Source organism: Bacillus sp. OTU530 (assembly GCF_038440375.1).
Window position 1 is genome coordinate 229,587 of sequence record NZ_JASATP010000001.1, and the last position, 46,117, is coordinate 275,703.

Here is a 46,117-nt window from a genome sequence, read left to right on the forward strand (position 1 = left end):
TCGGGGTAGATGAGATCGTGATTTGTGATACGATCGGCCGGGCGAATCCACAGCAAGTATTCGATCTGTTTCAGCGGGTCTTTTCCTTGCGGCCAAATGCGATGATTACCGCACATTTTCATGATACGTACGGCTTAGCACAAGCAAATATACTAGCTGCCCTGCAGGCTGGTGTTGTTCGTTTTGATGCTTCTATCGGAGGATTAGGAGGTTGTCCGTTTGCGCCGGGAGCGGCAGGGAATGTTGCGACAGAGGACGTGGTCTTCATGCTGCATGAGATGGGAATTGAAACAGGGATTGATCTGCCATCTCTTCTTTCCTGTGTGGAGCTGGTCAAATCGTTGACAACACGCGAATTAACGGGCCATTTTCATCGAGCGAGAACAGGTAGAGCGTAGCGCGTGATAAGGGAAATATTCTCAAAAGCTGCACATCAGAAACAACATGATGAAAGAAGAGGGAAGTTGTTCTCTGTTATATAGCCAGTACTTTTTTGACATAAGAAAGTATTACACATCCCTAATTTGTGAATGATAGTAATAAGGGAGGTGTAATACGATGGCTAGAGATGTTCTTTGTGAAGTGAACAACTGTAAATATTGGGCTACTGGAAACAAATGCAATGCGGAGGCTATCTATGTAGTGAGCCATAAAGGCAAACAAGCGTCTGATAGCAAGGAAACTGATTGTCAAACATTTGTACCGGAATTGTAATGCTTTGCGGGTAACCACTAGCTGGTTACCCTTTACAATATATAGTATTGATAATAACTATCATTTTCATTCGGTATATTGATTATTTTTTAGTATTTATTTTTCGGCAGTAATGTTTATCCTCCATTTCGATAGCCCTGCCTGCCATCAAATATTTTGTGTATCTAGGGGTAAGCAACAGCAAGCTGATTCCAAGTAAACGAAGAGGCAGCCCCATCTTTGCTGGCTGCCCCTGAATAGAGTTGCTATATTCTCGATAAAAGAGCGGTGATAGCAAATGAAGAAGCTACAATCAGAACGGACAAGCCAAAGCCGCTTAATAACCCCGTTGTGAGCCGCAGTATGTTGTTGCTTGTTCGCCATTTCCATAGCTGTGTATAGCCGTCTATTAGAAGGGGGAGTTGGCTTAGCAAGCCGATCCAAAACGGAATATGCCAGCTAGAGAGCAGTAAAAGCGGTATGAACAAGTACCCGGCTAAGATGCCAGTGCATCTTGCGCAAAGCGGCAGCGCCTTGCCGTTTATGTGCAGACAGCGCTCTCGCTTCCGATGACACGGAACAATTTTAAGCAAGGATATCAATTGCAATCCACCCCGCAGCACTCTAAACCGTCACTATCACAGTCCACAAAATCAAGAGACGCACAATCAGGCGTACAATTTGTGCAATTCCGCTCTATTCTTTTGTAATAGTAGATACCAATGAACAAAGAAAGCATAATAGCAAGCACGAGACATACGATTGCTAACGTAAGCTGCCAAGAATCCCGATTTTCCGAGAAAAAGAGAAGCCCCGAGCAAATATATAAAATCAAATTCAGTGTGGTAAGCAAGAAAAACAATGATGTATCCCCCTTCAGAAGCATTTCTATTCCTTATGCAAACTGGCCGTCATGCATTCCATATTTCGCACAGCTGCTGCAACGCGCCGTACTTTAAGGATCAATTCCCAGCTAGAAGCGAATTTGACGTAGCCAGAAATTTTAGGAACAGAGTGTAAGTGCGGCTGCGTCTCTGTCTTCGCCTAGCGTCTCGCCAATCGATGAGTTTTCTGGATAACACAAAATTCCCATATATTTCTTAGGTCTATTATAAATGATATGCTCCTGTTGTGGGGAAAAAACAAAAGAGGATTGTTTACACTTTAAGAAAGTATAAATTTCTAGCTAGGAGACAATTCGACGTAGCGAGAAACTTTAGGAATAAAGTATAAGTAGGGCTACGCTTCTGTCTTCGCCCAAGGGCAGGGCTCACCAATCGACGAGTTTTCTTTAACTTGGGGACAATAGGTATGGAGAAATGAATATGAAAAATACCTCCTTGATCTTAGGGGGGTTATATTGAATAGTTGAAGCCCTTTGGATTGTGAATATAAAGAATAGCCTAGAGAAAATGTTCATGGAATACAGCCTAGGAGGGATTTTATATATTATGTGTCCTATGTAAGCTGCTGCATGACACTTTTTCGATGTTGCAGGAATCATGTCTTGTTTTAATCTTTGTAAAGTAACGCAAGCTAACAATAGGTTTGTATGCAAAAGTCTACAGGAGGAATTTCAAAATGTCGGTTTTTAAGCGTTTGCGTGATTTAACCATGTCTAATGTATATGCTTTGATTGAAAAGGCAGAAGACCCTATCAAGATGACAGATCAATATTTACGCGATATGCAGCAGGATTTAGAGGATGCAGAGAAGAGTGTAGCAGCGCAAATCGCGCTTGAGAAAAAATTTAAAGTGTTATATGAAGAGCAGGAGGCTTTAGTAAAAAGGCGTGAGGAACAGGCACATACGGCTGTGCAGGCCGGTAATCTGGATTTGGCACGCCGCGCTCTAGAAGAAAAGAAAAATGCCGAGCAAAAGGGGAAGGAATACAAAGCAAGTTACGAGCAAAACAAAGCTGCTGCCGATAACTTACGAGCGAAGCTCGAGGAGATGCGCAAGCAGGTAACCGAGCTGAAAAACAAGCGTGAAACATTGGTAGCGCGCGTGAATGCAGCCAAGGCACAAAAGAACATTCATAAGGCTATGTCCGGATTTGATTCTAACACTGCCTTATCGGGATTAAAGCGGATGGAGGAGAAGGCGCTTCAGCTTGAAGCGGAAGCGGAGGCGAGCGGGGAAGTGTATAAGAAAGAAAAGTCGCTGGATGAGGAATTTATGCATTTAGGACGGGACAAAGAAGTTGAAGACGAATTGGCACGTATTATGAAGCAGTATGAGAAGTAAGAAAAGAGCTGCCGGCACACAACCTAATGGTGTCGGCTCTTTTCTATCTGACGTATATTGAAGACAGGGGAGGGGTGAACTCGTGAGCGTATTTAAGCGTATTAAAAACATAATGAAAAACCCGGAGCCGCCTAAGACGGAAAAAAGCATTTTAACGCTTGGTCCTGGCGATATTGCCGAGGTTTCGTTAGTCACCTATGAAGTGATAGGACGTACAACATCTGTGAAGCAGAGTGAAACGTTTCTAACATTACAGGATGGAAATATTATCCGATACTTAAAGATTGAACAGCGTGAAAAGCTATATTATAAACTATATAGCCCCATTGACGGACGTTTAGATTCCATCCATGAAATACCGTCAACGATTGAAATGGATGATGTGATGTATCATTTGGAGGATCAATATGCTTGTTATGTTTCTGTTATAGGACATACACCTTTTTCTGCAGCTGGAGAACAGCACATATGGGAATTTCAATCGGATAACCGAAAACTGCTTCGCATTGAATGGCAGGACGGACGCATGATGATGTATGAAGGTGAAGCCATTTTACCGGCAGACGTGCAAGTTATACGGGCAACATAAGGGGGCACCACTATATGATTCAGCGGCTGTTTGCGCTCATTTTAGCCGTTGTATTTTCCGTATCTGCTCTGACAGGCTGCATGAGCCAGAGGAGTACAAGTGGTGGAACAAGTTCACTTGCAGGCTACCCATTAGAATCCGTTTCACAAAACGGAAATCAACGCTCCTACGTATATCGGGCTGCAAATGAAACCGTTCCACAGGTAGCAAGGAAATTTACGGAGCAGCACAAGCCAACTCAGAGCTCAAAAGAAGATAATCAGCAAATGTTTCTTGTGTATTCTGATGAATTGTATAGTATTCAGCAGGATAAGGATAAACCATCTGACACGTTAATTGAGGTCAGCAACAAGGAGTTTGTGCAGCAAAACTATAGCTTATCCTTTTTGCAGGGATATTTTTTGGCAAGCATATTGAATGATTTATTTGATTTTGGGAAGTCATATGGCGGAAATTATCGTGGTTATACGAGCCGTGACACGTATAAGCCGGTTATAGATTACCGTCCGCCGACCGCAGCTGAGCAAAAAAGCGTTCCTCCTTTAACGAAGGAAGGGGTCGGAACGATTACAAAGCGCAGCAGCTCTGCAGACACTTCAGCAAAAAATAAAAATGTTACACCTCCTGCAGACCCCAACAAAGGAACAATTACAAAGCCGCCGAACACATCAGGCGGTAGTAATGGCTCGACTGTGAGACCAAGATCTTCTACCATTTTGCCTCCAAAGAGTTATTCTCCGCCACGGACAAGTAGGGGCACGGGTCGTATTAGAAGAAGATAGTAAGGATATTCTCAAAATAACTAAACAAAAAAGCGGACATGGCCTATTTTGCTTGCGGAGGATTTTTCTCGCAACAAGAGGATCATGTCCATTTTTTGCATATGTACCTTTCAGAATTTTTATATTCATGATATGAAGCTTTGGAGAATACATTTACAAAGAGATGAAAAGAAAGGTGAAATTTCCTGTTGGTGAATAAGGAGGGGTTTATGATGAACCAACCAGATCAAACCTTTACTCGGATGAAATCCTATACTCCGTTTCATAGTGCATTTGACCCATGTCCGCCCATTGGACAAAAATATTATTCTACACCTCCCCATTTATATTTAGGATTTCAGCCCCCTAATTTAGAGCAATTTCCCCCGAAGGAAGCTTTGAAAAAGGGGACATTATGGCCTATTTTATATGACTATTATGAAAATCCATATAAAAAGTAGGGGGTAATGTGCATGCAGCAACCTTTACCGCAGGAATATTATGAGCTTCTTGAGGATTTGCAGGCAGCTGACTTTGTATTGGTTGAGCTTACCTTATACTTAGACACCCATCCTTGGGATCTGGCTGTTATTAATCAATTTAATCAGTATGCACAGTACAGGCAGCAAGCAAAGGTGACCTTTGAGTCAAAATTTGGTCCTTTGCAGCAATATGGAAACAGCTATGCGGATGAGAAATGGAGCTGGAACAACTCACCTTGGCCTTGGCAGGTATAGAAAGGAAGGGATTATATGTGGATTTACGAAAAAAAGCTGCAGTATCCTGTAAAGGTTAGTACGTGTAATCCAAGGCTTGCCAAATTTTTGGTGGAACAGTATGGGGGAGCGGACGGTGAGCTCGCGGCGGCATTGCGTTATTTGAATCAACGATATACGATTCCTGATAAAGTAATTGGATTATTAACAGATATTGGGACAGAGGAGTTCGCTCATTTAGAAATGATTGCGACGATGATTTATAAGCTTACTAAGGATGCAACGCCGCAGCAAATGCGTGATGCGGGCTTAGATGAGCATTATGCGAACCATGATAGTGCTCTCTTCTATCATAATGCGGCAGGCGTTCCGTTTACCGCGACCTTTATACAGGCGAAAGGAGATCCGATTGCTGATTTATATGAAGACATTGCCGCAGAAGAGAAGGCCCGTGCGACATATCAGTGGATTATTAATATGTCGGATGACCCTGATTTAAATGATTCCTTACGCTTTTTAAGGGAAAGAGAAATTGTACATTCTCAGCGATTCCGGGAAGCAGTGGAGATATTGAAGGAAGAGCAAAATCAAAAGAAGGCTTTTTGATTAGAAGACAATGAAGAAGAACCGCCATCCTTTCTTAGAAAGAAAATGGCGGTTCTTTTTCATTTTATGCTGAGTGTGTTATGTTACCTATACGCTTTGCTCAACAGGATGGCTGTATTTTCGAGATGAGATATGAAATGCCCCATAACAAACGGCAGAGACACTGCAAAATAGAAATAAAATAAAGTAGAGAAACGCCGTATTGAAATAGTCAATAATGAGTCCTTCTGTTGAGTTTCCGATAATACTGCCAATTCCAGAGGTAACCGAAGCGAACATAGTTTGGTATGTTGCATTTGTTTTTGCCGTTGAAAAGGAGTGGACAGTTTCCACAGCGGCGACAGTGAAAAGAGCGAAGCAAATTCCATTCTTTTTTTTTTATCCCATCCTTTGTTATAATGAAACGTATTGATTTTGTGAATAATGAGGGATTTTGCAGATGGCGTTTAAAGTAAGAACTATGAGTGAAAAGCTATCCTCGGTACAATTGATTGTGCTGTTTTATTTCTTAGCTGTAATGGTTTCTACCGTTCTTTTACTGCTTCCGGCGGCACGGAATCCAGGCGCTGAGCTTTCTATTGTAGATGCGTTATTTACGGCGGCAAGTGCTGTGAGTGTAACAGGTCTTACAGTTGTTTCTACCGCCGAAACATTTAGTACAACCGGTTATTTTATTTTAATTTTTATTGTCCAGTTTGGCGGCATTGGCATTATGACGCTCGGGACGTTCGTTTGGCTTATTATGGGGAAGAAAATTGGATTTAAGGAACGGCAACTTATTATGATTGACCAAAATCGTTCCACCTTTTCCGGTTTAGTCCAGCTTATGCGAGAAATTTTAAGTATTATTATTACGATAGAGCTTATTGGGTCGGTTGTGTTAGGCACATATTTTTTGCAGTATTACCGAACGTGGCAAGAGGCTTATTTGCATGGATTGTTTGCTGCTGTAAATGCCGCGACCAATGCAGGATTTGATATTACCGGTCAATCAATGATTCCGTATGCTCATGATTATTTTGTACAAGCGGTTCATATGATCTTGGTGATTCTAGGTGCGATTGGTTTTCCTGTGCTGGTTGAGCTTAAAGAATATATTACATATAAGGGCAAGGGAAAGAGCCCGTATCGCTTTTCGTTATTTACGAAGCTGACGACAAGCACCTTCTTTTTGCTGCTTGTCATTGGCACATTTTTTATTTACTTTTTTGACCGTCATCATTTTTTTGCTGATAAGACATGGCATGAAGCATTATTTTATGCATTGTTTCAAGGAGTGTCCACGCGAAGTGGAGGTCTTGTTACAATGGATTTAAACGATTTTTCTACACCAACTCAGCTTGTACTGGCTGCACTTATGTTTATCGGAGCATCTCCCAGCAGTGTGGGAAGCGGTATTCGTACGACAACATTTGCGATTGTGGCGCTGAGTATTTTGGCTTACGCAAAAGGACGCTCTACAGTGAAGGTCTTTCGGAAGGAAATTCACCCTGTTGATGTGCATCGTTCGTTCATTGTTTTGACAGTAGCGGTGTTTTTGTGTGCTGTATCGTTTATCATCTTAGCTAGCACGGAGCCCTCACTGAGTTTGACGGCTATTGTGTTTGAAGTGTGCTCTGCCTTTGGGACAACCGGCCTGTCTCTTGGTATCACATCAGAGTTAAGTACGCTAGGGAAATTGCTTTTGATTGCGCTGATGTTTATCGGACGTATTGGTATTTTCTCGCTCCTGTTTTTAATTCGCGGAAAAGTGGTTAAGGAGAATATCCATTATCCGCAGGAGCGAGTGAGTATTGGATAATTAGATAGATATGAACGTGTAGTGTAACGCCTATTACCTTTGTCAGTGAGGTGATAGGCGTTTTATATAAAAGCTGCCGTATGATGATATTTTTTGGGGGAAACGATAGGACGCGCCAATTGAAAAATAATAGATAGAAAGATAGAATAGAACAATGAATTGAAAGCGGTTTAGTTAAAGGGGAAAACGGAATGGAATTGAAAAGAAACAGAGTTATTTTTTATGTGTCAACAGTAGCGTTTTGGTTTTCAATGTATACGTATGTTCCGGTTCTTGCACCGTATGTTGAGCATACAGGCGGTTCTTTATTTTTTGTCGGTCTTGTGCTGGGAAGCTACGGACTTACACAAATGCTTCTTCGTGTCCCGCTTGGAATTTGGTCGGATCGGATTGGAAAACGAAAGGTGTTTATTTTGCTTGGTATGGCATGCGCGGCATTCAGCAGCTTAGGCTTTACGTTTGATAGTACGGCATTGTCTGCCCTGATTTTTCGGGCATTAGCAGGAGTCGCGGCTTCGAGCTGGGTGTTATTTACCGTGTTGTTTTCTAGCTATTTTCCAAGAGAGGAAGCCGCAAAAGCGATGGGGTTAATTAGTTTTTTTAACAGCATCGGGCAAATGCTGGCAACAGCTTCTGGGGGGTATTTTGCAGAGCATTACGGATGGCATGCACCATTTTTTCTCGGTGCAGCTGTTGGCGGCATTGGTTTGTTTGCAGCCTTTTTCATTCAAGAGGAGAAGATGAGCGAGCAGCGTCAGCCGGTTGCCGTTGGTGATTTGTTTCGAGTGGGAAAACAATGGTCCCTTCTGTCGATCTCATTAATCGCTGTACTTGCGCAGTCGATCGTATTTACAACGATGTTTGGATTTACACCGCTGCATGCGGCGAGCTTAGGGGCATCTAAAGGCGAACTAGGAATGTTAGCACTCCTAACAACCCTCCCTAATGCAATTGCCGGTTATATAAGCGGATCCATTGTCGTGAGAAAAATAGGCGAGAAGCAAACCGTAATGCTTGGGTTTGTATTATCGGCTGTTTGTACAATATCCATTCCATTCACAACTTCCTTTGGGATGCTTCTTTTCTCACAGGCATGCAACGGATTTGGACAAGGGCTTATTTTTCCTGTCCTGCTTGCTCTTGCGATTCGAAATGTTTCACCTGAGCAGCGTGCGACAGCGATGGGTTTTTTTCAGGCAATCTTTTCGCTCGGTATGTTTGGAGGTCCGTTACTAGCAGGAGGAATTGGAGATGTATTTGGGCTAACAGGGGGCTTTTTGTTTACCGGAGTGTTAAGCTTAGTAGGCGCTGTTCTTGCTAGCAGATGGATTGCGTCGCCCGCTCTCTACCAAGAGCCAGCAAAAAAGCGGGCGACATAGAAGAAGGATAACAAAAGGAAGAGAAGCGACAGGAGGAAGGCAATCCCGAATCCTGTTGCTTCTCTGCATACATTTCTAGCCCGAAGACCATTCGACGTAGTGAGAAATTTTAGAAATACAGTGTAAGCAGGGCTACGCTCTGTCTTCACCTAAGAGCAGGGCCCGTTAATCGGCGAGTTTTCTGTACACTGTAAGAAAGCATAAATTTCTAGCTAGAAGTGAATTCGACGTAGTCGGAAATTTTAGGAATATAGTATAAGTAGGGCTACGCCTCTGTCTTTGCCCAAGAGCAGGGCTCGTCAATCGGCGAGTTGTCTGTATTGAAATGTATCAGAAATCTCGTTCCCTGCTCGCTTGTTTTAACCTTCATAACAGCATTGTGGCGAGCGGCAACTCCGTGACAGACCGATAAACCAAGACCGGTTCCATTTACCTTTGTGCTGAAAAAAGGAGTCCCGATTTTCTCAAGCAGCTCTTCTTTAATCCCGCAGCCTTCATCTTGTACCTCCAAAATAACTTCAGGGCCATTTGTATATGTTTTAATGGTTAAAACACCTTTGCTTGACATCGCTTCTAGCCCGTTTAAGGCTAGATTCAAAATCAGCTGGCGAATCTCCTTTTCATCCAAGGATAAAGGCGGGCAGTCTCCAAGCTCCATGCAGGCGTATTTATCGGATACCATCGCCTTTGCCTGAATAAGAGGAAACAACGTTTGGACGATATCATTTAACTGCTTTGGTACACGCAATGTCGCAGCTGTTTTTGTTACGGAAAGAAACTCTGTAATAATATTGTGAGTTCGATCCAGTTCTTCAATCATAATGTCGATGTACTCGGTTGAAGGGTGGTTTTTTGACATTTGCAAGAAGCCGCGAACCGTTGTCATCGGGTTTCGGATTTCATGGATAATCCCGGCAGCCATTTCGCCCATTAGGTTTAATCTAGCAAATTTTGCGATTTCCTTTTCGACAGCAACTCTATCGGTAATATCGGTAATAATGCTCAGGATGCATGCTTCTCCTCGTATTTCCATAATCTCTGTTGAGAGCAGCCCTTCGCGCATATCTTGTGATTTTGTCCAATAGCTAATCCGTGCATTTCGGACAGGTGCTGTTAATTCGAAAATTCCGACAGAGGTTTCTCCAAGTCCATCTAAATCCATGATATATTGGATTTCCTCGTGTGTTTGCTTCATAATGTCCTCGTACGTATGCCCTGTGTAGCTGAGCCAGCTTTCATTCACGTTCATATAGCGTTTATCTTCAAGGGACCGAAGTTCAATTAAGCAAGGAGTAGCGTTAAAAATGCGGCGGAAACGTTCTTCATCCGACAGCTTCCGCTCGGTTACGTCCCGGATAGAGCAGACGAAAATTTGCTGCTTCTTGACAGCTGCCATCCCAATTTGAATGTCGCTTGGGAACTTTGTCTTATCCTTTCGCAGTGCGACAGTTTCGACAATTCGTTCGTTTTCTCCCGACGAACGAAAGTGAAGGGTAGGAACGAGTCGATTGATATGCAGGCCGATACACTCGGCAGATGTGTACCCAAACATATTTGTAACGGCCTCATTTACGGTTAAAATGTGGCCTAAATGGTCGAATGTGACAATGGTATCTGTTGTAGTTTCCCCAATGATGCGAAGCAGCTCATTTTGCAATTTAATTTGTTCCTGCTGCTGCTGCATTTCTACAAGTGCCTTCACCTTCATCCTTAATGTTTCAGGATGAAATGGTTTAAAAATATAATCGATGGCACCGACGCTATACCCGTTTTTTACATGCTCTAAGGCTTGGCTAATGGCAGTGATGAAAACAATTGGGATTTGTTTCGATCTTTCTCTTGCCTTAATGAGTTTAGCTGTTTCAAAGCCGTTCATTCCAGGCATTTGTACATCAAGTAAAATAACGGAGAAATCCTCCTGTAGTACGTGCTTCAATGCCTCTTCGCCAGAAGTAGCGGTAACGAGATTATAGTTGGAATAGGCAAGCACGGATTGGAGTGCAAACAAATTCTCTGGGCGGTCATCAACCATTAAAATATTGACCTTTTGCTGGACTTCATTTAATTTTTTGATAGATTCTCCCACAGGTATCAATCTCCTCATAATAAATATGTTTATTAGTAGACATCAGCTGTTCTTTACTGCCAAGGCCTAAAAAACCGGACGGTGCTAAGCTTTCATAAAATAAGTCGTGAACGCGATTGGCCAATGTTCTATTAAAGTAAATCAGAACATTTCTGCAGATAATGACATGAAACTCATTAAAGGATTGATCGACAGTTAGATTATGCTGCGCAAAGGTAACATTTTTCGTGAGAAAGGAATGAAACGCAGCATAATCATCTTTAATGGTGTAATATTCGGAGAATGCTCTGCTCCCTCCGGCATGTAAGTAATTTCTCGTATATAACCGCATTTTTTGTAACGGAAACATAGCTTGCTCAGCTATGTTAATGAGCGATTCATTCATATCTGTTGCATATAATTTTGTCCTTTCATATAGCCCTTCCTCATACAGCAAAATAGCCATCGAATATACCTCTTCGCCAGTAGAGCAACCGGCATGCCAAATCCGGATATGAGGCAGCTTTCTTAATATGGGAACGACCTTTTGACGAAAGGCGAGGAAGAATTCTGGATCACGAAACATTTCCGTCACATGAATAGAGAAATCATCAAGCAGCTTCTTCATCATTTTCGGATTGTGGAGCACTTGCGCTTGTAACGCTGATACGTTGGGCAAATGCTCTATTTGCATCCGATACTTGATCCTTCTTTGAATAGAAGCGAATGTATAATCACGAAAGTCAAAGTCATAGTGCCGATATATTGCCTCAAGAAGCAGTTCAATTTCAAGTCTTTCTAGGTCATCTGTCCCACCTGTAGCACTTGGAATATAAGAGTTAAATAGTTTACTGTCTAGAATGGTCTGTCCCTCCTAATTAATAAAACCAAACTTTCATCACAGAAAAAAGCTGTTCTAATTGTATAGGCTTGCTGATGTAATCAGACGCACCGGCGGCAATACATCTTTCTCTGTCCTGCTTCATTGCCTTTGCGGTTAGTGCGACAATAGGGATATTTTGAAATTTAGGCATTTTTCGTATTGCCTGCATCGCTTCGTAGCCGTTCATTTCCGGGAGCATAATATCCATTAAAACAATATCGGTATCAGGATGTTTTTGCAGCAGCTCAATCCCATCTTTTCCGTTTTCAGCAAACAGCACCTGCATCTTTTGTTGCTCAAGAGCTGTCGTCAGTGCAAAAATGTTACGCATATCGTCATCAATAATCAGCACCTTTTTCTCCTGCAAGAGAGGATCTTCTGTGCCCGGATGTGATGTCTCAACTTCTACTGCACTAGCAGCTTCCAGTTCAGCATTCTTTGTGCCTGAGGCTTCGGAGATGGGCAAGTACAGCGTAAAGGTGCTTCCTATACCTTTCTCGCTTTGCAGCTCAATGGCTCCACCTAACAAGTGCGCGATATCCCGACTGATGGATAATCCAAGGCCTGTTCCGCCGTACTTTCTGTTCGTTGTCCCATCGGCTTGTTTAAATGCTTGGAAGATCAGCTCTTGCTCTTCTTTTTGAATGCCGATGCCTGTATCGCTGACGGAGAAGGCAAGTGCAGTCTGCTGGTCAGGCAGTATCGCTGTTTGTACTCGGTGGATATGAAGCGCTACTCCGCCCTTTTCCGTAAATTTAAAGGCGTTTGACAATAGGTTTTTTAGAACCTGCCTTAGTCTGTGTTCATCTGTATAGATTGTATCTGTAAGATCAGCTTCTAAGCGGACAGTGAAGGAAAGTCCCTTTTCTGCTGCAAGTGGAGCAAATTGCCTTTCGATAAAGGCGGATATACGCTGCAAGCTTACTTCGTCCCTTGTCATGTCCAGCTTTCCGGACTCTACCTTTGCCAAATCGAGAACATCGTTAATTAAGTGAAGTAGTTCATTTCCTGATGAGTAAATCGTCTGGATAAATTCCAACTGTGCTTCTGTTAGATTGCCGTCTGTATTCTCCGCAAGAAGGTGCGCCAGAATCAGCAAGCTATTAAGCGGTGTGCGCAGCTCATGAGACATATTAGCTAAAAATTCTGACTTATAGGTAGAGCTAAGCGCAAGCTGATGAGCCTTTTCCTCTAGCTCCAGCTGTGTATTCGTTAAAATTCTAGTCTTTTCTTCCGACTCCCGATATTGTTCGCTGAGCTCCTCGTTTATGCTTCTGAGTTCCTCCTGCTGCATTTGCAGCTCTTCAGATTGACTTTGCAGCTCCGCTGTTAAGGCCTGTGATTCCTTTAACAGCTCTTCCACCTTCATGCGTCCCATAACACTATGAATCGTGATGCCCGCATGATTTACCACCTGCTTCAAAAGCGCTTGTTGAATTGGGGTGAGCGGTTGGAAGGAAGCAAGTTCAATCACGGCTGTTACTTGTCCTTCAAATTCGACTGGGATAATCATAATATAAGAAGGTGCAGCTGCGCCGATAGCAGATTGGATTTGTATATAAGAGTCAGGCGGATTTGTAAGCGTGATGCTTCGGTTCTCAAGAGCTGCCTGCCCAACTAGGCCTTCCCCGAACGCAAAGCTCTCCCGGCCAATTTCGTTGCTGTCATAGGCATAGGCAGCAAATTTATAAAAACGCTGCTGCGAGCCTGTTCCTTGTTTAATATAAAAAGCGCCGTAGCTTGCATCAATCATCGGTACAATTTTTGTCAGGAACATGCCTGTTAATGTTCTTAGGTCATGAACACCTTGGTACATCGTAGCGATTTCCGCTGCGCTTGTTTCCAGCCAATTCTGCTCTTGCAAGGCTTGTTTAAACGCCATTTCCTGTTTGCGATTCTCCTCAAGCGCATGGGTTAATTCGTTAAATGCTTCAGCAATCTCACTTGTTTCGTCCTTGGAACGAACATGGATGCGAGGGAGATTCACATTAGACGCCGAGTAGGAGGCAAAGCTGGAGATTACTTTTGTAATTCTGCGAAGGTTTCCGGTAATATTTCTCGAAATAAATAATCCAATTCCAATCGTTAAGATAAAAATTAGCACATTTAGAAGTGTGTTCGTTAGAATGACTTGCTCTACCAGCTCTGTGTTTGCTTTCTTGCCTTCACTTAACAACTCCTGCTGCCGTTCAGTGATGGTGTTCGCCAATGGATCAAGCTGCTTGCCGATCGGAAATACTTCTTCCTTAAAGTACTGCAGCGCTTCCTCCTGATTATGATTGCTCTCGTACCGCTTCAATAATTCCTCATACATTCTTTCAAACTCTTTATTTAAGACGGTTAATTCTTGCAGCGCTTCCTTATTTGTTTGCTCTGTCAAAAGCCCTTTCGTACTGCTGATGAGCTCCTGCAGGCTTTCGTTTGCTGTTTGCAATTCAACCAGAAAATTTGTATCCTGCGTCAGCAAATATCCGCGGAGTGAGTTTGTTTGCTTAAGTGCTAACGTTTGTATTTGCTTCGTATTTGCTAAAATGGTCACTCTTCTATCAATTAAATCGGAATAAGAGTTATTTACCTGTTTGATATAATAATAGGAAATGCCACTCGTTCCCCCAAGTAACAAGGCTATAGAGAGATAACCTATCAAAATCTTTTTTCCAATTGTCAATTTCACTCGATTTAACACCTGCCTTTCGCTAATTTACCCGTTATGCTGCAGTTAGCATGTATGTATATGTACATTATATAAGATTATAAGATATTTTTTGGTCTTTTGTCATATTTTTTTACATTATATTGTTACTTAAAGTGACATTTGCTCTAGGCAATCAAAAATAAATGTAGAATTTTCGTCACAATTTTGTCACAAATTTCATCCTGAATTCGACAGTATGCTAAATTCGCTTTGGTGTATAGTTGTTTGTGTTAATAAATTCCTGTTATGAATGCTTACATGTATCTAGGGGGAAATATGAAGAAGTTGCGGAGGAAGATTCTTATGCCGATGTTAATGAAAAAACAAGATAAACCATTATTTTATAAGTATGGGACATCTTTATTTTATGATGAAATGTTTGACCGGCAGGGAGGTGTAAGGACTCCATATCATATGTTGCATCAGAAGTTTCTGAAGATGGGAACAGACGAGATCAAAAAGCGCAACGCCCGTATGCATACTGAGATGGTGAAGCAGGGGATTACGTTCACGCTGTACAGCAGTAATGAGGAAGAAGCCTCCTTAGAAAGGACCATTCCTTTTGACATGATTCCAAGAATTCTTTCCGCCGAGGAATGGGAAGTGGTAGAGAGGGGAATGAAGCAGCGTGTTCGCGCTTTAAATATGTTTATCCATGATATCTATCATGAGCAAAATATATTAAAGGACGGAATTGTGCCAAGAAAGATGGTTGTAACAAATACATATTTTCGTCCGGAAATGGTTGGGATTGATGTACCGAATAATGTTTATATTCCGATATCCGGAATCGATTTGATTCGTGATGAAAATGGAGCATTTTACGTATTAGAAGATAATTTAAGAAGCCCTTCAGGATTGTCCTATGTATATAAAAATCGTTCTTTGATGATGCACTTGCTTCCAGAGCTGTTTTTTGAATATCAAGCGCGTGATCTTGATGAAGAATTGAATAATCTATTAACAAGTTTACGAAGCCTTGCCCCGGGTAACAAGTCAAATCCTTTAGTTGTGCTGCTAACACCGGGTGTACATAATTCTGCCTACTATGACCATACATTTCTTGCCCAGGAAATGGGGATTGAACTCGTTGAAGGCCGGGATTTAGTTGTTGTCGATCAGAAGGTGTACATGAAAAGCATTGAAGGACTTCGTCAAGTGGACGTCATTTATCGGAGAATTGATGATGAATTTCTGGATCCGCTCGCGTTTCGTCCAGATTCCGTACTCGGCGTAGCGGGACTCCTCAACGCGTACCGGGCAGGGAATGTTGCAATTGCGAATGCGCCAGGGACTGGGGTGGCGGATGATAAGGCCATTTATATGTATGTGCCTGATATGATTCGCTATTATTTGAGGGAAGAACCTATCTTAAAAAATGTCCCAACGTACGATTTGGCGAAAACGGAGGAAAGGGAGTATGTTCTCGCTCATTTATCCGAGATGGTGGTCAAGGAACGAGCACTTTCAGGAGGGTATGGAATGCTCATAGGACCTTCGGCTACGGAGCAGGAGCTGCAATTATTCGCTGAGAAGATTGTGCAAGCACCGCATCAGTATATTGCACAGCCGACTATTCAATTGTCGTGCGTGCCATCGATTGTTGGCGGACAAGCTGCCCAGCGGCATGTAGATTTACGCGCATTTGTATTTATGGGAAGTGAAACGCATGTCGTTCCCGGCGGGCTTACAAGGGTAGCGTTAAGGGAAGGCTCTCTAGTTGTGAATTCGTCACAAGGCGGAGGCACGAAGGATACATGGGTATTATCGTAAGTTTAAAAATAGGGAGAAAATGAGGTGGATGATAATGATGAACCGTACTGCGGAGTCTTTATTTTGGATCGGCCGCTATCTGGAGCGGATTGAAAATCATACGAGATTAATGGACGTGAATTATCATATGCGTCACGAGTTAAAGGGAAATGATCGAGACGAGCCGGAGTATATGTGGGAAAGATTAGTGGCGGCGATAGGGGATGTTTCGTTATTTAAGCAGCAGTACCATACGGTTAAAGAGACGTCTGTCCTTCATTTTTTAATGTTTGATAGATCGCATAATAATTCTATTTTTTCTTGTATCCGTCAAGCGCGCCAGAACATTCGCTCACTCCGTCAGTTGCTTCCCGGGGAACTATGGGAAATTGCTAATGCGTTTTACCTTTGGATGGGTGAGCAAGATATGGAGAAGGTTATGCTGCGCTCGCCGCATTCATTTTATCAGCGGGTAAGGGAATGGGTGGCTTTGTTTAATGGAGTCGCAGATTCTACAATGGCCCGGGAGCGTGAGTGGCATTTCATTCAGGCCGGAAAGCATTTAGAAAGAGCAGAAAATACACTGCGAGTGCTGCAGTCTGTATATACCACTCTAAATCGTGAAGGTTCTTCTCTTACATCCAGCGACATTTATAACCGCATGATTATTTTATTGAAATCTGTGAGCGGGTACGAGGCATTTCGAAAGTTTTATGCAGATGAAGTAGTGTGTTCCAAGGTTACACAGTTTATGATGCTGAACGCAGGATTTCCGCGCTCTGTTATGTTTGCCGTAACGTTTCTTGGAGCATCGCTAAGTGCCATTCAATCGCAGGATTGTCGTTTTGAATCATTGTTGAATGAATCAAAAGCTATGACAGAAGAGCTAAGAGAAACATTGGCTCGCTGCAATAACGGACTCTCTCAACGTGATATTTTAGAAGAGATTGGCAGTATGCTGCTGTTATGCGACCAGCTAGGGTATGCAATCTCAAAAACTTTTTTTCAGGAGGAGTTTGTTGAAGCGTGAGACTACAAGTGTCCCATTTTACTAAGTATGTGTATCAAGAACCAGTAATAGATAGTGTAAATGAGGTGCGCCTAACACCAAAAACGGAGGACTGTCAAACGTGCTGTGACCATTCTATTTCCATCCGGCCGTCGGTTTCATTGTTTCCATATACAGATTATTATGGAAATACAGTTCACTATTTTTCTGTTCCGTTTCCGCATGAAGAGCTTGTCATTGAATCACGCTCTATTGTGCAGACGAGTGAAGGGAGCCTAGAGCAAACGAACCGTGTGCCGTACAGTGCCGAATGTGAGATTTTAGAGAGTGAAGCCTTTCAAAATCAGTATGCTGAGTATTTGATGGAGACCGCGTATACGAAGACCACGAAGGAACTGGAGGACTTCGCAAGCGGCATTGTTCATGGTGAGAAGCTAGAGAGTGTATATGAGCTTTTAGAGCGCATTTCACATGCCATTTATACAACGTTTACTTATGAAACGAATGTAACGAACGTGCATACGACCGTCGAAGAGACATTACAGCTAAAAAGAGGTGTGTGCCAAGATTACGCTCATTTGATGATTGCGACATGCAGGTTGTTTAACGTTCCATGCAGGTATGTGAGCGGCTACCATTATCTAGGGGAAGTCGGAGGCGAAGAAACGAAGGTACAGCATTTTTCGCACGCCTGGGTAGAAGCCTATGTTCCATTGATTGGCTGGATTGGCTTGGACCCTACGAACAATGAGAAAACAAACTGGCGTTATATTAAAATTGGGCATGGTCGCAATTACAGCGATGTTGTACCCGTAAAGGGGATGTACCGCGGAACGCCTTGTCAGCAGCTGGAGGTAACAGTTGAATTAAAACGGGTGCAGGAAGAGCATTCGCATGGCGTGGAGTAAAATAAGCTTATACGATAAAATATCCCATTGGTGCTCTAATGCAGAACATCAATGGGATGTTGTTTGTATGGGAAAAAAGAATAGGTTGACTTCCTGATTCAATCGCAGTCAATGTTGTTTCAGATCCTATACACCGTTTCTCGGTGTATAGGAACAAATGGGATGCGCTTTCAAAACAGTAAATAAAAATTTGTGAGGGGAAAAGATTAAGGATTGTGTTTAATATATATGTTACTGCGGAATGCAGCAGTGTTATGGGTTGGAAAATGTAATTGTAAAGGTCGTGCCTTCGCCTGGTACACTCTCGCAGGAAATGCTTCCTCCGTGGTTTTTAATGACGCGATATGTTACCATCAGTCCAAGGCCATTTCCTTTCTTTTTGGTTGTGTAAAATGGTTCCCCGAGGTGATCAATCTGCTCAGCAGGAATGCCTTGTCCTTGATCACGAACAGTGACAATGATGTTATTGTTTGACTCCGTGCAGGATACAAATACATAGCCGCCTCGCTTTTCCTCCATGGATTCTATGGCGTTCTTCAAGAGATTGAAGAAGGCTTTTTTCAGCTGGTGTTTGTCACCGCAGGAAAGTATCGAGTTACCTGTGTAATTCGTTTGGACGTTTACCCGCCTCTTGAAAGCTGCTGAATCGAGAAGCTGTATGATCTCATCAAATAAACCGTGAAGATCCACACTGGTAATCTGCTGCTGCTGCGGTTTGGCAAGCATCATCAGTTCGCCGGCTGTTTGGTTAATATGATCAATTTCCGATTCAATGAGCTTGATGAACTTTGGTGTAAGAAAGGATGTGTCCTGGAGCATCAGGGAAATGAATCCTTTGATTACGGTGAGAGGATTACGTATTTCATGACCAATTCCTGCTGCTAGTTCGCCGAGCAATGCCAATTTTTCGGTTTGCATCAAAGCCTCTTCCGCTTGCTTCTTCGCTTTAATGTCAATAGATGAACCAATTAACGCCACTGTTTCTCCATTTTCGACAATTGGGCTTAATGATGTGAGCCAAAATAGTTTGTTTAAATAATGTACCTCAAAGACAATTTTTTCTTGGGATTCCCAGCAGCGGTTGTACTGTTCATATAAGAATGCAGTATGGTCAGGAGTGAACAACTCCTTAATGTATGTTCCGGTCATGTCGTTAGGTGTGTAACCGAGTTCGTAGATAAGCTGTCCGTCACAAAGTGCGAAATAAAAATCTTGCCCATGTTTTTGGACTTTAAATACGAGCCCTTGCTGATTTCGCATAATATCGGTCAATTCCTTATGCATGAGCCGAAGTGCTTCCTCATGTTTTCTTCTTTGGCTAATATCTCGTGAGATGCCAACAATATAAAGGCATTTGCCTGTGTGCTCTTGAAAAATAGGGATGAGCGTTGTTTCGTATGTTCTTTTTCTTCTTCCGATGGTTAGTTGTTCTTCGTAGCTAAGTTTTTGTTTGTTCATAATGGCTTTTTGATAGTTTGCGTTCATCGCATGTGCGTCATCTGGGTGGAAGATATCTTCTGTTTGCTTATTCTTTATCTGCGCGAGTTGTATACCGGTATTTCTTACGTAAGCGGGGTTTATGTGAGTGAATCTGAAGGTAGGTAAATCGTCAACGCTGATAAGAAACATCATATCCTCTAACTGGTCGAAAATGATAAACAGCTGCTGAAAATCTAGGTTTTTATTTGCTTGTATAGCGGACAAGTCCAACGGTATTACACCTCCATTTACAGTGGGGAATAAGGATCACATATCGTTTAGCGGTATTTTCAGTCATATATCTCCTGCTTCTGGTGCTGTTTTTCGCGTGCATTATCAGCTTACGTATCTAATATATCTTGTTTTAATTGAAAATTCCATAAAATACTAGTATTAGCTTAAAAAAAGCGAAAAACTTTGCTAGAAATAGCCGATTCCCATTTGAAAAAAGGCTTTCCCGTTGATGAAAAGGAAAGCCTTTTGGTATCAGAGTAAAAATGTTTCTTCACAAATAGGGGTAGGAATTATAGTTTTATAGGGTACTTAACGTCTTGCCTCGACAGGCTCAGCTATTGCATTGCGCCAGCTGCCGAGCGCTGTAATATTTTCTGCATCTGCCGCTGCATACGCTTCACAAATAAATCCCGGAACCTCTGAGCCGTCTTGCAGTTCGACCTTACCAATCCCGAGCGGTGCAGGGATAGATGCTGCGAACACGCCGAAGGAGGAAAGAGGCATTTCCCACAGCTCCAGTTCGATGGAAGCACCTCCATTTTCTGTCTTGATGAGCCCTGGCTTTGCAGGGGATGTCGGCAGTTTTACAAACTTATATTTTGCTGCTGTAGCTGCTTCTCGAATAAAGGTCGCGCCGCATTCCTTCATCTGCTTTTCAAGAGGAAAGCCCCGCATGTGCAGACCGCACACCGCTACTAAGGTTGTTTCTTGTTTCAGTAGCTTGGCGTTGTTTGTAAACATGTTAGCAGCGCCGTAAATGAGTCCTTCTTGATCCCAAAGAGAGAAGAAGGTAATGCCGAATGGCAGCTGTGGTGCCGCATCATCGGCAGGTACTGCGATAGCGCATAGATCAAGAAGATTACAGTGGTTTGTAAATCTCCCCATGTCGCTGTTTGCGCTAATCGGGTTTGATCGTACCTCATCACGCGTCCATGTCCCACCAGCGGTAGGTGTAACAAGCACAGCGTTGCCGAGCTGCTTTCTTGCCGCAAGCTTAAAGGTCTGTAGCTTGTGCATTGCGTGAAACAAGGATGCGGCTGTGTGCTTATCCGCAGCGCCAGAGCGAAGCACCTGTTCTGTTACAGGGAATGTAACTCCTGGATGGGACTCTATAAATTCACTTAAGTCTGCCCAACGCTCTGCCACAAGTGGACCATCATATAAAATCGCAGCTGCTTCAGCAAAGAATTCGTAATCCAGATACTCGATGGGGATATTCAATTGCTTGAGCTGCTCGACAGTTCTTTCCCAAGCACGTTCGTACTCTGCAGCGAACGGTCCGAAAAAGGAAAGCGGCTGTTTTGGCAAATATATTTTTTCTGGAAGTGCCGTAGAAGGCATCGGAATATTTCGGGACCAAGGATTTTCATCATCTATGCCGCGTGCGATGCTGTCTACGATCATCGCATCAGTTGTACTATGAGCAAATACGGTTATGCAATCAAGACTTGCGCAAGCGGGAACAACCCCTTTTGTTGACCAAGCGCCAAGGCTTGGTTTGTATCCGACGAGTCGGTTTAAAGCGGCAGGCACACGTCCTGAGCCAGCTGTATCCGTACCGAGTGAGAAGGCTGCCTGGCCGCGCGCCACAGCAACGGCAGAACCGCCACTGGAGCCGCCGCTAATAAGTTCTGGCCATAGTGCGTTATGTGTTTCGCCATATGGACTTCTTGTTCCGACAAGACCGGTAGCGAATTGGTCTAAATTTGTTTTGCCGACAGGGATGGCACCGGCTGCGACAAAGCGTTCTACGACTGTTGCGTGCTGTAATGGTATATACGTATACTCTGGGCAAGCTGCTGTTGTAGGCATGCCTGCTACATCGATGTTGTCCTTGACAGCGAAAGGGATGCCCCATAGCGGCAGGTCTGTACTAAGTGATTCCAGTCGCTCTATATAGGGCTGAAGAACTTCTGCCGAAGGCGGCGTGATCCAAATATTCATTTCACTGTCTCTGTTGGCGCGTTTAATAATTTCGTCAATGACATCCTTTGGTGTAATTGCCTTTTTTGCATACATGTCGTGAAGCCATTCGATGGATAATGTCTCCGGGTATTGTACGATGCTCATTTTAGTAATACCTCCTCTTTTGTTTCCTCCACAATGCTTACTGTCAGTTGTCCTGCATGCACTTCATCCCCTGGTTTTACATAAATAGATGCCACATATCCGTCACAAGGAGCGTATTGGGGAAACTCCATTTTCATACTTTCTTCTATTATAAGTGTGTCACCCTTTTGCACGTGTTGACCAGGTGAAACAAGAACCTTCCAAACACTTCCGGGCAATGCGCACCGCACTGCAATTGCGCCTTCGGGAATTTCTTCCTCCTCGGCAGCGCCAGCAGATTCTTGCTCTGAGATATATTCTGCCAGACCGAGAGCTTTCCAGCTTTCTCGTTCTGCTTTAAATGCGTGCTGCTGCTGGGTACGGAATTCTTCTGCGCTATCCTTAATCTCATCTAAGAATCTTAGATATTCTCCGAGGTCAAAGGTTGTTTCTGTAATATCAGCTTCAAATCTGCCGCGCAAGAAATCTTCACGTAATTGAAGCAACTCATCAGCTTCAACTGGATAAAATTGAATTTGGTCAAAGAAGCGCAGCAGCCATGGTTTGCCGGTTTGGAAACTTTCCGTAGAGCGAAGACGATTCCACATTTGAATAGTGCGACCGACAAATTGATAGCCGCCCGGACCTTCCATTCCGTATACGCACATGTAAGCACCGCCGATTCCTACAGCATTTTCAGGAGTCCATGTTCGCGCAGGATTATACTTCGTTGTTACAAGGCGATGGCGCGGATCGATTGGCGTTGCAACAGGTGCCCCTAAATACACATCGCCAAGTCCAAGAACGAGATAATTAGCCTCAAATACGATGCGTCGTACATCTTCTATACTGCTAAGACCGTTGATGCGTTGGATAAACTCCAGGTTGCTGGGGCACCAAGGCGCATCAGGGCGAACGTTTTGCTGATAACGCTCAATCGCAAGCTTTGTTGCCGGATCATCCCAGGAAAGAGGGAGACGGACAATTCGAGATGGCACTCGGATATCCTCGAGCGGAGGAAGTGCGCTGTCAATTTGTAAAATATGCTGACATGCTTCTTGTACTGTCATTTTTGCAGGATTAATATGAACCTGCAAAGAGCGAATTCCAGGTGTTAAATCAAGTACAGGGAGAACATTGCTTGTTTGAATAGCCTCCATAAGCGCGTGAATTTGGAAGCGAAGTAATAGGTCCAGTTCCATCTCGCCGTATTCAACCAAGAGGTTTTGATCGCCGCAGCAGCGAATAGTAATCGCAAATCTTCTGTTTTCTGCATCACTGGCTAATATCGGATAGTGACTCGATAATGTTTCGTTCGGATATGGAAGCTGACATACAGCCATCTCATCCCAAGCGGCGCTGCTGATTGCTTGTAAATTCTTCTCCTGCAAGCTGCGTAAATTCTCGGCTTCCTCTAATGTAAGCAGATGGAAACGAACGGTATCTCCCGGATGAAGCTGGCCGATTTTCCAAAACTCTGCTGAGGCTGTTGTAACAGGACAAACAAATCCGCCAAGACTTGGACCGTCTGGACCAAGAAGAATTGGCATGTCGCCAGTCAAATCAAGAGTGCCGATCGCATAGGCGTTATCATGAATATTAGAAGGGTGCAGCCCTGCTTCGCCGCCGTCCTCACGTGCCCAATGCGGTGCAGGTCCGATGAGGCGAACTCCTGTCCGCGAGCTGTTAAAATGAACCTCCCACTCTGTTTCGGTAAGCTGCGGCAGGTAGTCAGCATGAAGAAATTCCTCTGTGCAATGCGGACCCGGAATAACACCAATGGTCCATGTCCGAGACATAGCTGGTCTAAAGGCAGCAGGTAACGCTTTTGTTAGCTTTGGCAGGCTTCCTTTGTTGACGGAAAGTACATCGCCAGTACGCAGAGCACGTCCGCCATGACCGCCAAATCCGCCGAGTGTAAATGTGGAAGAGCTCCCGAGGATGCTTGGCATATCCAAGCCGCCTGCCACAAGTAAATATGTCCGCATTCCTTGTTTTGCCTCATGAAATGCCAGTACCTGTCCGCTTGCTGCGAACACGGGCTGATACATTGGGATTTCTTTATTATCGAGAGTTGCTCTCATGTCAGCTCCGGTTACACAAAACCACATCTCATTTCGGAAGCGATAGGAGCCTCCGCGCAGTGTGAGTTCTAAACCTGAAGCGTTCTCGTTGTTTCCGAGCAGCTGATTGCCGATGCGGAAGGAAAGGGGATCCATCGGTCCGCAAGGCGGAACACCGACATCCCAGTGCCCGGTTCTGCCAGGCCAATCTTGTACGGTTGTTTGCACACCGCCGTCCAATACCTCAATCGCGTGCTCATTAGGTGTGAAGCCATTTAATAATTGCGTATATACATTTCCTTCTCGGCAATCCTCTTGCTTAAGCAGAGCCTCTAAGTATTGGAGGTTTGTCGTAATGCCGTACAGGCGAGTTTCGGACAATGCGCTCATGAGCTTATTAATGGCATCTAGTCTATTTTCGCCGTGTACGATGATTTTAGCTAACATCGGGTCATATAACGATGTAATCGTAATGCCATCCCTTACCCATGTTTCGATTCTAGCATTTTTTGAAAAGATAGCTTGATCAAGCTGTCCTGAGCTTGGGCGGAAGTCATTTAGGCAATCCTCAGCATATATACGTGCTTGAATGCTGTGCCCGTTTGGTTTTTTCACGAGTGTCTGTAAATCACGCAGTTCATCTGCCGCTTCGCGCACCATCCACTCCACAAGGTCAACTCCGAGCACTTCTTCTGTTACGCCGTGCTCTACCTGCAATCTTGTATTCACTTCAAGGAAATAGAAGGAATATTGCTCAGGATCATAGAGGAATTCAACTGTTCCAGCGCTGCGGTAGCCGGTTTCGGATGCTAGCCGCTTTGCGGAATCTAGCATGCTTTCCCGAACATGCTGCGGGAAATTTGGTGCTGGGCTTTCTTCAATTACTTTTTGATTGCGGCGTTGAATGGAGCAGTCGCGCTCTCCTAATGTCACAACTTCACCGAAACGGTTTCCGAAAACTTGCACCTCAACGTGACGCGCCTTTCGAATGTATTTTTCTAAAAAGACACCGCCGTTTTTAAAGTTTGCTTCAGCAAGGTGGCAAACGGCGTCATATGCGGAGCGGAGCGCTTCTTCATCCTCGCACACGCGCATACCAATTCCGCCGCCGCCGGCTGTGCTTTTTAAAATAACCGGATAGCCGATACGCGCCCCATGTTCCAAGGCTTCTGTCAGCTCTGTAATAAGTGGAGTTCCGGGCAGCATAGGAACTCCCGCTTTTTCTGCAATTTCTCTCGCGGAGTGTTTTAGGCCAAAAAGCTCCATTTGCTCCGGGGTTGGACCGATGAATGCGATGCCGTGTTCCCGGCAAGCACGGGCAAAGTCTGCATTTTCACTCAAAAAGCCATAACCAGGATGAATCGCCTCTGCACCTGTTTTAAGCGCTGTTTGTAAAATAAGCTCTGCATTTAAATAGCTGTCCTTTGCCAGTCCCTCTCCGATGAGAACCGCTTCGTCTGCTAAATCGACATGAAGGCTATCTTGATCTGCTTTTGTATAAACAGCTACGGATGCGATGTTCAGCTTATGCAGTGTCCGGATAATCCGAGTTGCAATAGCTCCGCGATTTGCGATGAGTACTTTTTTAAACATGATAACCTCTCCTTTTTGAATATTCTGAAATAATTACGTGCAAATTTCTGTTATTTATCCCAAATGAGTACTTGAACCGGCGTTGGGTTATAAGCGTTACAAGGGTTGTTTAACTGCGGGCAGTTGCTAATAAGCACCATTGTGCGGCATTCGGATCGCAGTTCGACATAGCAGCCGGGAGCGGAAACCCCATCTGCAAATTCCAGCCCGCCCTCAGGAGTAACCGGCACGTTCATAAAAAAGTTAATATTTGGCGCTAAATCGCGTTTTGTATAAGATTCATCATGTTTTGCAAGCTGCAGCATAAATGTATCCCGGCAATTGTGCATATGCAGCTTTTCGTGTGCGTAACGTACTGTGTTGCTTTGCGCGGAGCAGGAGCCTCCTAATGTATCATGACGTCCGCATGTATCAGCGATGATTGTCATCAGCTTGTTTCCTGATTCGGACCGCAATACAGAGCCAGTCGTTAAATAAATATTTTGCTGCGCTGCAACTGTGGCAACAGCGCTGTAGTGGTCTTCAGGGTGATCTGCATTATAAATTAATGTATCAGCAGCCTGATTGCCCTCAAGGTCAACAATTCGGAGCACTTGACCTGGAAGCAGCTCGTGCATCCAGCCATCCCCTGCCAAAATCGTCTCGTTATAGATCGCATTCTCTACGCTGCGCCCGCTTTCTACTCTATTAAAAACAGCCATGTAAATGTTCCTCCTTTGAATGGTTATATTGTGTTATAGGCCTAGCAGTGTATGGTATTCCCATGTATTTTCAAATGCGCGTTTATTTTCCGGACGGTAGTTGACACAGTAGTCATCCGTATCAACAGGAGCTGATGGAAGAACTTCAACTTTAACTGGCACGGATGGGTACACTGTTCTCGGGTCGAGCGGATTTGGTGTGTTGGAAAGGAGAAGAAGAACGTCCATTTCTGTACGCAATGTTACGCTCGCGCCTCGCTGGCAATGCTCTAAGGTAAAATGCATATCACCATTATGGTCACAGGATACTTTTGAAAATAAATTTACGACAGGGACAAGATCTCGCATGCCTAAACCGTTTCTTGTGAGCTCTACTGCGTAGTTTTCTTGTCCGCTGCGCAGCCAGTCATTTCGTAATTCTTGATAGGTGGTAGTTCCGTATTTGTTATCTGTTGTTTCTCGTGTTGTGTAGCCGCAGATCGTATCGTGCCAGCCAAGCTCGTCATCAACGATGCTTGCCAGCACGCGTCCATTATCGCTCATGAGAACATTTCCTGCTGTTAAGCGGGAAGTGTGCTGCGCTTTTAAGGTATCGGGCATATTGTAGCGCTCTGATAAATCCTTTGCGTTGTACATCAATAGAGAAAGGTTTGCTCCGTCACCAAGTGCTGTAAAACGAAGCAGCCTTCCGCGGCTAATTACTCCTGACCATTTTCCTCCAGAACCGATTGTTTTGCTCCAAATGAGATTCATTTTATTAACCTCCTAAATGATTTAGAAAAAACAAAAGGGAGATACCGCTAAGACGCATGTCTTAGTGATATCTCCCAGGCTTTTATCCTTCCGTGTACACAGCTATGGATGCTGTGCGTTTTCTCTTGGACCTGACCGGCTAAGCCGCGGAACCCTAGAAAACTGAATATTGGTTTGTGTTATAAAATGTAACATGAAAAGAAATGTAATGCAACATAGATTTAAAAAAATTGAATCCCCTTAAAAATAATGTTAGATTATCTAACGTTATAGTTGAAAATTTTAATTTTCTGAATTTACACTATAGGAAAGTACAGTATACATTTCCAGCTGGAAGCCGATTCGACGTAGTGAGAAATTTTAGGAATACAGTATAAGTGCAACTACGCCTCTGTCTTCGCCCAAAGGCAGGGCTCACCAATCGGCGAGTTTTCTTTAAAATGACGAATAATAGCTGCTGAACATGAGAAAGTACACACTCAAAAATATAGAAGTCGAAGAAAGAGGGATGGGAAATGGAAAAAGGAGCTGTACTCGCAAAGTCGCTCACATTGCATCAAGTTGTATTTGTCGGTCTCGCTTGGATGACCCCAATGATTTTCTTTACGGTATACGGCGTAGCATTCGAGGCATCAGGGGGACTGCTTGTTCCAGCCTATCTCGTGGCATTTTTGGCGATTTTCTTTACCGCCTATAGTTACGGAATGATGGCAAAGGCATATCCGATTGCCGGCTCTGCGTACACCTATACGAAAAAAGCTGTAAACCCGCAAATGGGCTTTCTTGTAGGCTGGGCTCTTTTGTTGGATTATATCTTTTCTCCTATTATCGCTTGTTTAACGTTTGGAATTTTTCTTAATGCACAGTTTCCAGCTATTCCAGTTCCAGTTTGGATTATTGGCATCAATATTATTCTTGCGATTGTGAATATCGTAGGGATTAAGTCGGTTGCACGTATTAGCGGGTTTTCTGTTTTATTGCAAATTGCCTTTATTGTACTGCTTTGCGCACTTGTCATTAAGGATATTGTAGGGGGAGGGGGTACGCTTGTATCCGCAAGTACGTTCCTTCATCCTGATATGTCCCTTTCTACAATCTTTGCCGGCGCTGCCATTATCTGTTTTTGCTTCCTTGGCTTTGATGCTATTACGACGACAGCGGAGGAGACCATCAATCCGACAAAGACAATTCCAAAGGCTATCTTCATTATTGTTTGCATTGCTGCAGCATTGTATTTATCAGTCTCTTATTTTACCAAAATAGCATATCCGAATTTCTCCTTCCATCATCCTGATACAGCATCAATGGAGTTGATTAAGCTAATTGGCGGAAATCTGTTAAATGCTATCTTTATTGCGGTGCTTGTGGTAGCCATTTTTACGCAGGGTGTTTCGTCCGTTACGAGTGTATCACGTTTCCTATATGCACTTGGTAAGGAGGCTATCTTACCAAGGAAGGTGTTTGCAAGTATTCATCCGCGCTTTCAGACACCAGTTTTAAACATTGTTATTGTCTCTGTGATTTCATTGATCTCACTGTTTATCAGCCTTGATACAGCTGTTACCTTTGTTAGTTTTGGTGCCCTGACAGCCTTTACGTTTGTAAATATTTCCGTCATTGCTCACTATTATGTAAGAAATCGTCAACGTTCCTTGGGGCAAACGTTCCGATATTTGATCTTTCCTTTGATAGGGGCTGGATTCATTGGATGGCTGCTCACGCTTTTAAGTAAGCAAACGCTTGTGTTGGGATTGGTTTGGCTCTCCATTGGTTTTGTATACCTCTTCCTTAGAAAGAAGCTATCTACCAACTCGTCTCGCGAACGAGGTTCAGAGGAGATTGCTTAAGTTTATGATTATATAAATATAATAAAAAGGAGTTTGTCATTTTCCGACAGAAGACCTCCGCTTTAAGCACATGATGGGCGTAGCGTGGTAAGGAAGCTGCTGAAAAAGTCCATTTAAAGAAGAAAAGAAGCTAACTACCTACTATATTGTAGATAATTAGCTTCTTTTTGTTTTCTGTATATTGATGAAAAATTCTATTACGTACACAAGCTAGAGCTTTTTCGAAATTTTGGTAGTGTTTGCAACCTCATACAGCTTGCTGAATATAATGGTACAGGCAGTTAGAAAGGAGTGGCGCTGCATGAGATTTGCCGCAGCGGTCTTTGGGATGAGCGGGATGATGAGCATTCATGTATTCTGGTTGCTTGTATCAGAAATAAGTACATCCTCATTTGCTCCGTTTGTTTCGTGGTTGTATATCGCTCAACTTTTTGTATTTGGAATACTTGGTGCATACCGATTCCGTACAAAAGTATGGTATATGCACATGGGTATTTTGCTTATCTTATGTATTTGGGCACAGAGCCTGTTATATGCAGGTGTGCTCGCGGACAGTTTGTTACGCACGTGCTGCGTTTTATTTGGAAGCGTTGTATATAAAATGCTGTTTCGAGAGAAATGTGTTTGATAGGAAGGCAAGCCCATACGGTTTTATGGGCGAAATGCTTTTCGAAGCCAGGCGGGATGTCTGGCTTTTTTTGGATTGATAGGTGAGGAGGAGCGGGTTGCATAATAGGAGAAAGGGGGGAATATATTGCTGATTGGAATTACAGCTATTGTGATCGTGTGTACAGCTTGCTTACTAAGCTATCTTTTATATAAGGTGTTTCCGAACTATGTTATCCCTTATATTCCTTGTATAATCTACACACTCGGTGGCGTGTATTTTTTGATGCTTGGGGGAGCAGTGCAAGGTGAGATCCAATTACAGCTGAGGGCTTGGGCAATCGTTATGTTTGTTGCAGCATTGGCAAGCTTTGGTGTATGTGCATGGCTTCAGTCGAAATATTCTTCAACATAAAAGTGAACACACTGCGATGTGCTTAGCAGTAAAGCACCCCGCGTATTATACGCGGGCTGCATTGCAAATACAAATGGGGTAAGGTACCCGACTGGTTACTAGCAAGGGATTTCTTACACTGTAGGAAAGTATAAATTTCCAGCTGGAAGACGATTCGACGGAGTCGGAAATGTTAGGAATACAGTATAAGTAGGGCTACGTACGCCTCTGTCTTCGCCCAAAGGCAAGGCTCACCAATCGATGAGTTTTCTTTAGATGAATAAGCATTGTTACATGTAGAAAGCCTTATTTATTTTTGTGCAAGCTTTTCAACTTTTTGCAATTGAAGCGAGCTTGAAATGCGAAATTCCTTTTTTTGTGCTTCGAATTGCTTTTTCGTATAGGGACCGAATCTTTTGTTGTATTTTAGGTCAATAATCCAATAGCGTGCATTCTGCTGATTGGGAGTTTGTGCGTCAGGGTTAAGGGGGTCAGGCTGTAATTCAAGCTGCTTTGCCAGTATGTAGCTGTCGTTCCATGCTACCTCCGTAACAGCAGGAGGGATGAGCTGTGAAGCGTTGAAAGCATCCATTTTCGGAAGGATTTGGGTTCCGTTTGTAGAGGACTGCAGAACTTCGTAATCAGCGCCGATATCATATTGCGTGTAAGGCGATGGAAAGGCACAACCTGACAAAAGTAAGCAAGCTACGAAAAGGAGAAATGTGTTTTTCGTCATCACATACTGACCTCCTTAAGATTAGGTTTACATCTATTGTAACCAAAAACAGGGATGGCAGTCACGTACCATACTTTGTCGGAAGTTGTCACAAAAAGTGGAGCATGGTAAGATGAGAGCGAAAGTATGGAAGGAAAGGAAGAATTCATCATGAAACTGCATGTTCATCAACCTGTCTTTGTTATGAATCGAGTCGGAGCGCTTCTGATAGATATGTTTATCATCTCTCTTGTATACGGTGCTGCGGCTGCGGTAATCAGTGGGGAGTATACAGCTGTTTTTGATCGTTTTCAAGTCAGCCTTGGTGATGCCCGTTATGATATGCTGCTTGCCCTCGTGATTATGGCAGCTTACTTTGTTTTGCTTCCTTTAGTTTGGAATGGCCGTACAATTGGGAGCCGTCTTTTGCGTATACAGCTGTTAAAGGAGAGCGGGGAAGCGGTTGGAGCAGGAACGCTGCTTTGGCGCTTTTGTATCTTGGTGTTATCGAATGTAGTGCTGCTTGGTATTCCGGCTATTGTTAATATATATATTATGCTTCTTCGAAGGGATAACCGGGGCTATCATGACCTAGCTGCCCGCACGAAGGTCATTAGTAATCTATAATTGAGACATGGGGATAGTATCAAAGGTGTTTTTCACTGTAAGAAAGGATAAATTTCCAGCTGGAATCTAATTTGATTCATCTGGAAATTTTAGGGGTTTGGTATAAGTGCAACTACGCCTCTGTTTTCGCCCAGGGGGCAGGGCTCGCCAATCGGCGAGTTTTTTTGCACTTGTAAGAAAGTATAAATTTCTAGCTAGAAGACAATTCGACGTAGTGAGAAATTTTAGGAATAAAGTATAAGTGCAACTACGCCTCTGTCTTCGTCCAAAGGCAGGACCCGTCAATCGGCGAGTTTTCTTTATTCACAAATCTGTCACGATTATGGGATTTTTTAGGTGTTTTATTAGGGTGGATTTTATTTTTCGGAAAATTTTTTAAGTTCTAACTTTTTTTCTGCAAAAAACGACATTGTTTTTTTGTTATAATCATTTTGTATAGGACTGGCATTTCCTATAGAAGTACCCTTCAGGAACAGGCACGCAAATATGCAGCGTGTCTCATTTTTTGCTGTCTGCTACATAACTTCTCTCAGCATTGTTATAGAAGCTCGGTATGTGTTAACAGTAAGCAGGGGATTGTCTTGGCATGGGAGCAGAAAACCGGTAAGCAGAAAGAGGTAGAAAATCAAGCTGCCGTAGAAAGAATGCGAACAACATGCATGTGTGACATTTGATTGGCACAGGGAAGGCTGCATTGGTAACAGTGCTGTTAGAGTAGCAAGTGTGTCTGAAGCAACAAGGATAATACGATCCCCATTTAGGGATGCAGTAGGGTGCTTTTAGGAATCGATTCCTCATTGTTGAGGCTGTTTGTTGTAGAAAGCAGAGGATACTGTAGAACGGGAAGTTTATTGAGAAGGGGTAGAGGATGATGAAGCTAGCAGGGAAGGTTATCATTGTGACAGGCGGAGGTATTGGCATCGGGCGTAAAACAGCGCTTTTATTGGCGCAGCAAGGTGCAAATGTCGTAATTACCGATATTGATGTAGAGAATGGTAAGGCGACGGTAGAAGAGATTTTGGCTCAAAATGGTCAAGCAATTTTCGTTTCCCATAATGTGAATAAAACGCAGGATTGGAAACGTGTAGTAGAAGAGGCAATGAAGGCATATGGAACGATTGATATGCTATTTAACAATGCAGGCTTATACCGAATCCGTTTTGTCACTGACGTTGCGAAGGACCAATGGGAAGATGCAATGGCGATTTATTTAAAAGGACTGTTCCTAGAAGTTAAACATCTTACATCTTCAACTGACAAGCGGGAGGAGAGCACGGTGAATGATTTGCCGCTTGCAGGCTTAATGAGAGAACAGCAGCAATTTTTCGAAACGGCTGAACCTGCTGTATCAATCTAACGCGAATTTTCTAATGAAGCTTGATAAAAAGTCGCCTAAGGCGGCTTTTTATCACTTTAAGAAAGTATAAATTTCTAGCTAGAAGCCAATTCGACGTAGTGAAAAGTTTTAGGAATACAGTATAAGTAGGGCTACGCCTCTGTCTTCGCCCAACAAGGCAGGGCTCGCCAATCGGCGAGTTTTCTTTCTGGCAGCATTACATAAGAAAATATACACTCTTGTTTCACAGCGCCTATTTTAGCAATAGTAAGCACCGAATTTTTCTTTGAATAATAGTATAGAAATATAATCACTTCTTACTAAGGGAGGTGACTTGTATGGATAACACATTAAAGTTTTTCTTCGCCGCATTTGTCGGCTGGCTATGGATGTCTGCAGCCGGAGTGATGGGTTCTTCTTTAACATCCTTCTTTCATTTCTTTTCCTTTACTGCAATTGATGGATTTATCAGCTTTTTAACATATGTGATGACATTTATCGGTTGGCTAGCAGTTGTCTTCTTTGGCTGGCTTACAATAAGAAATGCGTGGAAGTCAAAATAAGCCAGTACTCATAAATGTAAGCGATTACAAATGGAAGCTAAGGACAGTTACCGTTCTCAGTAATTCAGCTTTGGAGAAGAAAAATACAAATCTAAGTTATCATACTAGTTCTTGTGTGTTTCATCTTTAAATTCGCATAAAAACGCTTGGAGTGATCCAAGCGTTTTTATGTTTAAATCTTTTCTTGCAAAAATTGTTCGATTCGGTCACAGCCATCCTTTAGGGTTTCTAGACTGTATGCGTAAGATAAACGAAGATAGCCTTCTCCGTACTCAGAGAATGCTGTACCCGGAACAACCGCAACTCCAGCTTCTTTGACAAGGCGCATGGCGAAATCAAAGGAGCTAGTCTCAAACTGCTTAATTGAAGGGAAAATATAAAAGGCGCCAGTTGGCTGTTCAACTGATAAACCCATGCTTGTTAAGCGATGGTATACATAGTCTCTTCTTCTTTTGTATTGATGACGCATCATGCGAGGCGCGTCCTTGGCCGCCGTCAGTGCTTCTATTGCCGCATACTGAGAGACAGAGGAAGCGCATGTTACATTATACTGATGCACCTTTAGGATTTCTTTGGCAATATAAGCGGGAGCGAACAAAAATCCAATACGCCAGCCCGTCATAGAATGTGATTTGGAAAGGCCGTTAATCACAATTGTTTTATCACGCATAGACGGGAATTGAGCAATCGAGCTATGAGCTCCTTCATAAACAAGCTCACTGTAAATTTCATCAGAGATTACGAAAATGTCTTTAGCCTCTAAAACATTAACAATTTCTTGAAGCTCCTCCTTGCTAAGTGTGACGCCTGTTGGATTAGATGGATAAGGCAAAACAACACAGCGTGTGTTGGCTGTGATAGCTTGCTCGAGTGCTTTGGCTGTTAAGCGAAAGCCGCTTTCCCGGACATCAACAAATACAGGCTTTGCGCCCATTAAACGAATAATCGGTTCGTAGCCAGGATAGATAGGGGCAGGCAAAATAACCTCGGCTCCCTCATCTAAAATTGTCCGAAACGCAATATCAATCGCTTCACTCGCACCTGTTGTCACAATCACTTCGTTTGCTGCATCATAATTGAGCGCGTATCGCTCTTTGACAAAAGCAGAGGCAGCTTGTCTCAGCTCAAGGATGCCGGCATTATGCGTATAGCTTGTAATATTCTCCGTAATAGCACGTTTGCCAGCCTCCTTTACTAAAGAAGGTGTCGGGAAATCAGGCTGGCCAATCGTAAGGGAAACTACATTGTCGTATTCTTGAATCATATTAAAAAATTGGCGAATGCCTGAGATTTGAATATTTTTTACACGAGGATTTAATAGATGTTCCATAAAGTCTTCCTTTCTTCCGCTGCAAAATTTTTATTTACACTGTAAGAAAGTATAAATTTCCAGCTGGAAGCTAATTTGACGTAGTTGGAAATTTTAGGAATACAGTGTAAGTGCAACTACGCTTCTGTCTTCACCTAAGGGCTCGCCAATCAGCGAGTTTTCTTGTTTATTTTATCATATCTGCCAGTTCCATTGCGAAGTTTTTATTGGGAGTAAACAAGCTGAAAAATAAAAACGCTTCAAGATAACCTTCAATTATGTAGTATGTGAAAAAAGATGTAAATTTCTCTAACGTTTCTGTAAAACAATGAATATAATACCAAACCTATCATAGTATGATGATAATCTCTAGTGAAAAGAATGTGGGATGGTGATCAGAGGTGCAGCAAACCTTTTGCCAAGAAACGGTATACGATCCGCTTTATAGACATGAAATTAAAGCCCTTCCTCACGAACTGGAGCTATTTCAATCCAAAACGCTCCGAAGGTTAAAATTCTTAAGCCATTATGGTACTGCTTCGCTTTACTCGCCGATCATGCATTCAAGGCTCGACCATACGATTGGTGTTTGGTCCGTTATTGCTCGTTTCTTTCCAAATGATAAAGAGCTTCGTCTGGCCGCCTTGCTTCATGATATCGGACATTTACCGTTTTCTCATGCTGTTGAAAAAACACTTGGTTTTAATCATCACGCGAATACGGAAAAGCTCATCCGTGAGGGCGAAGCAGCACGTATCCTGAAAAAGCATGGATATGACGGTGAGCATATTGTAGCTTTATTAAATGAAAATACACCATTGACAAGCAAAACAAGCCTGCTTGGGGCAGACCATTTTGACAGCTTTTTACGCGATGCATACCTCGTTGGGGGGATTGCTAAGGAGCCGTGGGAACTTATTCAAAATATTAGATTTCTGGGGGATTTTGTGGAGACCGATATAGAGACAGGGCTTCATATTATGGAAGCGATGGTTGTCGATCATAATGCCTTTCTCAGTCCGCTTGCAATTGCTATTGATGGCTTATTAGCAAAGGCGGTGGCGGCGTACGCGAAGCATCAGGAGGTCAAATTGTCATTCATCGAACCGCTTACGAATTATGAGCTGATTTACCATCTGCAAACGTGTGAAAGCCCGGAAGTAAAGGAATTGATGAATGTAGTGCTGTGGGAGCCTCATCGTATCTGTATACATGAAACGCCAGCAAAGGAAAGGATGCAGGTAGAGGTGAAAAAAGTATATGACAAGGAGGTTCTTGTAGGTGGAAGGCCGATTAGTACTTTAAGTGAGGAAGCGCAGGAGAAGCTAAGAAAAGTGAAGAGCTTACAAAAAACGTATTATGTTTCCTATCAATGAAGAAAAGCGGACATGGTCCGTTATGTATTCAAAGGGTTGTGATGTTTCACGGCCCTTTTCTTTTTCACACCAGAAAGTATAACTTTTCGAGGTGATGTCTAGCTCCCAAGGCTAAAAATGGCAGACTCCGGGCTGAACCTCCGCAAAAGGCAAAAAAGAGCCTTTTACTCCGGCCCACCCCTACGCTGCCATAAAAGGCGGGCCTTGTCCGCTTTTCTTACATCCACATGTCGATTCATGTTGATTTGGGTACCTACATAAAATGGGTAAAAAATGTAAATTTTTACAAATTAAATAGCTATAAATGTTATAATTAGGGAAAAAGGGTGACTGGGGGACGGGGAGTTTGGAGCAGATTGGGGATCTTCTTATTCAACTTGCAATTGTGATTTTGCCTGTGTTTTTGTATGAAACACTTCGCTTGAGTCGTTATCATGTGTCTGTTCCAAAGAGAAATTGGAAAACAACATCTCTTCTATCAGGAGGCATTGTTGCTTTGTCTATGATGTATCCAATTCATCTTGGAGGACATTATTACTTCGATTTTCATGCTATTCCTATTATGGGTACATATTTATATGGAGGAGCATATGGTCTGTTTCCAGCGATATGTTCTGTAATCGCTTATTTGCTTTTATACGGGGGAGATACTATTTGGATACAATTGCTCGATATCGCCTTCCTGACAGGTGTTTCATTTTGGCTGTCGCGTAAATGGAACACTTTCGCAAACCATAAGAAAACGATTATCTCCTTTTTGCTTGCATCGTTGTATGCACTTCTTTATCTAGTCGGAAGCATTGTCCTAGTTTCTCTATATGATTCTTTTACACAGGTTATTTCTCAAGCATATGTGTATTTTACGATCGCCGCAATCGCATTGGCTGTAGCGATGGCATTTCAAGTCTATTTAGCAGAGTATTTATATGATAATGCAATGCTGCGGGTCGAGATGCAAAAATCGGAAAAGCTAATGATTATAAGTGAGCTGGCAGCGAGTGTTGCTCATGAGGTAAGAAACCCACTTACAGTTGTTAGGGGCTTTATTCAATTATTTCAAAGAGCAGAGGATATAAAGAATAAGGAATATCTTGAGCTTGTGTTGACTGAGCTTGATCGGGCAGAGCATATTATTTCAGACTATTTAAATTTGGCACGTCCGCAAATGGAGAAAAAGGAGCAATTTTGTTTATCAAATTTGCTTGACGAAATGTCAACGATCATGTCCTCCTTTGCGGCTATGCAAGGCGTGTATTTACAAACAGAGATTCAGAAGGATATTTATATGGTTGGCAATCATGCAAAACTAAAGCAAGCGATTATGAATATTGTAAAAAATGGAGTTGAAGCAGTGGGCGATCAGAAAGGCTATTTGAAGGTAAGGGCCTATCAAAAGGGGGATGAAGCGGTTGTAACTGTTAAGGATAGTGGTGTTGGCATGGACAAGGAACAGCTGGCAAGGCTGGGGCAGCCATACTATTCTTTGAAGGAGAAGGGGACAGGTTTAGGGCTTATGGTAACATTTAGCATTATTCAGGCGCACCAAGGAAAAATTGCCTACAAAAGTGAAAAAGGGAAGGGAACAGAAGCAAATATCACCTTGCCGATTCTTCCGCTGGACATTTCCGAATGAAAAAGTTACCGAGGGTATCGGTAACTTTTTCATTTCTATTATTATGCACGCTCCGGCTTCGCGCGGAAGATGTTTTTAATCGTTTTTACCCATGTGTTTTCTTTGGATGCGGCAATCATTCGTTTTGTTTCCTGCATTTCTCGAATAAGGCTCATCAATTGTTCATCTCGGCTCGACTCCTGCCTATACACATGATTGATAAGCTTATTCATTTTTTCATCCTGCTTGGATTCCTTTTTGTACATTTGACTAAGCACGTTATCTATTTTTTCGTCCTGCTTGGATTCAGTTTGCTTGACATGATCGATTAGGTTGCATAGCATGTTTTCTTGTTTTGATTCTTTAACGTATACCTCCTGCATGAGCCCATCCAGCTTCTCATCCTTTTGGCGATTTTGTGAGATAAGTGTTGAGTTTTGATGAATAATTGCTTCATTTAACTGTGCAAGTGTATCAAGTTTATTCATAAATTCTTCGAACTTTTTATTTTGCTCACGAATGGTCGTATTCACATCATCATATATAGCAATGTGTGTTTTGGCTGGCGACATAGCCTGTTCAGGCTCGACAGTCTGTAGCGCTACGGGTATCGTATCTTCCGGCTTGCCTTGTAATACTGTGGTAACTGCTTCAGCAGCATTTTCATCCAGCTCAGACACTCGTTTATGAATATCCTTTAATAAGCGGATATCCGCCATTGTAAACGTGCGTGAATTACCAGTTTTCTCAATTATGTAACCATGCTGTTCAAGCAAATTGCTGTATTTTCGCACTATATTGCCGGGGATACCCGTTTTATTAGCGATATCTTTTGTCTTATAAGTTCCTGTCATAGCCAAATCTCCTTTCAAATGGTTCGTACTTACAAATTCCATACGCCCCATGGTTCCTCCTTTGAAAAAGAATGTCGGATGGTTGGAAGTTTTCTACAAGTTCCGTTGGAATTAGTAAAAAAGCTGCAGAAGATGATAGGAATAAATGTTATATTTTGGAATAAAAAGGGAGGGATAGGTGGTAGATCCGCTTTTCTTAATAAGAAACAAGATAGCGGACAGAGGCGTAGTTGCCCTTATACTGTATTCCTAACATTCCTCGCTACGTCGAATTGCCTTCCAGTCAGAAATTTATACTTCAAGTGTAAAAAACGAATAATAGTGCTGATGATGTTCTTTAACAGATGGTTTCTTTAGTCAAAACATGTCTAAAATGTAAAAATAGAGCATGATTTTTAGCATTCCTTGTTGAATATGGTAGAGTGAATGATGAACTTGTACCTCGTTTCATTGTAGTTCGTTTTCCATATGGAGTAAAATAAGAGAGTAATCATATATATAATAATGAGGAAGAGGTTGAGGTGAAGGACATGTCAAAATGTCAGGATAGACTGGATATGTCAGTCTATACGGTATATGAACCAGAGGAAACGCAGATGCGAGTTACTTTATCAGCCGCATCTAGCCTAACGGACATTGAATGTGCCATGCATCTTCCAGAGGGAGTCATTTTGCGCTCTTCGTCGATTCCTCCTGCTAAGGTAGAGGAGGAGACTGTGACCTGGACGAACCCGAATGTTTCGCGATGGGAGGTAGCTGTAACACCTTCATCAGAAACAATCAGATTTACAGCAACAGGGGGGATTGGCAATGAGAGGGTTTTAGTGGAGCGTGTCGTGCAGGGTGGGGAGAAATTTGTCTTGGCGCAGCTTATTGTTTGCAATCAGTCTAGAAAAGTCTCCAGCTATCAACCAGGCGATGTGCTGGAGATAGAAATTCGTCTTCGAAATTGTGGGACGGTAGATGTAGTACAGTTGTTTGGAAGTCACATGATTCGTGATTATTTGTCGTATATACCTGATACGCTACAGACTGATAAAGGGGAGGGTGCCGTAGTCTTTCGACTTGTGCGCTGGCGGATTCCCTTGCTGCAGCCTGGAGAAGAGGCTGTATTAGCATTTCAAACAAGAGCGCAAGAAGGAAATCCGCATGATCATATTACCATTGGTGCAACATATACGTTCCAAGCCCGCAGTATGATGTATGGACCTTATGAGACAGAGAGGGTATTGCTTTCAAAGGAGTAAAAGGAACCGATTCGGTTCCTTTTAGTAGGAAAGCATAATGTTGCGGATGCCATCTTTCTTCCTTCCTCGCAAAAAATAAGACTTGTATACATAAAAACTTCCATTGCTGTATGTTTTTAATAGAAGACTCTTCAAAATAAGATAAAATGGGAATATAATAAATAATGGAAAAGCGAGTGTGTATTTGCGTAGCTATTGGCCAGTGTAAGAGGTAGAAGGTGCTCTGCACTTTAAACAACAAATGGGCCTAGTTTAAGAAGGGATTGATAGAATGGCAGATTTTCGAATACCGCGCTTACGAAGAAGGGTGAAGCGCGCTCTTGTAGTAACAGCTGGTGTAGGCATCGCTTTTACTGGTTTTTTCTTCGCTCGATCCTTTTCATCTTCAGCAAAGGCTGTATCCGAGCAAATTCGCACTGTTCAGCCTGTCAGTGAGCTGCCGATGCTGGCTGCGGCAAAACAAGTACCTGAAAAATATAACGGTCAAGTACGGAAAATTGCATATCTCACATTTGATGATGGGCCAAATGAATATACAGAATCCCTTTTGAATATTCTGAAGTCGAACGGAGTGCAGGCAACCTTTTTTATGATTGGAGCTCAAATCTCGAGTCATAAGGACAGCATAAATCGTCTGGTAGCGGAAGGGAATTATCCTGCTTTGCATAGCATGACTCACAATTATCAAAAGCTGTATAATGAAGGACAAATTGTCAATGAGATGAAGCAGGCGCAGACTATTTTACAGGAGGCTACAGGAATACACTCAGACTTGACTCGTTGTCCATACGGAAGCATGCCAGGGCTTACAAGTGCACTGCGTGATCAAATGGCTGCAGCTGGCTTAAAGGAATGGGATTGGACAATTGATTCGTTGGATTGGAAGCTAGCAAATAACCCAAATGGTATTGTGCAAAATGTTCTTACACAATCAAGCAGAAATTTGGAGGTTATTCTTCTTCATGAAAAAAAGCAAACCGTGCAAGTATTGCCTGAGGTAATTGCCGGACTCCGAAGTGAAGGGTATGAATTTGAGGTATATGATCCAGCTGCACATTTTTCGGTGAATTTCTGGCATGACAACCGATTATAGAGGAGGATTCAGTTTGTATAAGAAGATAGCATTAAGCACAGCTTTATTGCTCTGCCTATTGTCCGGCTGCTTTGGACCAAAGCCGGAAGAGGAAGTGTATGCTGTGTTTGAAGATGCTGTAAAGCAGGAAAAAACCCTCTTTGAAGAGGCAAAAGCATTAACAGCGCTTGAACAGAAAAATGCACAGTTATATGACAGTATTTTGCAGGGGGGACAGGAAGATAGCGACCAGGTGAAGGGTACTGTGGAGCAAGCTTTGCAAGGTCTCAAGGAGCGGACGAATATTTTGGCAAAAGAGCAAACAGCCCTTGAGAAGGCACGTAGTAAAATGAAGGAAGCAGATCAGCATATACGCAAAATAGAGGATAAAAAGCTGAGAAAGCAGGCAGAAAAGGTTGTATCCTTGTACGAGGAACGATTCACTGCTTTTGTACATATGCATGAAGCTTATGGAAAAGCACTTGCGTCGGAAGAAAAGCTATATGGAATGCTACAGACAAAGACAGAGAAATTAAAGACAATTACCGACCAGGTACAAGAGGTCAATGGACTGTATGCTGATATGCGAACGAATAATGAAGCCTTTAATCAACTAACGCAGCAATATAATCAAGAAAAGGTTCGATTCTATAAACAGGCAAATTTTCGTATCGAAGAGAAGATAAAATGAAACAAACCGTCCTGCAAAGGACGGTTTGTTTCATGCTCAAAGAGGTTTTTACTTTTGTGTATAAGCTCGTTTGTACCAAGGTTCGGGCCGGGAGAGTTTCGTTTCCTGTTCAAACGCCTCCGCACCAATGTATTGCTGCAGCAGTTTTTTTGCAGTTGATAAGGACATCACTGTTTTTGGGTTACGGTACGATTGATTGAGTTCGCCGAGATGAGGGAGCTTTTGGAAGTCATCTTTTGTAGGCGGGATATGGAAAAAGTAGTTGCCGACGTGAACGAGCACATCAGATTGCTGTTGGCTGAGCTTTGGATTTCGAGAAAAATGCAATCCTTCCTTCAATGCTTTTCCTTCTTGAATGAGCTTTTCAAGTGCACGTTTCTTTAGCCAGTATAAATATTTTGGATTCGTAGCGGCTTTGGCATGGCGATTTACGACAAAGACGGCTTGGGCTAATTGTTCAGCTGACGGAACGGGCTGTTCATCCGTTCCCGACTTAGAAGTTTTCATACTCTTCACTCCTTTTATGTTAACATTATCATGTATTACCATTCTCTTGCAATATTCAATCCTTTTGTTAGAAAAACATTTTGTGAACAATGTGGACAGGTCTAGACGCCTTGAGGAAACATACTGCATTTTTCTTTCTCAGAAATATTTAGTAAAATAAGGTTAGAGAAATAAGGTAATACGGATGACAGGGGAATACACAAACTTTGGACGAAAAGAGGCTGAAGATAGAATTGAAACAGCGATACGGGATTATTGACATCGGTTCTAATACGATAAGGCTTGTCATTTATGAGACAGGGACTAGCAAATTATATCATGAGCTTGAAAACACAAAAGTAACAGCAAGATTACGAAGCTATTTAGAAGACGGTATCCTTAACGAAGCAGGCATTCAGCTTTTGATTCTTACATTGCAGCAGTTTCAGGAAAGCACCCGATTCTATGGGCTTAAGCATGTTATATGCATGGCGACAGCTACTGTTCGACAAGCTAAAAATCAGTCCTATATCCAGCAGCTCGTAGAGGAACATACTGATTTTAAGCTTCGGATTTTATCCGAATACGAGGAAGCATATTATGGTTATTTGGCTATCATAAATTCTACTTCGTTCGAAGAAGGGATTACAATTGATATTGGGGGCGGCAGCACGGAACTTACATACTTCAAAAATAGACAGTTAGTAGAGTATTACAGCTTTCCCTTTGGCGCACTTTCGCTGAAGCAGCAATTTATAGAAGAAGATGTACCGACTGCTGAAGAAAAGGAGAAGTTGTATTCTTATGTTAAGAGCTCGTTGGAAACATTGCCGTGGCTGCTCGGGAAAGAGGTGCCGATTATCGCAATTGGCGGCAGTGCCCGCAATATGGCAAAAATTCATCAGCAGCTTATTTCCTATTCTATTTCCAGCCTGCATTTATATGAAATGAACGCTGCGCATATTGACAGTGTTAAACAGCATCTGTCCTCTCTTAGCTTTTCTGAACTGCAAAAACAAGATGGTTTGGCTCGGGATCGCGCTGATACGATTCTTCCGGCAATCGAGGTATTTGGAGCAATTATGCATTTGTCAAATGCTCCATCCTTTGTGTTAAGCAGAAAGGGTCTGCGTGAAGGTGTGTTTTATGAGGCGCTTACAAAGCCCTTTCATCTCTCATACTACCCGAATGTCGTAGAGGAAAGTCTGCATATGCTTGCTCAGGAATATGGGATGGACATGGATTATGTCATGCAGCTTATGATAAATGTGTCTGCCATTTGTAATGAACTCGAAAGGCTTAGAGTGGCTTCGTTTTCTGAGGAAGAATTACAATTGCTGCGCAAGGCAGCTAAGGTATTCAATATTGGAAAATATATTGACGAGGAATCGAGCAGCCAACATACATTTTATCTGCTTGCCAACAAAACAATTGACGGTATGATGCATAAAGAGCGGATTCAACTGGCATTGTTGGCCTCTTATAAATCACGTTCCGCTTTTAAGCGGTACATGCAGCTGTTCGATGCTTGGTTTTCAAAGGAAGAACAGCGGCAATTATCATTGCTTGGTTCAATCCTACAGCTGGCAGCCGCTTTAAATATAACAAATCGTAATTTTGTAAAAAACATATTAATAGAGGAATGTAAAGAAGACCTGCAATTTTTCATTTCTTGCCGTTCCAGCGGCCTGGCTGAAAGAATGCAGGCTGAAAAGCAAAAAAAGCCATTAGAAAAGGCATTAAAACGTAATATTGAGTTGAATTTTCTCATAAATTAGTAACATCTTCCTATCTGTTTACAGAGATTTTATATTGTTTTATATAGAAATATATTATGGCAGTGGATAATTCGAGTACAGTGAGAATGTGTAAAGGGAAGGGTAGTACGTATGGACATGATGAAAACAGACTCTGTGAATTTACATGATACAGCCTACTATAACAATCGCGAGCTCAGTTGGCTTGCGTTCAATGAGCGTGTACTGCAAGAGGCTTTGGACGAAAGAAATCCACTGCTTGAACGTTTAAAGTATATTAGCATTTTTAGTTCAAATCTTGATGAGTTTTTTATGGTACGTGTAGCTGGTCTTCAGGATCAAGTAAAGGCGGGCTTTAATCAACCGGAAAACAAGGCTGGTCTTACACCGAAGCAACAGCTTAAGAAAATTTCAATGAGGGCCCATGAATTAGTAGATTTGCAATATGATACCTATTTACATGTGCTGCAGCCCGCTTTAGAAGAGGCTGGAGTTGCGTTCCTAGCTTTTTCAGATTTAACGCCGGAGCAGCGGACGTTTATTGAAGAATATTTTGATGAGCAAATTTTCCCAGTGCTAACGCCTGTCGCGATTGATGCATACCGTCCATTTCCAATGCTTCTTAATAAAAGCCTGAACTTGGCTGTTATGCTGTATGACAAGGAGCAAGAAGTGAAGGAAAAACGACTAAAGCTCGGTATTGTACAGGTTCCGTCCGTGTTGGAACGTTTTATTTTACTTCCATGCGATGATGGAAAAACCCGTTTTATTTTTCTCGAGGATGTTATAAGCAACTATATGTATAAGCTTTTTACAGGGCATCGCGTGTTATCTGTAACGCACTTTCGAATTACGCGTAATGCCGATATGACGATCCATGAAGAAGGTGCGCGCGATTTATTGAAGGTGATTGAAAAAGAATTAAAGCGCCGTAAATGGGGTGCCGCTGTCCGCCTTGAAATTGGAAGGAATGGGATGGATGAGCGTGTATTATCCTTTTTACATAGCGTACTAGAAATTCATGAAAATGATGTATATTTTACCGAGGGTCCATTGGACTTAACATGTTTGTTTGCATTTTACAAGCAGCTTGCACAAACACACGAGCATTTGATTTATCCAGCGTTTATTCCGCAGCCCCCGCAGGATTTATCCGATCAAGATGATATCTTTGAAAAGGCGCTTGAGAAGGATATTTTGCTTTACCACCCTTTTGAATCGTTTCAGCCGGTAATTGATTTTGTAGCAGATGCGGCGGAGGATCCGGATGTCCTGGCAATTAAGCAAACATTATACCGTGTGAGCGGCGACTCCCCTGTTATTCAAGCGCTCAAAGCGGCTGCGGAAAAAGGGAAGCAAGTAACAGTTCTCGTTGAGCTAAAGGCAAGGTTTGATGAAGAAAACAATGTCCACTGGGCGAAAGAACTTGAACAGGCTGGCTGTCATGTTATTTATGGAGTTAGCCATTTAAAAACGCATAGTAAGATTACGCTCGTCGTTCGTCGTAAAAATGGAAAAATCGAACGGTTTGTCCACTTAGGAACGGGTAATTACAATGATGCGACAGCGAAGCTATATACTGATTTTGGTCTTATTTCTGCACGCAAGGAATTTGGTATTGATGCCACAAATTTTTTCAACTATTTAAGCGGGTATACGACAAAGCCGCATTTTTATGAGCTGTCAGTAGCACCGTTCGACATTCGTGATCAATTCATTGCTTTAATTGAGGATGAGATCAATTACCAGAAACAATATGGAAATGGTTATATTATTGCGAAGATGAATTCTTTAACGGATAAACCATTGATCCAAAAGCTGTATGAGGCATCGCAGGCAGGGGTGAAGGTGGATTTAATTGTACGCGGTATTTGCTGTCTTCGTCCTGGAATTCCGGGTGTTAGTGAGCATATTCGCGTGATTAGTATCGTAGGGCGTTATTTGGAGCATAGCCGTGTATATTATTTCCATCACAACGGGGAGGAAAAGATTTACTTGTCATCGGCAGATTGGATGACGCGCAATATGGAAAAACGGATAGAGATTTCCTTTCCTATTTTAGATGAAGCACTTAAAATACGGATTATTCATATTTTGAATTTAGCTTTGTTTGATAATACAAAGGCACGTGAGCAAAACGAATTTGGCGAATATGTATACGTGCAGCGAACGGAAGAGGAGATGGATAGCCAATCTGAGTTGTTTCGCATGGCATACGGTGAGTATAGAGATGAGGAGTGAGCTGCTTTCTGCTAAGCAGCTTTTTTACTGTAAGAAAGTATAAATTTCTAGCCGGGTGCCAATTCGACGTAGCGAGAAATTTTAAGAACACAGTATAAGTAGGGCTGCGCCTCTGTTTATGCCTAACGATCCTTAGAAGAATCTATCAGTTGCAGGAGAGTCTATATCGATGTTTTATGTAAAAAGCAGACGGTTTTGCTTATAAAAAGCAGTCTGCTTTATAGTTTGTTTTATTATACACTTACTAGATAAAGCCAGGAGCACCAAAGCCGCCGCCGCCAAAGCCGCCGCCAAAGCCAGGAGCACCAAAGCCGCCGCCAAAGCCAGGAGCGCCAAAGCCGCCGCCAAAGCCAGGAGCGCCAAAGCCGCCGCCAAACCCACGACCCCCAAAGCAGCCGCCAACGCCAA

Annotated in this window: 41 protein-coding genes and 1 riboswitch (1 of these 42 running past the window's edge); of the genes, 26 read left to right on the forward strand and 15 right to left on the reverse strand. The window is 42.8% G+C overall.

Annotated elements, in window-relative coordinates:
* Together AAHB12_RS01210 and AAHB12_RS01215 are read left to right on the forward strand one after the other, a co-directional pair.
* Positions 1 to 398: the 3' portion of a hydroxymethylglutaryl-CoA lyase gene (locus tag AAHB12_RS01210; RefSeq protein ID WP_129726996.1), read on the forward strand. 505 nt of this gene lie to the left of the window's left edge; only the last 398 of its 903 coding nucleotides appear in the window; the start codon falls outside the window, past its left edge; it ends in the stop codon at positions 396 to 398.
* A gap of 160 nt (positions 399 to 558) precedes the next feature.
* Entirely contained in the window at positions 559 to 714 is a 156-nt protein-coding gene (locus tag AAHB12_RS01215; protein WP_129726995.1) for a DUF1540 domain-containing protein, read from the forward strand.
* Positions 715 to 959: 245 nt separating this feature from the next.
* On the opposite strand, the gene AAHB12_RS01220 is transcribed toward AAHB12_RS01215, so the two are convergent.
* Together AAHB12_RS01220 and AAHB12_RS01225 are read right to left on the reverse strand one after the other, a co-directional pair.
* Positions 960 to 1,295, reverse strand: a complete 336-nt coding sequence (locus tag AAHB12_RS01220; protein ID WP_425455850.1) for a DUF2085 domain-containing protein — start codon at positions 1,293 to 1,295, stop codon at positions 960 to 962.
* Positions 1,292 to 1,555 (reverse strand): hypothetical protein, encoded by a 264-nt coding sequence (locus AAHB12_RS01225; protein WP_129726994.1) that lies wholly within the window; start codon positions 1,553 to 1,555, stop codon positions 1,292 to 1,294. The genes AAHB12_RS01220 and AAHB12_RS01225 overlap by 4 nt, the downstream gene beginning before the upstream one ends.
* Before the next feature lie 719 nt (positions 1,556 to 2,274).
* On the opposite strand from AAHB12_RS01225, the gene AAHB12_RS01230 reads away from it, so the two are divergent.
* The 6 genes from AAHB12_RS01230 (at position 2,275) to AAHB12_RS01255 (ending at position 5,612) form a co-directional block, all read left to right on the forward strand.
* A complete protein-coding gene (locus tag AAHB12_RS01230; RefSeq protein WP_129726993.1) occupies positions 2,275 to 2,940 on the forward strand; it encodes a PspA/IM30 family protein in 666 nt (221 codons plus the stop codon).
* An 82-nt stretch (positions 2,941 to 3,022) separates the two neighbouring features.
* Positions 3,023 to 3,529: a DUF4178 domain-containing protein gene (locus AAHB12_RS01235; protein ID WP_129726992.1), complete on the forward strand. Its 507-nt coding sequence runs from the start codon at positions 3,023 to 3,025 to the stop codon at positions 3,527 to 3,529.
* A 14-nt stretch (positions 3,530 to 3,543) separates the two neighbouring features.
* The gene (locus AAHB12_RS01240) at positions 3,544 to 4,311 is read left to right on the forward strand and encodes a DUF4247 domain-containing protein (RefSeq protein ID WP_342044021.1); all 768 of its coding nucleotides are present in this window, start codon (positions 3,544 to 3,546) and stop codon (positions 4,309 to 4,311) included.
* A 209-nt stretch (positions 4,312 to 4,520) separates the two neighbouring features.
* Entirely contained in the window at positions 4,521 to 4,751 is a 231-nt protein-coding gene (locus tag AAHB12_RS01245) for a spore coat associated protein CotJA (RefSeq protein ID WP_129726990.1), read from the forward strand.
* Positions 4,752 to 4,763: 12 nt separating this feature from the next.
* Positions 4,764 to 5,027 (forward strand): spore coat protein CotJB, encoded by a 264-nt coding sequence (locus AAHB12_RS01250; protein WP_129726989.1) that lies wholly within the window; start codon positions 4,764 to 4,766, stop codon positions 5,025 to 5,027.
* Positions 5,028 to 5,042: 15 nt separating this feature from the next.
* The gene (locus AAHB12_RS01255; protein WP_129726988.1) at positions 5,043 to 5,612 is read left to right on the forward strand and encodes a manganese catalase family protein; all 570 of its coding nucleotides are present in this window, start codon (positions 5,043 to 5,045) and stop codon (positions 5,610 to 5,612) included.
* Positions 5,613 to 5,699: 87 nt separating this feature from the next.
* Here the strand turns inward: AAHB12_RS01255 and AAHB12_RS31635 are convergent, their stop codons facing one another.
* A complete protein-coding gene (locus tag AAHB12_RS31635; RefSeq protein ID WP_446715499.1) occupies positions 5,700 to 5,975 on the reverse strand; it encodes an MFS transporter in 276 nt (91 codons plus the stop codon).
* A 76-nt stretch (positions 5,976 to 6,051) separates the two neighbouring features.
* On the opposite strand from AAHB12_RS31635, the gene AAHB12_RS01260 reads away from it, so the two are divergent.
* Both AAHB12_RS01260 and AAHB12_RS01265 read left to right on the forward strand, forming a co-directional pair.
* Positions 6,052 to 7,413, forward strand: coding sequence for a TrkH family potassium uptake protein (locus tag AAHB12_RS01260; RefSeq protein WP_129726987.1), 1,362 nt, complete (start codon positions 6,052 to 6,054; stop codon positions 7,411 to 7,413).
* Between the two features lie 191 nt (positions 7,414 to 7,604).
* Positions 7,605 to 8,792 carry an MFS transporter gene (locus tag AAHB12_RS01265; RefSeq protein WP_342044022.1) on the forward strand — a complete coding sequence of 396 codons (1,188 nt, stop codon included), beginning with the start codon at positions 7,605 to 7,607 and terminating at the stop codon, positions 8,790 to 8,792.
* A 265-nt stretch (positions 8,793 to 9,057) separates the two neighbouring features.
* Here AAHB12_RS01265 and AAHB12_RS01270 read toward each other — a convergent pair whose 3' ends face one another.
* The 3 genes from AAHB12_RS01270 to AAHB12_RS01280 are packed head-to-tail and all read right to left on the reverse strand — an operon-like array spanning position 9,058 to position 14,414.
* Positions 9,058 to 10,878 carry a response regulator gene (locus AAHB12_RS01270; RefSeq protein ID WP_342044023.1) on the reverse strand — a complete coding sequence of 607 codons (1,821 nt, stop codon included), beginning with the start codon at positions 10,876 to 10,878 and terminating at the stop codon, positions 9,058 to 9,060.
* A complete protein-coding gene (locus tag AAHB12_RS01275; protein ID WP_342044046.1) occupies positions 10,850 to 11,719 on the reverse strand; it encodes a CheR family methyltransferase in 870 nt (289 codons plus the stop codon). Before AAHB12_RS01275 ends, AAHB12_RS01270 begins: the two co-directional genes overlap by 29 nt.
* Before the next feature lie 16 nt (positions 11,720 to 11,735).
* Complete coding sequence (locus tag AAHB12_RS01280; protein ID WP_342044024.1) at positions 11,736 to 14,414, reverse strand: response regulator; 2,679 nt, start codon at positions 14,412 to 14,414, stop codon at positions 11,736 to 11,738.
* Between the two features lie 336 nt (positions 14,415 to 14,750).
* Here AAHB12_RS01280 and AAHB12_RS01285 point away from each other — a divergent pair, with 336 nt between their 5' ends.
* Genes AAHB12_RS01285 through AAHB12_RS01295 form a run of 3 tightly spaced genes read left to right on the forward strand, consistent with a single transcriptional unit; the run spans position 14,751 to position 18,104 of the window.
* Positions 14,751 to 16,208 (forward strand): circularly permuted type 2 ATP-grasp protein, encoded by a 1,458-nt coding sequence (locus AAHB12_RS01285; protein ID WP_425455853.1) that lies wholly within the window; start codon positions 14,751 to 14,753, stop codon positions 16,206 to 16,208.
* Positions 16,209 to 16,242: 34 nt separating this feature from the next.
* Positions 16,243 to 17,217 (forward strand): alpha-E domain-containing protein, encoded by a 975-nt coding sequence (locus AAHB12_RS01290; protein ID WP_165350703.1) that lies wholly within the window; start codon positions 16,243 to 16,245, stop codon positions 17,215 to 17,217.
* Entirely contained in the window at positions 17,214 to 18,104 is an 891-nt protein-coding gene (locus tag AAHB12_RS01295; protein ID WP_129726981.1) for a transglutaminase family protein, read from the forward strand. The genes AAHB12_RS01290 and AAHB12_RS01295 overlap by 4 nt, the downstream gene beginning before the upstream one ends.
* Positions 18,105 to 18,356: 252 nt before the next feature.
* On the opposite strand, the gene AAHB12_RS01300 is transcribed toward AAHB12_RS01295, so the two are convergent.
* From AAHB12_RS01300 to AAHB12_RS01320, 5 genes are all read right to left on the reverse strand, one after another.
* Positions 18,357 to 19,814, reverse strand: a complete 1,458-nt coding sequence (locus AAHB12_RS01300) for an ATP-binding protein (protein ID WP_129726980.1) — start codon at positions 19,812 to 19,814, stop codon at positions 18,357 to 18,359.
* A 312-nt stretch (positions 19,815 to 20,126) separates the two neighbouring features.
* Positions 20,127 to 21,887 carry an allophanate hydrolase gene (gene atzF / locus AAHB12_RS01305; protein ID WP_342044025.1) on the reverse strand — a complete coding sequence of 587 codons (1,761 nt, stop codon included), beginning with the start codon at positions 21,885 to 21,887 and terminating at the stop codon, positions 20,127 to 20,129.
* Entirely contained in the window at positions 21,884 to 25,522 is a 3,639-nt protein-coding gene (gene uca, locus AAHB12_RS01310; RefSeq protein WP_342044026.1) for an urea carboxylase, read from the reverse strand. The genes atzF and uca overlap by 4 nt, the downstream gene beginning before the upstream one ends.
* A 50-nt stretch (positions 25,523 to 25,572) precedes the next feature.
* Positions 25,573 to 26,223: an urea amidolyase associated protein UAAP2 gene (locus AAHB12_RS01315; RefSeq protein WP_342044027.1), complete on the reverse strand. Its 651-nt coding sequence runs from the start codon at positions 26,221 to 26,223 to the stop codon at positions 25,573 to 25,575.
* A 33-nt stretch (positions 26,224 to 26,256) separates the two neighbouring features.
* Positions 26,257 to 26,976, reverse strand: coding sequence for an urea amidolyase associated protein UAAP1 (locus AAHB12_RS01320; RefSeq protein ID WP_342044028.1), 720 nt, complete (start codon positions 26,974 to 26,976; stop codon positions 26,257 to 26,259).
* Positions 26,977 to 27,045: 69 nt separating this feature from the next.
* Positions 27,046 to 27,145, reverse strand: a riboswitch (guanidine-I (ykkC/yxkD leader).
* A gap of 346 nt (positions 27,146 to 27,491) precedes the next feature.
* Here AAHB12_RS01320 and AAHB12_RS01325 point away from each other — a divergent pair.
* The 3 genes from AAHB12_RS01325 (at position 27,492) to AAHB12_RS01335 (ending at position 29,844) form a co-directional block, all read left to right on the forward strand.
* Positions 27,492 to 28,823 carry an APC family permease gene (locus tag AAHB12_RS01325; protein ID WP_342044029.1) on the forward strand — a complete coding sequence of 444 codons (1,332 nt, stop codon included), beginning with the start codon at positions 27,492 to 27,494 and terminating at the stop codon, positions 28,821 to 28,823.
* 301 nt (positions 28,824 to 29,124) lie between these two features.
* Entirely contained in the window at positions 29,125 to 29,451 is a 327-nt protein-coding gene (locus AAHB12_RS01330; protein WP_129726974.1) for a hypothetical protein, read from the forward strand.
* A gap of 126 nt (positions 29,452 to 29,577) precedes the next feature.
* Positions 29,578 to 29,844 (forward strand): hypothetical protein, encoded by a 267-nt coding sequence (locus AAHB12_RS01335; protein WP_342044030.1) that lies wholly within the window; start codon positions 29,578 to 29,580, stop codon positions 29,842 to 29,844.
* A gap of 289 nt (positions 29,845 to 30,133) precedes the next feature.
* On the opposite strand, the gene AAHB12_RS01340 is transcribed toward AAHB12_RS01335, so the two are convergent.
* Complete coding sequence (locus AAHB12_RS01340) at positions 30,134 to 30,559, reverse strand: DUF3997 domain-containing protein (RefSeq protein WP_342044047.1); 426 nt, start codon at positions 30,557 to 30,559, stop codon at positions 30,134 to 30,136.
* Positions 30,560 to 30,709: 150 nt separating this feature from the next.
* Here AAHB12_RS01340 and AAHB12_RS01345 point away from each other — a divergent pair, with 150 nt between their 5' ends.
* From AAHB12_RS01345 to AAHB12_RS01355, 3 genes are all read left to right on the forward strand, one after another.
* On the forward strand, positions 30,710 to 31,165 hold the full coding sequence (locus AAHB12_RS01345) for an RDD family protein (RefSeq protein WP_342044031.1): 456 nt from the start codon (positions 30,710 to 30,712) through the stop codon (positions 31,163 to 31,165).
* Positions 31,166 to 32,036: 871 nt separating this feature from the next.
* Positions 32,037 to 32,522: an SDR family NAD(P)-dependent oxidoreductase gene (locus AAHB12_RS01350; protein WP_129727068.1), complete on the forward strand. Its 486-nt coding sequence runs from the start codon at positions 32,037 to 32,039 to the stop codon at positions 32,520 to 32,522.
* A gap of 317 nt (positions 32,523 to 32,839) precedes the next feature.
* Positions 32,840 to 33,064, forward strand: a complete 225-nt coding sequence (locus AAHB12_RS01355) for a hypothetical protein (protein ID WP_129726971.1) — start codon at positions 32,840 to 32,842, stop codon at positions 33,062 to 33,064.
* A gap of 172 nt (positions 33,065 to 33,236) precedes the next feature.
* Here the strand turns inward: AAHB12_RS01355 and AAHB12_RS01360 are convergent, their stop codons facing one another.
* The gene (locus tag AAHB12_RS01360; RefSeq protein WP_342044032.1) at positions 33,237 to 34,394 is read right to left on the reverse strand and encodes an aminotransferase A; all 1,158 of its coding nucleotides are present in this window, start codon (positions 34,392 to 34,394) and stop codon (positions 33,237 to 33,239) included.
* Between the two features lie 380 nt (positions 34,395 to 34,774).
* Between AAHB12_RS01360 and AAHB12_RS01365 the strand changes: the two genes are divergently transcribed.
* Both AAHB12_RS01365 and AAHB12_RS01370 read left to right on the forward strand, forming a co-directional pair.
* Positions 34,775 to 35,749, forward strand: coding sequence for an HD domain-containing protein (locus tag AAHB12_RS01365; RefSeq protein ID WP_129726969.1), 975 nt, complete (start codon positions 34,775 to 34,777; stop codon positions 35,747 to 35,749).
* A 346-nt stretch (positions 35,750 to 36,095) separates the two neighbouring features.
* The gene (locus tag AAHB12_RS01370; RefSeq protein WP_129726968.1) at positions 36,096 to 37,382 is read left to right on the forward strand and encodes an ATP-binding protein; all 1,287 of its coding nucleotides are present in this window, start codon (positions 36,096 to 36,098) and stop codon (positions 37,380 to 37,382) included.
* A 41-nt stretch (positions 37,383 to 37,423) separates the two neighbouring features.
* Here the strand turns inward: AAHB12_RS01370 and AAHB12_RS01375 are convergent, their stop codons facing one another.
* Positions 37,424 to 38,215, reverse strand: coding sequence for a DUF3967 domain-containing protein (locus AAHB12_RS01375; RefSeq protein WP_342044048.1), 792 nt, complete (start codon positions 38,213 to 38,215; stop codon positions 37,424 to 37,426).
* 521 nt (positions 38,216 to 38,736) lie between these two features.
* Here AAHB12_RS01375 and AAHB12_RS01380 point away from each other — a divergent pair.
* The 3 genes from AAHB12_RS01380 (at position 38,737) to AAHB12_RS01390 (ending at position 41,225) form a co-directional block, all read left to right on the forward strand.
* Complete coding sequence (locus AAHB12_RS01380; RefSeq protein ID WP_342044033.1) at positions 38,737 to 39,462, forward strand: hypothetical protein; 726 nt, start codon at positions 38,737 to 38,739, stop codon at positions 39,460 to 39,462.
* A 271-nt stretch (positions 39,463 to 39,733) separates the two neighbouring features.
* Positions 39,734 to 40,555 carry a polysaccharide deacetylase family protein gene (locus AAHB12_RS01385; RefSeq protein ID WP_342044034.1) on the forward strand — a complete coding sequence of 274 codons (822 nt, stop codon included), beginning with the start codon at positions 39,734 to 39,736 and terminating at the stop codon, positions 40,553 to 40,555.
* A 13-nt stretch (positions 40,556 to 40,568) separates the two neighbouring features.
* Positions 40,569 to 41,225, forward strand: a complete 657-nt coding sequence (locus tag AAHB12_RS01390) for a YkyA family protein (protein WP_342044035.1) — start codon at positions 40,569 to 40,571, stop codon at positions 41,223 to 41,225.
* Positions 41,226 to 41,273: 48 nt separating this feature from the next.
* On the opposite strand, the gene AAHB12_RS01395 is transcribed toward AAHB12_RS01390, so the two are convergent.
* Positions 41,274 to 41,732, reverse strand: coding sequence for a YkyB family protein (locus AAHB12_RS01395; RefSeq protein WP_129726963.1), 459 nt, complete (start codon positions 41,730 to 41,732; stop codon positions 41,274 to 41,276).
* A 221-nt stretch (positions 41,733 to 41,953) separates the two neighbouring features.
* Here AAHB12_RS01395 and AAHB12_RS01400 point away from each other — a divergent pair, with 221 nt between their 5' ends.
* Together AAHB12_RS01400 and AAHB12_RS01405 are read left to right on the forward strand one after the other, a co-directional pair.
* On the forward strand, positions 41,954 to 43,489 hold the full coding sequence (locus AAHB12_RS01400; RefSeq protein ID WP_342044049.1) for a Ppx/GppA family phosphatase: 1,536 nt from the start codon (positions 41,954 to 41,956) through the stop codon (positions 43,487 to 43,489).
* A gap of 111 nt (positions 43,490 to 43,600) precedes the next feature.
* A complete protein-coding gene (locus AAHB12_RS01405) occupies positions 43,601 to 45,709 on the forward strand; it encodes an RNA degradosome polyphosphate kinase (protein ID WP_342044036.1) in 2,109 nt (702 codons plus the stop codon).
* Positions 45,710 to 46,117: the final 408 nt, after the last annotated feature.

Coding starts and splice junctions, on each gene's coding strand:
- AAHB12_RS01215 (WP_129726995.1), top strand. CDS start 559: ATGGCTAGAGATGTTCTTTGTGAAGTGAACAACTGTAAATATTGGGCT.
- AAHB12_RS01230 (WP_129726993.1), top strand. CDS start 2,275: ATGTCGGTTTTTAAGCGTTTGCGTGATTTAACCATGTCTAATGTATAT.
- AAHB12_RS01240 (WP_342044021.1), top strand. CDS start 3,544: ATGATTCAGCGGCTGTTTGCGCTCATTTTAGCCGTTGTATTTTCCGTA.
- AAHB12_RS01245 (WP_129726990.1), top strand. CDS start 4,521: ATGATGAACCAACCAGATCAAACCTTTACTCGGATGAAATCCTATACT.
- AAHB12_RS01250 (WP_129726989.1), top strand. CDS start 4,764: ATGCAGCAACCTTTACCGCAGGAATATTATGAGCTTCTTGAGGATTTG.
- AAHB12_RS01255 (WP_129726988.1), top strand. CDS start 5,043: ATGTGGATTTACGAAAAAAAGCTGCAGTATCCTGTAAAGGTTAGTACG.
- AAHB12_RS01260 (WP_129726987.1), top strand. CDS start 6,052: ATGGCGTTTAAAGTAAGAACTATGAGTGAAAAGCTATCCTCGGTACAA.
- AAHB12_RS01265 (WP_342044022.1), top strand. CDS start 7,605: ATGGAATTGAAAAGAAACAGAGTTATTTTTTATGTGTCAACAGTAGCG.
- AAHB12_RS01285 (WP_425455853.1), top strand. CDS start 14,751: ATGAAAAAACAAGATAAACCATTATTTTATAAGTATGGGACATCTTTA.
- AAHB12_RS01290 (WP_165350703.1), top strand. CDS start 16,243: ATGATGAACCGTACTGCGGAGTCTTTATTTTGGATCGGCCGCTATCTG.
- atzF (WP_342044025.1), bottom strand. CDS start 21,887: ATGAGCATCGTACAATACCCGGAGACATTATCCATCGAATGGCTTCAC.
- uca (WP_342044026.1), bottom strand. CDS start 25,522: ATGTTTAAAAAAGTACTCATCGCAAATCGCGGAGCTATTGCAACTCGG.
- AAHB12_RS01315 (WP_342044027.1), bottom strand. CDS start 26,223: ATGGCTGTTTTTAATAGAGTAGAAAGCGGGCGCAGCGTAGAGAATGCG.
- AAHB12_RS01320 (WP_342044028.1), bottom strand. CDS start 26,976: ATGAATCTCATTTGGAGCAAAACAATCGGTTCTGGAGGAAAATGGTCA.
- AAHB12_RS01325 (WP_342044029.1), top strand. CDS start 27,492: ATGGAAAAAGGAGCTGTACTCGCAAAGTCGCTCACATTGCATCAAGTT.
- AAHB12_RS01330 (WP_129726974.1), top strand. CDS start 29,125: ATGAGATTTGCCGCAGCGGTCTTTGGGATGAGCGGGATGATGAGCATT.
- AAHB12_RS01340 (WP_342044047.1), bottom strand. CDS start 30,559: ATGACGAAAAACACATTTCTCCTTTTCGTAGCTTGCTTACTTTTGTCA.
- AAHB12_RS01345 (WP_342044031.1), top strand. CDS start 30,710: ATGAAACTGCATGTTCATCAACCTGTCTTTGTTATGAATCGAGTCGGA.
- AAHB12_RS01350 (WP_129727068.1), top strand. CDS start 32,037: ATGAAGCTAGCAGGGAAGGTTATCATTGTGACAGGCGGAGGTATTGGC.
- AAHB12_RS01355 (WP_129726971.1), top strand. CDS start 32,840: ATGGATAACACATTAAAGTTTTTCTTCGCCGCATTTGTCGGCTGGCTA.
- AAHB12_RS01360 (WP_342044032.1), bottom strand. CDS start 34,394: ATGGAACATCTATTAAATCCTCGTGTAAAAAATATTCAAATCTCAGGC.
- AAHB12_RS01375 (WP_342044048.1), bottom strand. CDS start 38,215: ATGACAGGAACTTATAAGACAAAAGATATCGCTAATAAAACGGGTATC.
- AAHB12_RS01385 (WP_342044034.1), top strand. CDS start 39,734: ATGGCAGATTTTCGAATACCGCGCTTACGAAGAAGGGTGAAGCGCGCT.
- AAHB12_RS01395 (WP_129726963.1), bottom strand. CDS start 41,732: ATGAAAACTTCTAAGTCGGGAACGGATGAACAGCCCGTTCCGTCAGCT.
- AAHB12_RS01405 (WP_342044036.1), top strand. CDS start 43,601: ATGGACATGATGAAAACAGACTCTGTGAATTTACATGATACAGCCTAC.